Source organism: Sphingomonas arantia (genome assembly GCF_042682045.1).
Lineage (GTDB): Bacteria > Pseudomonadota > Alphaproteobacteria > Sphingomonadales > Sphingomonadaceae > Sphingomonas_R > Sphingomonas_R arantia.
In genome coordinates this window covers 390784-446949 of record NZ_JBHUGS010000001.1, presented here as the reverse complement: position 1 = coordinate 446949, position 56166 = coordinate 390784, and the positions used below count along the sequence as shown (strand labels likewise).

Here is a 56166-nt window from a genome sequence, read left to right as displayed (position 1 = left end):
CAACGTCATGTCCCCGTCGATCAGGCAGAAATACTCGCCCTCCGCATATTGCCACGCCAGCTGCGCCCCCGCCCCGCACGACCGGTCGCCCGGGTCCGCCAGCTGCACCGTCCGCACGCCCTGCGCCGCGCATGCCCGGCCGATCGCCACCGTCGCATCGCTCGATCCGCTGTCGGCCAGCACGACGCGGCCACCGAACGGCGCCACCGCCGCGCACGCGCTGTCGATCGCCGCCGCGATATGCGCCGCCTCGTTCAGCGCCTTGATCCCGACCGTAATCGTCATGCGGCAGTCCCGCTCTCCGGCATCAGCGCACGGCGTCCCTCGCGCAGGACCAGGATCGTCACCACCGCTTCCCCTGCCAAGATCCCCAGGATCGACCATATCGGCGCCGCGACGATCAGCAACAGCGCAACCGACGCCAGCGAAACCGCCGACGACCACAGGCTGGCCATCGCCAGCGGCCGGAACCGGCCGATCGCCTGCAACAACGTCCCCTCCGGCACCGACAGGATGCGCAGCAACGCGGTCGCCAGCCACAATGTCGTCGCCACTGCCAGATGCGCCCGGTCGTAGCTGCCCGGATAGATCAGCCCGGGCGACACCACCAGGATCGCCGCATTCGCCGCCGCCACCGCTACCCACCCGGCGATCAGGATCGCGCGGAACAGCCGAGTCGCGCGCTGCGTCGCTGCCCGCTGCCCCGGCTGCAACGCCTGTGCCAGCCGCGGCCGTTCATATTCGACGATCGCGTTGGTCGCGACCGCGATCGGCCGGATCAGCAGCGCGCTGGCCGCCAGCGGCGCGAACGCGCCCGGCCCCAGGAACAGCGTGATCAGATAGGCGTGGACGTTCGCGGTCATCTCCGTCGTGGCGACGCCCAGTAAGGACCAGCGGCCATGCTCGCGCCACACCGTCGGATAGGCCGCCAGCCGGCGCGGATCGGCCAGCTGGCGGATCCGCCGCGGGTCGCCGTGCACGAACGGCAGCAGCCCCGCCCCCGCCGCCACCGCCAGCGCGGCGTAAGCGGTATCCGCCGCGGGCGCATGCTCGAACCAGATCACCCCGATCCCACCCAGCAGCCCGAGGCCATAGACGATGTCGGACGCCATCGCGCGCAGCGGCCGGTGAACCGCATAGGCCAGCGCTCGGCCGAAGAACCGCACGATCGCCAGCCCGCCGAACGCGCCGAACAGCAACGCCGTCCGCCACCCGTCGCCCAGCATCCACGCCAGCGCCGCGAACACCGGCATCGCCGCCACCGCCCCCAGCAGGCTCGCCGCCGTCAGCGACCGCAGCATCGCCTCGCGCGTATCATTCACCGGCCCCTCGGACGGCAGCGGCCCGCCCGCCAGCAACAACGGCAAAGGCGCGCAGAACAGCGCAGACCACAACGCCCAGCTCAACTGCGCGACGATCAGCAGGAACGAATAACGCCCGAACGTCGCGGGCTCCAGCGTGCGCAGCAGCCCGATGGATAGCAGGAACTGCGTCCCCGCCACGCCCACCGGCCCGACCAGCGCCATGCCGTACCGCATCAGGTCGCGCAGGACCGGCGTCCCGGGCAGCACGGCGGCTCGGACGTCCGGCCCGGCATCGGATGGTGACGGTGGTAGGATCGCCGCTCTCCGCTTGCCCGCTGCCCGCGACCGAACTGTGGCCACCCTGCGTGCCATAAGACAGCGCGTCGCGCACGTCGATAAAGCGGTCCGTGCGCCCGCCGCGCGCCAGCGCCCACCCGCCCCGATCGCGATTGCCACGGCCATGCCGCTATGCCATGCGCTTGACCGGACGATGCCGCGCGCCAGCGCGATCGAGGGGGTAAGCCAGATGCGCTTCGGAACAAGTATCTTGATCGGCGGTCTCGCTGTTATATCTGCTTGCGCCTCCGGTGGGAATGAAATCGTTTCGTCGGGCGCGCGATACGCCCCGCCAGACGCCTCGTTGGAGGATTACCGGCTCGGCATTGACGACCGGGTTCGCATGACGGTGTTCAGCCAGCCGGAGGTTTCGGGTGAGTTCGCGGTAGGCGCCGATGGCGCTCTGGCTCTGCCGTTGATCGGCCGCGTTCCAGCCTTGAGCAAGACTGTTTCGGAGGTGGCGGCGGAGGCGCAACGCTTATTTGGCGACGGCTATCTGCGCGATCCTCGCGTTAGCATGGAGGTCATTACCTTTCGTCCCTTCTTCATAATGGGCGAAGTGACGCAGCCCGGGCCTTACCCCTACACAGTAGGCCTAACCGCGCTTAACTCAATCGCGGTTGCTCGTGGATACACTCCCCGTTCCGACCGCGCTGTTGTTGGCATTCGCAGAAGCGGGGAGGCAGAGGAGAAGATATACAAAGTTACGCCGGAACTCCGCATCTACCCTGGCGATACAGTACGGGTGCAGGAACGGTTCTTCTGATGAAGGGCGTATTGAATATGGGCACTTTCAATCCCGACTTTCTAATATGCTATAGTAGTTCGGGACTTTCTGCTTGAGTATGAAGTGCGACCTGAACATACGGAGGCATGGGCGTGTACATGATATTTATGACGCACCCGACACCGTTTTGCACTTCTGGAAACCCGAGACAATATTCAGTTCTCTGATTATTGGCGGCCGCAGAGTGCCAAGATCGCGCGACTACTATGTGAAGGCCTTTTGCCGGGCAGCTTTTGTTGCAATACCGGCACTTTGGCCATCAATCTCCGTTGCGCAGGTCGGCGAGGAACTACTTACACGCCCAGCGGTACCAAGTGGTTTCGATCGTGGCCGCAATATTGCCGTGACTGAACGAGCACGGACCGATTATGACCCGCTTGGTATCGATGTTCGTTCGTTCCGCGTAATCTCAGCCTTGGAGCTGGGAATTGGTGGGACCAACAATACCTACAGCGAGGCAAATAACCCGCGCGCTGCTTTATTTAGCTATGCCTCACCTTCCGTTACCGCCGCGTCACTCTGGTCACGTCACTTCTTGCAGTTTCAAGCAGCTGGCCGCTTCGTCCGATACATTGATCAGAGTCCAAGAAACGAAAATACGTGGAACTTAGGATTAAGTAGTCGTATTGATCTTGGATCTTCTCTAAAGATAGAAGGTAGATTACTTCGAGCTCGTAGTGTCGAAGGATTTTTCTCTGGTGACGTTGAAGCGGATATAGCTGCTCTTTCGCGTATTGATACTTACTACGGTATTGTACGTGGAACTTACTCGCTTGGACGAACGCGCGTAATATTGTCAGCCGACCACTCCGATGATCGGTATGGATCTATTCGCTTCCAGGACGGAGCTGAAAGAGATCAATCCGGCCGCGACAGGGGCGTCAGCCGGCTAACTGCACAGTTAGATTACGCTCGCACGCCAAGCGTCTCATTGTTTGCACAGGCACGAATTGCTCGTAACGACTTCGTGCGACCCTTGGCTCCAGCCGCGCCAGAACGGGACTCCACTGGATATCGAGGCTTAATAGGCGTTAATTTCGACCTTGCTGGCCGTGCTCGTGGCTCGATTGGGGCCGGTTATATTATTCGCGACTTTGATTCGCCAATATATAATGGCGTCAAGGGCTTGTCGGTTGAAGCTCGCATCGAATTGTTCCCAGACGATCTTTCAACTTACACGATCGATGTTAGTAGGTCAATTGGAGACTCAAGTTTTGGAAACGGGGCGCCATATTTTGATAGCCGTTTTACTTTGCGCTTGGACCGTGAAATTCGTCGTAATCTCATAGGCAACGTCTCGGCAAGTTACTCAGTAATAGAATATCAGGATCTACCGAGCCTTGGTGCGGAGGGCTATCAATTTGCACTCGGGGCACGTTATCTTTCCACGCGACGAGTCCGCTTGGATTTTGCCGCGCGTTACTCAGATCGCTCGACTCGAAGTGGCACAGTGGGTTACAGGGTCGGAGAGTTACGGGGACAGTTCGGGATCGTGCTGCAGCGGTGAAAAAGTCGACCCGAGTTTGTGATTTGGCCGTTAGCAGGACGTAGAACAATGGAAATTGGACAGGACATTGAGGACCGAAATGCTCGGCTAGCGGACGTTATCGCTCTTGTTCGTGAAACAATCCGCCGGCGATGGGTTACCTTACTCGCGGTTTCGGCAGTTGTATTTATCCCCGCGACCATTTACATAATGCGATTAAGTCCGATTTTCCAGGCAACTGCTCGGATGCGCATTGATCCGTCCCGTAATCCACTTTCGAACGTCAATACGGGAACCGGAGCCGAACCCTCGTCCTCCACAATTGATACTGAAGCCTCGGCGATGAACTCCATCGCACTTGCTCGAGCTGTTGTGCGTAAACTAAAGCTCGTCGAGAGCCCGCTATTCAACTCGGCTTTGAGAAATAGTGATTCTGCCCTTCTTTCGACATCGGCGGAACGTGAGGCGAAGGTTGCTTCGACTGTACTCTCCAATCTGTCTGTATCACGTGAAAAACTCACCTACGTCTTAGATATCAAGTATCGGTCTCCTGACCCGGTGATTGCAGCGCAGGTTGCAAATGCAATTGCAGAAACATACATCGACTCACGCGTAGCCGACAAGGCCAGCACCGCCAGCCGTCAGGGCGAATGGTTCGACAAGCGGCTTGACGATCTGGGCCAACAAGTGATGGCTGCCGACGCTCGCGTTGCCCAATTTCGTGCTCAGGCAGGTATTGTTGGTAGTGATCCGCTGGGTGATGGTGGGACTATTGTTGATCAACAAATTGCGCCGCTAACCGGCACAGTTGCCTCCGCTGAATCCGACGCTGCTGCTGCAAGATCTAACTTAGCCGCCGCACGTGGCCAAGTTAGTCGCGGCGGCCTCGATGCCGTTTCGGAGGTTCTCGGCTCTGCTGTGATCGGCGATCTTAGACGGCAACGGGCAGAAGCTTTGCGGGATCAAGCTTCGGTGGGGATAAAGTTTGGTCCAAAACATCCTGAGACTATGCGTGTGCATGACCAAATCTCGTCGCTCGACAGCCAAATTCAGGCCGAATCGCGCCGGATCGTGAACTCGCTTCAAGCTACGTCCGCTGCCGCAGAAGCACGTGTCTCTAGCTTGCGCGGCTCTCTGAACGATCTCCAGAACAGACGCGAGCGCGACTCCCGCGCCGCGGCGCTGGCATCTAGCTATCAACGAGAGGCTGCTGCAAAGCGAGCGTTGTACGAACGGATGTCCCAACTTTCGCTAGGCAGCACCCAAGCAGCGCAGGTTTCGTTGTCGCAGGCGGCAATTATCGATCACGCAGACGTACCGACCGGCCCAGTTTCTCCGAACAGGCCGCTACTCTTGGCACTGGCCGGCATCGTTGCGCTGATCGCGGGCGCGGGCACGATCGGCGCCCTCGAGATAACCTCGGGTGGCATGCGCACAGCGGAGGAAGTTCGGGAACAGCTTGGCGTTCCAATCCTAGCAGCCATCCCGAACGAAAAGGTGCAAAACCCCGCCGATATCCTGATCGATCGGCCCACCTCCTTCTTTGCCGAATCGCTCCGCATCGCCCGCGCCAGCATACTCGGCGTCCGCGATCAGGCCCCGCCACACGTCATCGCCTTCACTTCGGCACTGCCGAGCGAGGGCAAGACGACGACCGCGCTCGCGTTCGCCCGCACGCTCGCCGCGGCCGATGCCAAGACGCTGCTGATCGAGTGCGACGTCCGCCGCGCCGCGATGCGCCATCTGGTCCGCACGCCCGCCACCAGCACCGGCCTGGTCGAAGTGCTGCAGGGCAAGGCGACGCTGACCGAGGGGATCGTCCCGTCCGACGTCCCGAACCTCGACCAGCTGCTCGTGTCGGTCCCGTTCTATAGCGCCGAGGATCTGTTCGGTGGGGAGGAGATGCGGCAGATCCTCGACGCCGTCCGCGCGCAATATACCCATATCGTGCTCGATCTTCCGCCAATCCTCGGGCTGGCCGACGGCCGGTTCATCTCGGTCTTGGCCGATGCCGTCGTGCTGATCGTGCGGTGGGGCGTCACGCCCGCCGCCGCGGCAAAGGCGGCCCATTCGCTGCTCCGCAACGATGGCGGCAACACCGTCGGGGTGATCTACACGATGGTTGATTCATCGGCGGAGGTCATGGGCGGGCTCTATTATTCGAAATATTACGCGAAGAATTATTCGAAATACTACAACGCCGAATGACCGCGCAGCGGGACAGCCGGCCGATCCGGGCCGCGTCCGTCCCATCGCATCCGATGAGCGCCATGACACAGGGTAGCATGATGGTATCGCAGGGAACGGCCGCTCGCCGGGCGGGTCACCGCCGGTCGGCCGCACTGCGCCCCGCCACCGCCGCCAGAACCGCCACCGCCGGTCATCGCGGCCGCGCGCCATCGGGCGTGTCCGGTCGGTGATGCTTCCGGACACGGAAACTGTCGGCACGATCGTCGTCGGGGGGGTCACCGCATCCCGCACGTCGCGCCGCGAACTCGCCGAACGGATGGTCGCCGACACCGCCCGCGCGCACCGCGGCGAACTGGCGGTACCGCGTATCGTCACCTCGCTCAACGGGCACATCCTCGCCAAATATCATGCCGACCCGGCGTTCCGCGCGATCTTCGACGAAGCGGATCTCGTCGATGTTGATGGCATGCCGCTCGTCTTCGCCACGCGCCTGCTCTGCCGCGAGCCGCTGCGCGAACGGGTCGCCACCACCGATTTCATCCATGATGCCTGTGCCGCCGCCGCGCCCGCCGGCGTCCGGTTCTTCTTCCTGGGCGCCAAGCCCGGCGTCGCCGAACGCGCCGCCGACGCGTTCCGCGCGCTCTACCCCGGCCTGATCATCGCCGGCACGCGCGACGGTTACTTTGCCGATGCGGAGGCACCCGCCATCGTCCGGCAGATCGTCGACGCCGGCACCGACATCCTCTGGCTCGGGCTGGGCGTTCCCAAGCAGGAACAGTTCGCGATCGAGTATCGCGAGCGCCTCGCGGGGCTCGCCTGGATCCGGACCTGCGGCGGCCTGTTCGACCATTATGGCGGCAACATTCCGCGCGCGCCGATGTGGCTGCAATCGGCCGGCCTCGAATGGCTCTACCGCGCGATGCGCGAACCGGCCCGGCTCGGCCTGCGCTACATGTACACCAACCCGGCGGCGCTCTACCACCTGCTCACCAAGACCCGCGACTGACCCCGCGACGTTCAGCGCCGCGCGCGCAACCGGTCCAGCTCGCGCAACGGTCGCATCGCCAGCCCGCCCAGCGACACCGACGTCCGCTTCACATCCACCAGCGTCGCCGGCCCCGCCGCGGACAACGTATGCAGCCCTTGCGTACACGGCGCCGCACTCCCCGGCGCGACGATCCGCGCGCCCGGCGCGATCGCGCACCGCTCCCGATCCAGCGTCGGAAACGCCAGCATCCGGATCGCGCCACCATAGGTCCGCGCGCAATCCTGCACCGGCAGCTGCACGACCCCGTCGACCACGATCGCGCTCCCGCCCGGTCGCGATCCGGCGATGTCCTGCCGCACGGGATTGGCGGGATGCGGCGTCCACGGCCCGGTGATGCACTCGGCATAGGCCACATGCAGGCTCGCCAGATGATCCTGCGGCCGGTCCGCCGACGCGTAGAACAACCACCACAGCCCGTCATGGAACAGCGGCGTCGCATCGATCGCGACATGGTCCAGCTGGATCACGCACTCCCGCACCCAACGGTCTGGAAACGCCTCTGCGCGGTACAATGTCAGCCCGCCCGACTGGTGCGCCTCGGGCAGCATCCACGTCGCGCCGTCCGCCTCGAACACGATCGGGTAGGACAAATGCCACGGCTCGGCCAGCACCGGCCGCTGGTCGATCAGCCGGTACTGCGCGTCATAGACCAGGACATCGATCGTCCCGACCGCCGTCCGATACGCGAACCGCTCCACGAAGACATAGAGCCGCCCGTCGCGCCAATACCCGAACGGATCGGCCAGATAGGCCAGCCCCGCCGGCATCGGCAGCCAGTGGAGCGGATACCCGTCAAGGCTCGCGCGCCCAACGATCTCGGCCATCGGTGCCGGCACGATCACGCACCGCCACAGGTCCTTTGCCAGTTGCATCGCGCGTCCTCCCCGTCAGGCCCCGCCCGCCTCGTCGGGCCCCCACCGGGCTAACGCGCGCGCCTTGCCTCAGCCGCGCCCGATACCCTGGTAGCGCAGGCCCGCCGCCTCCACGTCGCGGCGGTGATACACGTTGCGCAGGTCGACGAGCAGCGGCGTGTTCATCGCCGCCGCGATCCGTTCCAGGTCCAGCGCGCGGAACGCGTTCCACTCGGTCACGATCACCAGCGCGTCGGCACCCTCGGCCGCCGCATAGGCGTCCTCGGCGAACTCGACATCCTTCAGCATCCGGGACGCCTGCTCCTGCCCTTCCGGGTCGTACGCCCGCACGACCGCACCGGCATCCTGCAACGCCTGGATCAGCGACAGCGACGGCGCATCGCGCATGTCATCCGTGTCGGGCTTGAACGTCAGGCCCAGCACGCCGACGCGGCGGCCGCGCGGATCGCCGCCCATCGCACGCAACACCTTGCGGCCCATCGCGCGCTTGCGGCTGTCGTTCACCTGCACCACCGCCTCGACGATCCGGACCGGCACGTCATGGTCCTCCGCCGTCTTCAGCAGCGCCAGCGTATCCTTCGGGAAACACGACCCGCCATAACCGGGGCCCGCGTGCAGGAACTTCGATCCGATCCGGTTGTCCATCCCGATCCCGCGCGACACGTCCTTCACGTCCGCACCCACGACTTCGCACAGGTCGGCGATCTCGTTGATGAACGTGATCTTGGTCGCCAGGAACGCGTTGGCGGCATATTTGATCAGCTCCGCGGTCCGCCGCCCGGTGAACATCAGCGCCGACCGGTTGAGGTAGAGCGGGCGGTAGATCGCCTCCATCACCGCGATCGCATCGGGATCCTCGGTGCCGACCACCACGCGGTCCGGCCGCTTGAAGTCGGCGATTGCCGCGCCCTCGCGCAGGAATTCCGGGTTCGACACGACCCAAGCCTTGGCGTCGGGCGCAACCTCGGCGACGATTCGCTCTACTTCGTCGCCCGTGCCGACCGGCACGGTGGACTTGGTCACGATCACCGTCGGCTTGGTCAGCGCGGCCGCAATCTCGCGCGTCGCGGCGTGGACATAGCCCAGGTCCGCATGCCCGTCCCCGCGGCGCGACGGCGTGCCGACCGCGATGAACACGGCATCGGCATCCGCCACGCCCGCGCTCAGGTCGGTCGTGAACGACAGCCGCTTGGCCGCCACGTTCGTCGCCACCAGTTCCTTCAGGCCCGGTTCGAAGATCGGCATGATCCCGTCGTCCAGCGCCGCGATCTTGGCCGCGTCCTTGTCGACGCAGATCACGTCATGCCCGAAATCGGCGAAACACGCCCCCGATACCAGCCCGACATACCCCGTCCCGATCATCGTGATACGCATATGTGCTCCATCAGTTCGGTCCGGCAGAGTTGCGGCAAACCGGTTGGCCAGGAAGTGCCGCCGGGCGCGCGCCCCACCGCGGGGGCCCGGCCCGGCGCTTGGATATCAGACCGCGCGCTGCCCGTCGGGATCGGCGACGAACCCGGCATAGACGCCGGCGATCCCGTCGCGCAGGCCGATCCGCGGGGACCAGCCCATGGCGTGCAGCTTGCCGCTGTCCATCAGCTTGCGCATCGTCCCGTCGGGCTTGGTCGGATCGGTTTCGATCTTTCCGTCGAACCCGACGATGTCGCACACCAGCTCGGTCAGTTCGCGGATCGTCACGTCGTCGCCGTAGCCGATGTTGATATGACCATCGCCCGAATACTGCGTCATCAGGAACACGCAGGCATCGGCCAGGTCGTCGACGTGCAGGAATTCGCGGCGTGGCGTGCCGGTGCCCCAGATGCCCATCGCCTCGGCCCCCGCGGCCTTCGCGTCATGCGCCTTGCGGATCAGCGCGGGCAGGACATGGCTGTTCTTCAGGTCGAAATTGTCGCCCGGCCCGTACAGGTTGGTCGGCATCGCGCTGATGTAATCGCGGCCATGCTGCCGGCGATACGCCTGCGCCAGCTTGATGCCCGCGATCTTGGCGATCGCATACCATTCGTTGGTCGGCTCCAGCGGCCCGGTCAGCAGCGATTCCTCGACGATCGGCTGCGCCGCTTCCTTGGGGTAGATGCAGCTTGAACCCAGGAACAGCAGCTTGCCCACATCGGTGCGGTGCGCCGCCTCGATGATGTTCGCCTCGATCATCAGGTTTTCGTAAAGGAAATCGGCCGGATAGGTGTCGTTCGCCAGGATCCCGCCGACCTTCGCCGCCGCCAGGAACACCGCGTCCGGCCGCTCCGCATCGAACCAGCCGCGCACCGCGGCCTGATCGCGCAGGTCGACCGTCCGGCGGTCGGTGGTCAGGACCTCGCAATCCTCCTGCGCGAGCCGCCGCACGATGGCGGACCCGACCATGCCGCGATGGCCCGCGACGTACACGCGCTTGCCCGCCAGCGCATAGACCGGGTCCGCCATGATCAGGCCCCCTTGCCGATCGGCGCGCTCTGCATGACCTTCAGATCGGCCTGCACCATCTCCCGCGCCAGTTCGCGCGAGCTGGTCGTGTGCTTCCAGCCCAGCTTGGTGTGTGCCTTGGTCGGGTCGCCGATCAGCAGCTCGACTTCGGTCGGGCGGAAATAACGCGGATCGATCTCGATCAGGCAGCGACCGGTTTCGGTGCAATAGCCCTTCTCGTCGACGCCCTCGCCCTTCCACTCCAGCTTGATGCCGACATCCTCAAACGCCCATTCGACGAACGACCGCACCATCACCGTCTCGCCGGTCGCCAGCACATAATCGTCCGGCTCGTCCTGCTGCAGCATCATCCACATGCCGCGCACATATTCCTTCGCATGGCCCCAGTCGCGCTTGGCGTCCAGGTTGCCCAGGTACAGCTTGTCCTGACGCCCCAGGCTGATCGCCGCGGCGGCGCGGGTGATCTTGCGCGTCACGAACGTCTCGCCGCGCAGCGGGCTTTCATGGTTGAACAGGATACCGTTCGACGCATGCATGCCATACGCCTCGCGGTAATTCACCACGATCCAGTAGGCATAGAGCTTCGCCGCGCCATAAGGCGACCGCGGGTAGAACGGCGTCGTCTCGCTCTGCGGCACTTCCTGCACCAGACCGTACAGTTCGGACGTCGATGCCTGGTAGAACCGCGTCGTCTTCTCGCGGCCCAGGATGCGGATCGCCTCCAGCAGGCGCAGCACGCCGATGCCGTCCGCGTTCGCGGTATATTCCGGCGTCTCGAAGCTCACCTGCACGTGGCTCTGCGCGGCCAGGTTGTAGATTTCGTCCGGCTGCGTTTCCTGCACCAGCCGGATCAGGTTGGTGGAGTCGGTCATGTCGCCATAATGCAGCGAGAAGCGCGGATCGGCCGTGTGCGGATCCTCGTAGATGTCCTCGATCCGGCCCGTGTTGAACGACGAGGACCGCCGCTTCAGGCCGTGAACGCGGTAACCCTTTTCGAGCAGGAGCTGCGCCAGATAGGCACCGTCCTGGCCGGTGATGCCGGTAATCAATGCTGTCTTGCCCACGGTCATCGCTCGCTCCACCCTACAAAATCAGGAAGCGCCGCCGCATCTGGGGCATGAGACCAAAGTCGACCCCACCCCGTCACGACGTGCTCCCCCAAGCACAGCGACCCGTTACCAGCAGCCCGGCGGCAGGACAAGTTGCACCGCACCATTTCGGACGCTTCGAACCACGCTTTCCCGTACGTTCCGGGCGGTTCGTCCCCACCGGCCGGTCACGATGGGTCCAAGATGCGCCCGCCCGGCGCGCCAAGCCGATGATATGGCACGCACTTTCCCGCGGGTTCAGCTCACCGTCGCGCCCACCGCGTTCACGCCCATCGATTGCAGGTAGCGTTTGATCTGCCGTGCCGCCTGCCGGATGCGCTGTTCGTTCTCGACCATCGCGATCCGGACAAACCCCTCGCCCTCCTCGCCGTACCCAACGCCCGGCGCCACTGCGACACCCGCATGGGTCAGCAACTGCTTGGAAAATTCCAGGCTGCCGAGATGCGCCAGCGCGGGCGGCAGCGGGGCCCAGGCGAACATGCTCGCCCGCGGCGACGGGATCGTCCAGCCGGCGCGGCCGAAGCTCTCGACCATCACGTCGCGCCGGCGTTTATAGAGCTGGCGATTCTGCTCGACGATATCCTGCGGCCCGTTGATCGCCGCCACCGCCGCCGCCTGGATCGGCGTGAACGCGCCATAATCGAGGTAGCTCTTCACCCGCGTCAGCGCCGCGATCAGCACCGGATTGCCCACCGCAAACCCGATCCGCCACCCGGCCATGCTGTACGTCTTGCTCAGCGACGTGAACTCCACCGCCACGTCCTTGCCGCCCGGCACCTGCAGGATCGACGGCGTCGGCTGGTCGTCATAGTACAGCTCGGAATAGGCCAGGTCGGACAGCACCCAGATCTTGTGCTCCTTCGCGAACGCCACGACCCGCTCGTAGAACTTCAGGTCCACGACCTCGGCGGTCGGGTTGGACGGATAGCCGATCACCATCACGCTGGGCTTGGGCACCGTGAACTTCACCGCACGCTCCAGCGACTCGAAGAACCGCTCGTCGGGCGTCGTCGGGATCGACCGGATCGTGGCCCCCGCGATGATGAACCCGAACGTGTGGATCGGATAGGACGGGTTGGGCGCCAGCACCACGTCGCCCGGCGCGGTGATCGCCTGCGCCAGGTTCGCCAGCCCCTCCTTCGACCCGAGCGTCACCACCACTTCGGTCTCGGGATCGACATCGACCCCGAACCGACGCTTGTAGTAACCGGCCTGCGCCTTCCGCAGCCCGGGGATCCCTTTCGATGCGGAGTAACCGTGCGACCCCGGATTGGCCGCGACCTCGGCCAGCTTGGCGATCACGTGCGGTGGCGGTGGCAGGTCGGGATTGCCCATGCCCAGGTCGATGACGTCCTCACCGCGCGCGCGCGCCGCTGCCCGCATCGCGTTGACTTCGCTGATGACATAGGGCGGCAGCCGGCGGATGCGGTAGAAGTCGTCGTTCATCGGGTCCAGTCCTCGGGATATGGGCCTTGGGTTTGGCCGACCAGCTGTCGCATGATCGGACAAATGGCACTATAGGCCGGAACAGCGTCCCGCGACAGGCTCGGTTATCCGCCGATCGTCGGATCGGGGACGGCGACCGGGAGAGGATCGTCATGGCCAAATCCAAGGGCACGAAGCCGCCGCGCGATCCGGCGCAAGACCAGGCCCCCGAACCGAAGCCCGAACCGGCCCCCGCACCCGCCGCACCCTCGCTGGAGGATATACAGCACTGGACCGGCATCGTCGGCCAGGCGCAGCAGCAGATGATGGAGCATATGGCCGGCGCGCTCACCGCCGCCGCCGATGCCGCCCCGGCCAAGACCTTCCCGCTGCAGGACCCCGCCGTCTTCCTCCGCGCACAGGCCGAATTCTGGCAGGACAGCATGGCGCTGTGGCAGCGTTTCCTCACCCCCGCCGCCACGCCCGCCCCGGCGGAGGCATCGCCCCCGCCCAAGACCGGCGACCGCCGCTTCGCCGCGCCGCAATGGCGCGACAATCCGGTGTTCGACATGATCCGGCAAAGCTACCTCATGGTCACCGACCATCTGCTCAAGGGTGTCGACCAGCTCACCGGCCTCGACGATCGCCAGCGCGACAAGCTGCGCTTCGCCACCTCCGCCTTCGCCGATGCGATGAGCCCGACCAACTTCGCGCTCACCAACCCGCTCGTCCTGGAAAAGACGATCGAGACGCGCGGCCAGAATCTGGTCAAGGGCCTCGAACATATGCTCGCCGACATCGGCCGCGGGCAGCTGACCCACACCGATCCCACCGCGTTCGAAATCGGCCGCAACCTGGCGATGACTCCCGGCAAGGTGATCCGCGAAACGCCGCTCTACCAACTCATCCAATACACACCCGCGACGGAGAAAGTGGGCGCGATCCCGCTCGTCATCTTCCCGCCCTGGATCAACCGCTTCTACATCCTCGATCTCAACCCGGAGAAGAGCTTCATCCGCTGGGCGGTCGAACAGGGGCTGACCGTGTTCGTCGTGTCGTGGAAATCCGCCGACGCGACGATGGTCGACGTCACGATGGACGACTATATCCTGCGTGGTCAGGTCGACGCGATCGACACGGTGCGCGATCTGCTCGACGTACCCGCCGTCCACACCATCGGCTACTGCGTCGCGGGCACCGCGCTCGCCTGCACGCTCGCCATCCTCACCGAACGGGGGCAGGCGGACAAGGTCGCCTCGGCCACCTTCTTCACAGCACAGGTCGATTTCGACCAGGCCGGCGAACTGACGATGTTCATCGACGACGAACAGCTCGCGATGCTTGGCAAGCTCTCCGCCGAAACCGGCTACCTCGACGGGCGCTACATGGCGCTGACGTTCAACCTGCTGCGCGGGCGCGACCTGATCTGGAACTATGTCGTCAACAACTACTTGCTCGGCCAGGACTATCCGCCGTTCGACCTGCTCCACTGGAACGGCGACACCACCAACCTGCCCGCCAAATGGCACCAGGCCTATCTGACCGACCTGTACCGCGACAACAAACTCGCCCGCGCCGGCGAATATGTCATCGACGGGACGCCCATCGACCTCTCCGTCATCCACACTCCCGCCTACATCCAGGCGGGGCGCGAGGATCACATCGCGCCGGTCGAAAGCGTGTTCAAGCTCACCCGCCACCTGAGCGGCCCGGTGCGCTTCGTGCTCGCCGGCTCGGGCCACATCGCCGGCGTCGTCAACCCGCCGTCCGCCACCAAATATCAATATTGGGTCAATGAGGCGAAGGTCGACACGCTCGACGCGTTCGTGGCCGACGCGACCGAAACGAAGGGCAGCTGGTGGCCCGACTGGCGCCGCTGGATCGCCGCGCTGGACGGCGACACGGTCGCGGTCGACGGCGCGCGCATCCCCGGTGAGGGCAAGCTGCCCGCGATCGAGGACGCCCCCGGCCGCTACGTCCGGACCCGCTGATTCGACTTTATGCTGCACTGCACAATTTGTCTTGAAAGCGTAGGAAACCCGCGCTATTGGCGCAGTGCAACATAGCAGGGGACCGATCATGGCAAGTCCGATCAAGCCGCGGGTGAAACGCGCCAAGCCTGCCCCCGCGATTCTCGCCAATCCTGCTGTGGCCTCCGCGGCGCCGTCGACGCCCTTCGTGTCCGGCACCGCCACCTTTCCGCCAAAGCCCGCCCCGGCGCCGATGGTCGATGCCGAAGCGCTGATCGCTGCGACCGAACCCGTCGCCGCCCCCATGATTGCGGACACCGCGCCGATCGTGGCCGCGGACGCGCACGAAACCCCGACCCCGCCCGCGACCGACGTCGCCGAGCAGGTCGAGACCCAGACCGAGCGGACCGTGGAGACCGTCGCCGCTCAAACCCGGGAAACCGTCTCCGCTCTCGCAGAAGGACCGCACGTCATGGCCACCGCATTCGACACCACCAAGACCCACGACATGATGGGCGACATGTCCTCCAAGGCGAAGGGCGCCATGGAGAAAGGCGTGAAGTTCGCCGAGGACATGACCGAGTTCACCAAGGGCAACGTCCAGGCGATCGTCGAATCGGGCCGCGTCGCCGCCAAGGGCATCGAAGCCATGGCGCATGACGCCACCGAAACCGCCAAGTCGAGCTTCGAACAGGCGCAGACCGCGATGAAGTCCTTCACCCAGGTCAAGTCGCCAACCGAGCTGTTCCAGCTTCAGTCCGACTACGCCAAGACCGCGTTCGACCAGCTCGTCGCCAACGCGTCGAAGGCGTCGGAACAGATGATGAAGTTCATGGGCGACGTCGCCCAGCCGCTGTCCAACCGTGTCGCGCTGGCATCGGAAAAGGTGAAGTCGGCCGCTTTCTGATCGACCGACCAGTCTGAACTCCGCGACGGCCGCTCCCCGACCACCGGGGGGCGGCCGTTTCGCGTTTCGTCTGCGTTCGTCGGGGCTTGCCCTCACCCGCCGCTCTCCCATATTCTGCGGATGCAGAACCCGACGCGTCCACACAGGATTTCGCCCATGATATCCCCCCCGGTCGGCGACGCCCATGCGCCCGCGATCACCGCGATGGCGAACCGCAAGGACGTCGACAGCGATGACGACACCGGCGCGGGCCTCGCCACCCGCACGCTGACCCGCACGAAGAAGCCGTCGCCCTACAAGGTGCTGATGCTCAACGACGACTATACCCCGATGGAATTCGTCGTCCTCTGCCTGCAACGCTTCTTCCGCATGGGCATGGAAGACGCCACCCGCGTCATGCTCCACGTCCACCAGCGCGGCGTCGGCGTCTGCGGCATCTTCAGCTACGAAGTCGCCGAAACCAAGGTCAGCCAGGTCACCGACTTCGCCCGCGAGAACCAGCACCCGCTGCAATGCACGCTGGAAAAAGCCTGAACCGACAGCCGCTCTCGCCCTGAACCACCCGAACAGTTCCCCGGCGCAGGCCGGGGCCTAGACGCTCCCCCGAAACAGCTAAACAACACACCGCGCCCGCCCCAATCGTATCCCGGACCTGATCCCGGATCCAGGGACGCAGGCGCTTCCCCCAGGGCGCTACATCCCGCATCCGATCGGCAACGAAGCGCGAAGCACGCGGGCTTTAAAATTGCCTAGAGCACCCACCTAGGCCCCGGCCTACGCCGGGGCACAACCCGACCCAACCACACCCTCCCACCTTGGCGTCACACACAAACCGCGTTAGGCGCTGTCCCCATGGACAGGATCATCATCCGCGGCGGCAACCGCCTTTCGGGCCGCGTGCCCATCTCCGGTGCGAAGAACGCCGCGCTCACGCTCATGCCGTGCGCGCTGCTCACCGACGAACCGCTGATGCTGCGCAACCTGCCGCGGCTCGCCGACGTCGACGGCTTCGGCCATCTGCTGAACGAACTCGGCGCATCGACGCAGGTCGCCGGCGCACGCGGTGCCGAATTCGGCCGCATCATGACGCTCCACGCGCAACGCATCGCGTCGACCGTCGCGCCCTACGACATCGTCCGCAAGATGCGCGCCTCGATCTTGGTGCTCGGCCCGCTGCTCGCCCGCGCGGGTGAGGCGACCGTCTCGCTCCCCGGCGGCTGCGCGATTGGCAACCGCCCGATCGACCTCCACCTCCGCGCGCTCGAGGCGCTCGGCGCGCACATCGAAATCGCCGCCGGCTATGTGAAGGCGACCGCCCCCGACGGCGGCCTGCGCGGCGGGCAGTACCGCTTCCCCGTCGTCTCGGTCGGTGCCACCGAAAACGTCGTGATGGCCGCGGTCCTGGCCACCGGCGAAACCGTCATCGACAACGCCGCGCGCGAACCGGAAATTGCCGATCTTTGCCGCTGCCTTGTCGCGATGGGCGCGGAAATCGCCGGGATCGGCACCGAACGACTGACCATCCAGGGCAAGCCCCGCCTCCACGGCGCCACGCACGAGGTCATGCCCGATCGGATCGAAGCCGGCAGCTACGCCTGCGCCGCCGCCATCACCGGCGGTTCGCTCGACCTGGTCGGCGCGCGCAGCGCGGACATGATCGCCATTCTCGACGGCCTGCGCGAAGCCGGCGTCACCGCCACCGAAATGCCCGACGCGATCCGCATCGAAGCGCCCGCCAAGCTGCGCGCGCTCACCATCTCGACCGCGCCCTTCCCCGCCTTCCCCACCGACATGCAGGCGCAGTTCATGGCCATGCTCGCGCTCGCCGACGGGGCCAGTGTGCTGACCGAATCGATCTTCGAAAACCGCTACATGCACGTTCCCGAACTGGCGCGCATGGGGGCCGACATCCTGGTCCAGGGCCGCACCGCCATCGTCCGCGGCGTCGACCGCCTCGTCGGCGCCGAGGTCATGGCCACCGACCTGCGCGCCTCGATGAGCCTCATTCTCGCCGGCCTCGCCGCCGAAGGCGAAACCCGCGTCCACCGCATCTACCACCTCGACCGTGGCTACGAACGGCTTGAAGACAAGCTGGCGGCGGTCGGCGCCGAGATCGAGCGCGCCGGCGGGGATTGAGGGCGGCGCCTACTTGGCCGGTGCCGCCACCCCGGCCGCTTTCATCAGGTCGGCCCAGCCACTTTTGTCGACGTTCTCACTCAGAGACTGCATCTCGGCACCGACCACCGGATCGCTAATCAGTTGCCGGGCCGCAACCGCGCCCAGCAGCTCGAAGCTCGTTTGGAAGGCACCTGGCCCATCTGCCTTTACCGCATCGATTGCGGCCTGCCGGCAGTCCGACAGGACAAGGCGGTCCATCAATTTCCCGATAGCGCGATTATAGCCCTGACGCTCAGCCACCGTGACTTTCGACATGGACGCGACCACCGGCCCGGCAGAAAAAGCCGCAAATATCCATTTCACGAGCGAAGCCTTATCGGTATCCGTCGTGGCCTTCACCAGACACTTACCAAAATCATCGCTATAGACACTGGCACCGGCAGGCGCCGCCAACGACAACATAATAAGAAATGCAAGACCCGTTCTCTGTCTTACTGACATCCTTAAACTCCCCCTTCAGTCGAAACTCATCTATTCGGCTGCCTCTGGGATCATAGCGGGAGAGTACGTCTTTAACCAACCGCCCTGTCGATCAAATGGATCAGCACCCCCACCAATCCACCCACAACAGTTCCATTCACCCGAATATACTGCAGATCCCGCCCCACCGCATTCTCCAGCCGCCCGGTGATCGTCCGCGCATCCCACCCGCGGATCGTCTCCGACACCAGCGTGACGATCTGATCCCCATAAGTCGCGACCGCTCCCACCACCGCCCGCCGCACGAAGCTGTTGATCGTCTTGGCCAGCCGCGCGTCCTGCTGCAACGTCCCACCAAGCTGGCGCAGCATCTCACCCAGCTTGCCCGCCAGCGCCGCCTGCGGATCGCGCACGGCGCGCAGCATTCCCGCCCGCGCACTCTCCCACAGCCCGTTGATCCACAACGCGATCGCCGGATTGTCGAGCAGTTCGTCGCGGATCCGGTCCACCCGCGCCTGCATCTCGGGGTCACGCTGCAGGTCGTAGGCCAGCTGCGCCAGCCCCTCTTCCGCCTTGATCCGCAGCGGATGGTCCGGGTCCGTCGCCATGTCGTCGAGCAGCTTGTACAGCCCGTCGATCACCGCCTGCCCGATCCGCTCGTCCAGCCCGGTCCAGCGCAGAATCGACCCCGACCGCTGGCTGACCATCGCGCGCACCGTCGCCTCGTTGCGCAGCAGCACCTTGCTGCCCCACTGGATCAGCGCGTCCATCACCGGCAGATGCCGCTTGTTCTGCATTGCCGCGGCGATCGCCTGCCCGATCAGCGGCGCGGCGTTCAGCGCGCGCAGCCGCCCCGCGATCGCGCCCTTCACCATCCCGCCCAGCCGGTCCTGGTCGAGCGACTCGAGCACATTGGCCGCCAGCCGCGATGCGCCGGCACGCAGCCGCCCGCCTTCGGTCGGCGTCGCCAGGAACCGGCCCGCGGCGTTCGCGACATCCATCCGCCGCATCCGCCGCGCCACCACCCGCGGCGTCAGGAAATTGTCCTTCAGGAACGACGCCAGCGTCGCGCCGATCCGGTCCTTGTTGCGCGGGATGATGGCGGTATGCGGAATCGGCAGGCCCAGCGGATGACGGAACAGCGCGGTGACCGCGAACCAGTCGGCCAGCCCGCCGACCATCGCCGCTTCCGCAAAGGCGCGGACGAAACCCCACCCCGCATGGCGCGGCTCCATGAACCGCGACAGGCCATACAGCCCGGCCATGGCCACCAGCAGCCCGGTCGCGACGATCCGCATGGTACGCGGGCCACCATTGGCGGGCGCGGCGAGAGAAGACGGCATCATCCCGCTAGAATGACCGCAACCCCGGATGGTTCAATCCCGTTTCGGCAGACGGAGGCGGGACACCAAGCGCCGCTTATCCCGAACCCGTTCAAAGGGCCCCCTTCGAGCGAAACAGAGACGCCAGCACCACCTTGCCTCAACGCTCCAGAACGGCGGGGACCCCATGCTCCAACCCCAAACGGCGTGGGCGGAGCACTTACCGGACGTCCCCGACCCGAACCGGCTTCGCGCATCCCAACCGCGAGCGAACGTGTCCCGCGCGCTCACTCAAAGCTCACTCCGCCGGCTGTGTCACCCCGCTGCCGCCGCCCTTCACCTCGCCCCCATTGGTCAGCGTCCGGCGCAGGAACGGGCCTACCCGGCGCTCGAACCCGTCGGCCAGGCTGAACCCCGCCGGCACGATCAGCAGCGTCAGCAGCGTCGACGCGATCAGCCCGCCGATCACCACCACCGCCATCGGCTGGTTGAAGCTGCCGTCGCTGCCGATCGACAGCGCGATCGGGATCATGCCCGCGACCATCGCCACCGTCGTCATCACGATCGGCTGCGCGCGCTTGTGCCCCGCCTCCAGGATCGCCTCATACTTCGGCACGCCGCGGTCCATCTCCTCGATCGTGAAATCGATCAGTAGGATCGAGTTCTTCGCGACGATGCCGAGCAACATCAGCAACCCGATATAGACCGGCAGCGAAACCGGCATGCCGGCGATGTGCAGCGCGATCAGTCCGCCCAGCGGCGCGAGCAGGAACGATCCCAGGTTGACGAACGGCGGCACCACCCGCTTGTACAGCAGGATCAGCACGGCAAGCACCAGCATGACGCCCGCGAACACGGCGGTGATGAAGTTGGTTATCATCTCCTCCTGCGACTTGCTTTGCCCCGACGTCACATATTCGACGCCCGCCGGCAGGTTCTTCATCGCCGGCAACGCCAGGATCTTGGCGCGCTCCTCGCCGTCGATCGCGCCAGGCGCCAGGTCGGCCCCGATCAGCAGGCGGCGCACCTGGTTCAGGCGCCGGACCTGCGACGGCCCCTCGCCGAACCCGATATCGGCCACCACCGACAGCGGCACCGATCCGCCGGCCGTGGTGGGCACGGGCAGGTTGCGGATCGTCGACAGGTTGCGACGCGATCCCTCGTCGATCGCCACGCGGATCGGAATCTGCCGATCGCTCAGCGAGAATTTCGCGACATTCTGGTCGATATCGCCCAGCGTCGCGATGCGGATCGCGGTCGAAAGCGCCTGCGTCGTGACGCCCATATCGGCGGCCAGATCGATTCGCGGACGGATCACGATCTCCGGCCGTGGCAGGTCGCCTTCGGTCCGCGGCGCACGGATCTTGGGCATCTTGGCCATCTGATCGACCACCGTCTGCGCCGCGGCGTCCAGCTTCACCGGATCGTCGCTCGCCAGGATGATCGCGATGTCGCGTCCACCGCCGCCGCCATTTTGCGCCTGGAAATTGATTCGCGCGTCGGCGATGCGGTTCATCTGCGGCTGCAATTCGCGTTCGAACTCGGTGCTCGTCCGCTTCCGGTCCTTCCGCAACGTCACCAGGATGCGCGCCGTACCGACCTGCACCGTGGTGTAGGCGGACTGCACCTCCGGCTGCGCATCGAGCAGCCGCGCGGCGCGGTCGGCCACCGCCTCGGTCTGCTGCAACGTCGATCCGGGGACCAGCTGGATGCGCAACTGGCTGTAGTCCGTGTCGCCGACCGGGAAGAATGTCTGCGGCAGCGTCGCGAACGAAATGATCGTGGCGATGAACGCCAGCAGGCCGAACCCCATCGTCCACCAGCGATGGTCACGGAGCCAGGCGAACCGCTGCCCGATGCCGCCACGGGCACGCGCCGCATCGGCCGATCTACGGTCCAGCGTCCAGCGCAGCACCGACTGGTACATCAGCATCACCCGGCCGCCGCCATGTTCGCGCTCACCGTGCGCGCGCAGGAAATACGCCGCGATCATCGGCGTGATCAGCCGCGCGACCGCAAGGCTCATCAGCACCGCCACGACGACCGTGAACCCGAAATTCTTGAAGAACTGCCCGGCGATGCCCGGCATCACGCTGACCGGGAAGAACACCGCCACGATCGAGAATGTCGTCGCGACCACCGCCAGCCCGATCTCGTCGGCCGCGTCGATCGACGCCTGCCAGACGGATTTGCCCATCCGGATGTGCCGCACGATATTCTCGATCTCCACGATCGCATCGTCGACCAGCACGCCCGCCACCAGGCTGAGCGCCAGCAGCGTCATGCTGTTCAGCGTGAAGCCGATCAGATCCATCGCCCAGAATGTCGGGATCGCCGACAACGGGATCGCCAGCGCGGAAATCATCGTCGCGCGCCAGTCGCGCAGGAACAGGAACACCACGATCACCGCCAGCACCGCGCCCAGCACCATGGCCTCGATCGCGGCCTCATACTGCGCCTCGGTATAATCCACGCTGGTATAAAGCTGCTGGAACCGGACGCCCGGGTTCTCCTTGCGCAGCGTCTCGATCGCCTTCTGCGTCTCGTGATATACGGTGACGTCGGAAAAGCCCTTGGCCTTGTACAGGTCGAAACTCACGACCTCGCGCCCATTCATCCGCGCCAGCCGCCGCTGTTCGGCATAGCCGTCCTCGACCCGCGCGATATCGGCGAGCTTCACCGCGCGCCCGTTGCCGACCGAAATCTGCTTCTGACCCAACGCATAGGCGTCCGCCGCATTGCCCAGGATGCGGACCGACTGCTCCGCGCCCGCGATCTCCGCGCGCCCACCGGCTGCGTTCAGGTTGGTCGATCGCAGCTGCGCGTTGATCTGGTTCGCGGTCACGCCCTGCGCCTGCATCCGCGCGGGGTCCAGGATCACGCGGATCTCGCGCGTCACGCCGCCTTCGCGCTCGACCGACGCCACGCCCGACACCGCCAGCAACCGCTTGGTCACCTGGTTGTCGACGAACCAGCTGAGCTGTTCCAGCGTCATGTCGGTCGCCGCGACCGAATAGGACACGATCGCATCGCCATCGATGTCGATCCGCGTCACCTGCGGCTCCTGGATCCCCTCGGGCAGGTCGCTGCGCACGCGTTGTACCGCCTCGCGCACGTCGGTGACCGCGCGGTCGATCGGCGTGCCCAGCACGAACTGGACGAAGGTCTGCGATGTGCCCTCGGTCACGGTCGACTGGATCTCGTCGATCCCGTTGATGCCGCGCACCGCCGCCTCGATCCGCTGCGTGACCTGCGTTTCCATCTCGCTGGGTGCGGCGCCCGGCTGCGACACGATGATGTTCGCGCCCGGAAACGCGATGTCCGGCTGCTGGTTCACGTCCATCCGCATGAACGAGATGATCCCCGCCAGCGTCAGTGCCGCGAACAGCACCAGCGCGGGTATCGGGTTGCGGATCGACCAGGCGGAGATGTTACGCATCTTCGGTCCTTCAGCGTGCCGACGCGGCGGCGGCGGCGGCCGCGGCGGAACGCCGTTCGGGGATCACCTTGTCGCCGGGGTTCAGGAACGCGCCGGCCGATACCACGACCTGTTCGGTGCCGTTCAGGCCCGATGCGATCGAAACGCCACCGTCGGTCACCTCACCAACCGTCACCACGCGGCGCACCACGACATTGTCCGGTCCGACGATGTAGACGAAATTGGTCTTGCCGTCGGCCAGTACGGCCGATTGCGGCAGCAACGGCTGGTCGACCGACCCGCTGGTGATCACCACGCTGGCGAACCCGCCCGGCCGCAGCGCGGGATCATAAGGCAGCGCGATCCGCACGAGCCCCTGACGCGACGTCGGGTCGATGATCGGCGACAGCTGCCAGATCCGGCCGCTGAACGTCCGCGTGCCGCCCACCGGCGTCACCTGCGCCGGGCGACCGACCGACAGGCTGGTCAGGTCCTGCTCCGCCAGCCGCGCCTGCAATTCCAGTTCGCCTTCGCGCGCGATGCGGAACAGCGGGGTCCCGCCACCGCCGCTCACGATCTGCCCGGCTTCGACCGAACGCGCCAGCACCAGCCCCGAGGCCGGCGCGCGCACGTCCAGCCGCCCGATCAGCGCCTGCGATTCGTTCAGCTGCGCGCGTGCCACCGCGACCCGCGCCACCGCCGCGTCGCGTGTGGCGATCCGGCTGTCCAGGTCCGCCTTCGACACGAAACCACGGCCCACCAGGCTGCGCGCACGATCCAGGTTGGACTGCGCCAGCGCGGCGTCGGCCTGCGCCACGGTGATCGACGCGCGCAACTGCGCTGCCTGCTGCGTCTGGACGGAACGGTCGATCACGACCAGCGTCTGGCCGGCCTTCACCCACTGGCCCTGTTCGGCCAGAACCGCGGTCACCCGCCCGCCTTCGCCCGCCACGCCCACCGGCATGTCGCGCCGCGCGGCCAGCGTGCCGGTGGCCGAAATGGTCGAGGACGACGCGCTGCGACCGGGCACGATCACCGTCACGCGCTGCGCCGTACCCTTGCCGGTCGCGGCAGTCGCCTGGCTCGCGGCGGCCGTCTTGCTCGCACCGCTCCTCATGAAAAACAGCGCGGCACCGACCGCCACGACGATCAGCACGATCCCGATCACCAGCCAGCGTCGGCTGCGCGGACGGGCATCCGCCGCATCGGCCATCGCGTACGATCGGTCGGTGTCGGGGGACTGCATCTTCATCGGGTCTGTGCCTCTCAGTACGGGACCGGGCGACCCGGCGACGCTGTGTTATCCGACTAAATCACTTCACTCAAGCGCGATTCCTTGGTGGCGACGTAGCATGTTTTGGCGACGGCAAGTTCGTGCCACGCGACGAAAGCGTCTTGCACATCGATAAAGCCGCGTTCAGCCGCCGTGCAGCGCTGCCAGCCTATCCGCCCTCCACCGACAACAGGAGGATCACCCCATGCAAACGCTTCGTCCGCTCCGCCGCGCCCTCCCGCTCGCGGCGCTGTTCGCCGCTGCCGCGATGCCCGCCATCGCCGCGGCGCAGGTCACCCCGCTGCCGGTCGCGACGCTTGCCGGCACGCGGCTTGACATCGTGGCGACCGGCGAAGTCGTGCGCGCGCCCGACATCGCGACCATCTCGGCCGGCGTGGTGACGCAGGCGACAACCGCATCCGCCGCACTCGCCGAAAACGCGACGCGCATGACCGCCACGATCGCCGCCCTGCGCCGCGCCGGCGTTGCGGAACGCGACATCCAGAGTGCGGCGATCAACCTCAGCCCGCAATATCGTTACGGAGAGAATGTGCCCCCCGTCCTGACCGGCTACCAGGCGTCGAACCAGGTCACGATCCGCTTCCGCGAGATCAAGCGCGCCGGCGCGATCCTCGATGCGCTGGTCCAGGCGGGCGCGAACCAGATCAACGGCCCCGCCTTCTCGCTCGACAAACCCGCCGCCGCGCTCGACGAGGCGCGCACCGCCGCCATGGCGCTCGCCCGCACCCGCGCCGATCTCTACGCGCGCGTCGCCGGCATGACCGTCCGCCGCATCGTCGCGATCGCTGAGGAAGGTGAACAGACCAACCAGCCGCGCCCGATGATGGCATCCATGTCGCTGGCCCGCATGGAAAAGGACAGCACCCCCGTCCAGGCCGGCGAACAGACGCTGGGCGTCACCGTCCGCGTCACGTTCGAGCTGCAATAATCCGCCCCGGTCGCCGTCCGGCCGTCCACCCGGCCGGCGACCGCTCACCTCCAAGCGCACACAAAGAAAAGGCCGCCCCGGTTTCCCGGGACGGCCTCATGCTACACCATAGTGCGCCGCGATTAGCGGACGCGACCGCGGCGGAACAGGTTCACGATCGCAAGCAGGATGATCGCACCCAGCAGCGAAACGAGGAACGTCGTCAGATTGAGCGGCGCGTTGTTGATCGAGCCACCCGTGATGATCAGGCCGCCGATGAAGGCACCCACGATGCCGACGACGATGTTGAGCAGGATGCCCTGCTGCGCGTCGGTGCGCATGATGATGCTGGCCAGCCAGCCGATGACACCACCCACGATCAACCACATGATCAAACCCATAACGACCTCCCTGTTTTGACGATGGCCTGTGCAGCCCTTGCGTCGAGTAGGATGTTGATACGCACCGGAAACGATACGGTTCCTACGGCGCGGGGTCCTTTTCGGTTGCACCATGCTGGTATCCGGTTCGCCCCGGCACCGCCACCGCGGCCCCCCGATGGCTCAGGCCCAGCCCCGAACCAGCCGAAAACGCCCCAATCCGGCTGATCGGCATGCCGATCGCCGCCGCACGCGCCTGCATCTCGGCGGCCGCATCCGGCGGCACCGCCATTAAGAGTTGGTAATCGTCGCCCGCGGTCGCCGCCGCGATCCGCACGTCCAGCGTATCGCCCCCGGCCGCGGCGATCAGCGCATCGGACAGCGGAACCGCCTCCAGTGCCACGGCCACCGCACACCCGCTGGCAGCCGCGATCCGCCCGGCATCGATCAGCACCCCGTCCGACACATCCGCCGAAGCCCGCGCAAACGCCACCAACGCCTGCCCCGTCGCGACCTGCGCCCGCGGACGACGATACGCCGCCAGTAACGCCGCCGAACCCGACACAGCCCCGCGCGCGATCTCCAGCCCGAGCCCGGCATCACCGATCGTCCCGGTGACCCACAACCCGTCCCCCGGCCGCGCCCCGCTCCGCGACGGCGCACCACCCGGCTCGACCGACCCGATCGCCGTCAGCCCCAGCGTCCGAGCCCCCCGCCCCGCGACGGTATCGCCCCCGAGCAACGGCACGGCATAGACGTCACAGACCTCCGCCAACCCAGCCACGAACCGCGCATCCCACCCGCGATCGCCGCTCAGCGTATAGCCCAGCAACACCCCCTCCGGCCGCGCGCCCTTCCCCGCCAGATCCGACAGGTTCACCGCAACGAGCTTCCAGGCCACATCCTCCGGCGGATCGCCGGGCAAATAATGCACCCCCTCGACCAGCATGTCGTGCGTCAGCACCAGCACCCGCCCGGCAGGCGGCACGAACAGCGCCGCATCATCGAGCAACCCCCGCGCGCCCCCATCGGTCGCGACGCTCCGCAGCAACTCGATAAACGCAGCCTCGTCGGACACAGCTACCCTCCAGCCACAATAAGCCCCCTCCCTTTCAAGAGAGGGGGTTGGGGGTGGGTGCAACAGCGCCCCAAATTCAACGTCGCAATAGCGAGCAGGTACCACCCGCCCCCAACCCCTCCCTTGAAAGGGAGGGGGGGCTAAAAGAAGCCTAAACCCGCACAGCCTTCGCGACCGCGTCGAGAAGCCCGTTCACGAACCCCTTCTCACGCTTGTCGTAGAACGCCGCCGCCACATCGACATACTCGGAGATCACGCTCCCCGTCGGCACATCCGGCCGCGCGATCAGCTCGTACGTCCCCGCGCGGAGGATTTGCCGCATCGGCTTGTCCAGCCGCGCCATCGACCAGCCTGCGGCCAGCTTGTCCGAAATCGCCGCGTCGACCTCGTCGCGCCGCGCATCCACGCCGCGCACCAGATCGTCGAAGAAATCGACCTCCGCATCGGCATATTCGACATCGTCGACGGTCGCACCCAGCCGGTGGCGATGGAATTCGTCGAGCAGCCGCGGCAGCGTGATCGTCTCCATCTCTTGCTGGTACAACGCCTGCACCGCCGCCAGTCGCGCGGCACTGCGCGATCGCGAACGTTCGTTGATCTTGGCCATCTATTAACTCCCCAGCCGGACCGCGACCGACGCCGCGTGCGCGGGCAACCCCTCGGCCGTCGCCAGCGTCACCGCCGCCGGCCCGATCGCACGCAGCGACACGGGATCCAGCGCCAGGAAACTGGTCCGCTTCATGAAATCCAGGACCGACAGTCCGGATGAAAACCGCGCGCGTCGCCCGGTCGGCAACACATGGTTCGGCCCCGCGACATAGTCGCCGACGGCCTCGGGCGTATGCCGCCCCAGGAACACCGACCCGGCATGCCGCACGCGCGCAAAGATCGCATCCGGATCGTCCGTCGCGATCTCCAGATGCTCGGGCGCCAGCCGGTCGATCAACGGGATCGCCGCATCGAGCGTCGGCACCACGATGATCGCGCCGTAATCGGCCCAGCTCGCCCGCGCCACGCGCTCGGTCGCCAGCGTCGTCAACCGCGCCTCGACCGCCGCCATCACCGCGTCGCCGAACGCCGCATCGTCGGTGATCAGGATCGACTGGCTGACGGGGTCATGCTCCGCCTGGCTCAGCAGGTCGATCGCGATCCAGTCCGGGTCGTTGGCGCCGTCGGCCACCACCACGATTTCGGACGGCCCGGCGACCATGTCGATCCCCACCACGCCGTACAGCTGGCGCTTGGCCTCCGCGACCCAGGCATTGCCCGGCCCGACGATCACGTCGGTCGCCGCGATCCGCTCCGTGCCGTACGCCAGCGCCGCGATCGCCTGCGCGCCGCCGATGCGGAACACCTGATCGACACCGGCGATCTCGGCCGCGGCCAGCACCAGCGGATTGACCTCGCCATTCGGGGTCGGCGTCACCATTGTCAGCCGATCGACACCCGCCGCCCGCGCCGGCAGCGCATTCATCAGCACCGACGACGGATAGGCCGCGCGACCGCCGGGCACATACAGCCCTGCCGCCTCGACCGCGCGCCAGCGCGAGCCCAGCCGCACGCCCTGCGCATCGACCGCATCGCGATCCGCCGGCACCTGCGCCGCATGGAACAGCCGGATCCGCTCCGCCGCCAGTTCCAGCGCCTCGCGCAGGTCGCTCGCCAAACCGTCCAGCGCCGCACGCCGCTCCGCCCGCGGCACCTCCCACCCGGTCGTCGCCAGCTCATGCCCGTCGAACCGCGCGGTCAGTTCCGCCACCGCCACGTCGCCACGTGCGCGCACGTCGGCGACGATCGCCGCCACCGATTCGCGCACGCCAGCATCCGATTCGCGCCGCGCACTCACCAGGGTTTCGAACGCCGTGGCAAAGCCGGCGTCGGTCGCATCCAGCCGCTGGGTCATCGCCCGCCTCCGCTTGTAAAATCAGGCCGCACGCTGCGCCCCCGCCATCCGGAATCCGTCGATCAACGCCGCGATCTGCCCGCTGCGCGTCTTGAACGCCGCGCGGTTGACGATCAGCCGCGCCGACACCTGCGCGATCACCTCGACCTCGGCCAACCCGTTCTCGACCAGCGTCCGCCCGCTCGACACCAGGTCGACGATCCGGTCGGCCAGTCCCAGCACCGGGGCAATCTCCATCGCCCCGTTCAGCTTCACGCATTCCGCCTGCACCCCGCGCGCCTCGAAATGGCGCCGCGTAATATTGGGATATTTCGTCGCCACGCGCACATGGCTCCATTCGCGCGGGTCGTCGCCCGCGGCCAGCGCCACCGGTTCCGCCACCGACAGCCGGCAATGCCCGACGTCCAGATCGACCGGCGCATAGAGTTCGGAATAATCGAACTCCATCAGCACGTCCGACCCCACGACGCCGACCTGCGCCGCGCCGTGCGCCACGAACGTCGCGACGTCGAACGCCCGTACCCGGATGATCCGCACGCCGGGGTCGCTGGTGGCGAACATCAGCGCACGGCTCGCAGGATCGGAGAAGGCCGCTTCGGGCACGATCCCGACCTGCGCCAGCATCGGCAGCACCTCGTCGAGGATGCGGCCCTTCGGAATGGCCAGGGTGACGGGTTCGATCATGCCGCGCGCCTTACGCGCCCAACCGACGCCTCACAAGAAACCACTTTGCCCCATGTTACGGGGCCGGTCGCCCGGCCCCGTTCACGTCATGCCTTGCGGCTGGTCTCGAACAGGAACCACGCACGCTCTTCGGCCTGGTCGGTCCAGTCATCGAGGATGCCGCTGGTCGCATTGTCCTTGGCCTCGTCGACGATGTCCTTCGCCTCGCGCAGCGCCTGCACCAGCTGCAGATTGTCCTCGCGCAGCTCCGCCAGCATGTCGTCCGCGCTCACGAACGGCTTGTCATTGTCCTGAATCGTCTGGCGCCGCGAAATATCGCCGATCGACCGCAGCGTCACGTTGCCCGTCTTGCGCACGCGCTCCGCAATCGCGTCGGTCGTGCCCAGGATCTGCGCGGCCTGATCGTCGAGCATCAGGTGATAGTCGCGGAAATGCGGCCCCGACACATGCCAGTGGAAATTCTTGGTCTTCAGGTACAGCGCGAAGCTGTCCGCCAGCACGCCATTCAGCGCGTCGGCGACGGTCTTGGCATTGGTCGTGGCGATGTCGGTCGGGGTTGCCAGTTCGGGCTGCGGGGTGTCGGCCATGATGCGTCTCCGGATATTTGGTTCGGGTCCTCAACGACCCAGACCCGCCTCGGTCGCATCCCCGCGCACAGAATTTTCGCGCAGGACGCTAGAGCAACCGCAAGGCATCCAGCCCGAACCCGAGCGCGACCAGAATGAACACCACCCCGATCCCGATCCGCACCGCACGCAACGGCACCACCGTCACGAACCGCCGCCCCAGCATCGCCGCGGGCACCGCCGCCGCCAGCACGCCCAGCGTCGCGCCGATCGCCGCCAGCACCGGCGCCGCGGTCCGCGCCGACAGCGCGAACGCCAGGAACTGCGTCTTGTCGCCAAGCCCCGCCGCCAGCAGCACGCCGAAACTGCCCCCGAACGCCCCCAGCCGCGGCGACACAGTCAGCTTCGGCGTCTTGGGCCGCGCAAGCGACCCGATTCCCGCGGACAATAATGCCAGCGCCGCCATCAGCGACAGCGCGCGGAACGGCACCGCGCCATGCACCACCGCGCCGCCGGCCGCACCGATCCCGGTACTGACCAGCGCCGCCAGCCCCGCCGCCGCCAGCACGCGGCCCGTCCGGTCCGGAAACTTCAGGCAGAGCAGGATGACCAGCAACTGGCGGCGGTCGCCGATCTCGGCCAGCCCGCACGCCACGAACGCACTCAGCAATGCATCCATCTATTCAGCGAACCCCACGCGTAGGATCAGTCCGCAAACCGGACGCTGATCGACGCCAGCAACGCATGGACCGCATGATCGTCGCCCGGCGCGCATCCGCACGCCTCGCGCAGCCCCGCCAGATAGGGCCGGATCAGCGCCGCGCGCCCGTCGCGCCCGATCGCGGTCGCCAGTTCGGCGGCGATCCCGACGACCGCGGACAGCCCGTGCAACCGCGCCGTCCCGCGAATCTCGCCCACCCGCTGCATCAGCCGGTCGAGCGACAGCGTCGGCAAATCCGCCTCCAGCACCGCAATCCGCCCGCACAGGCGGGTCGCCGCGGCCATGTCGTTCTCGTCATCCTGCCTGTAAGCGGTCGCCATCGTGCGTCCTCCCAATGCGACCTTGTGCGCCCGCATTCCTTATCCACCGATTAAGACGCGTCCGCGACATTGGCCCCCGCGGGCTTGACTCTCCTCCTCGCGTCGCTCAAAGGACCCGGCATACAGGCGGCGGCAACGTCGCCTTCTTTTTTTCGCGTTCGCAAAGGTTCCGGGTCATGGCAAAGCCGACCACCGTCAAGATCAAGCTCGTCAGCACCGCCGACACGGGTTTCTTCTACGTCACGAAGAAGAACCCCCGCACGCAGACGGAAAAGTTCACCTTCCGCAAGTACGACCCCGTCGTGCGCAAGCATGTCGAGTTCAAGGAAGCCAAGATCAAGTGATCTAGGTCCGCCCAAGCAGCGGACCTAGATCATCCCCGCGCATGCGGGGATCCAGCAAAAGAACCCGCAGGGTCCACGCTCAAGACGAGCGCCGACCCTGCGGGTTTTGTGCGTCCGGCGCACGTCGCCAGCCGTCGCCCACCCGGCCAGGGCTTACACCCCCAACCCTCCGCACTCCCAAACCGTCATCCCGGCGAAAGCCAGGATCTCCCTTCGGTAAAGCGGAGCCTGGTCACACGCGCCAGCTTGGAATCGCGAACCCGGCGCAGGCGACACCGTGTGGAAGATAGTCGCCCCCAACCGAAGGGAGATCCCCGCTTTCGCCGGGATGACAACCGTTGATAATAGCTGTCGCTCGGCAGGTCGGCAGGACCAAACACCACCCCCCTAAAGCAAAGCCTCCACAGACCCCACGAACCGCATCACCGAAATCGGTTTCGACACATAGGCCTGCGCGCCCGCCGCGCGGATCCGCGCCTCGTCGCCGTGCGCGGCATAGGCCGTCACCGCCATCACCGGGATCGCCCGCAACGCATCGTCCGCGCGCATCGCCGCGATCAGGTCCAGCCCGCTCACATGCGGCAACTGAATGTCCATGATCACCAGGTCGGGCGAGAACTCCCGCGCCGTCGCCAGCGCCTCGCGCCCGTCGCTCACCCCGCGTGCGTCATAGTCGTGCGCGCGCAAAAGGTCGCAGAACAGCTTGAGATTAAGCTCGTTGTCCTCGACAATCAGGACTTTCTTCGCCACCGCACCCTCTCGCATCTGGCACGGGAGTAGAGGATGGCGGCCAAGGATACAATGAACGCGGACGGCGCCGCCGCGCTCGCGTTGAACGCGCTCGTCTGGACGCTGGGCGAACCATCGCGCGCCGATCGGCTGCTCGCGCTGACCGGCCTCGACCCCACCGACCTGCGCACCCGCGCAAACGATCCGGCGGTCCTCGGCGCCGTCCTCGGCTTCCTCGAATCGCACGAGCCGGACCTGATCGCCTGCGCCGCCGACCTCGACGTCGCGCCCGATCGGCTGGTCCGCGCCAACGCATTGCTGTCCGCATGAGCCGCCCGCTGCTCATCACCGACTGCGACGAGGTGCTGCTTCACATGGTCACCCATTTCGGGGCCTGGCTGGATGCGGAACATCAGCTCGATTTCCAGCCGCGCGGCGGTCACTTCACCTCCAGCACACGCCGCCGCAGCGACGGCACGCTGTTCCCCGACGAACAACTCTGGCCGCTGCTCAACGGCTTCTTCGAAACGCAGATGCACCGCCAGACGCTCGTCCCCCACGCGGCCGAGGCGCTGGCCGAGATCGGGGAGGTCGCCGACATTGTCGTGCTCACCAACATCCTGCCCGACTGGCATTCCGGCCGCGTGGCACAACTCGCCGCGCATGACATCCGCCACCGTGTCGTCTGCAACCAGGGCGGCAAGGGCACCCCCGCGCGCACGCTGATCGAGGAATTCGCCCCCTCCGCTGCGGTGTTCGTCGACGACCTGGCCGTACACCACGCCTCGCTCGCCGAACACACACCCGAGGTCTGGCGCCTCCACATGGTCTCCGAACCCACCCTCGCCCCCGACGTCGCCCCGGCGCCCGAGGCCGACGCCCGCATCGACGACTGGCGCGAAGCCAAAGACTGGATCCTGGCGCGGTTCGAAGAGGGGCCTCGGGGGTAAAGGGCTGAGCAACAAGCCATCAAGCCCCTCTCCTTCAGGGGAGGGGTTGGGGTGGGGGCAACAGCACCACGAATTCTACCTCGTGATATTGAAGCGCTCAGCCCCACCCCAACCCCTCCCCTAAAGGTGAGGGGCTAAGAAGAAGAACCAAACCCAATCCCCCTTGACCCACCCCGTCCCCCATCCGAAAGACCACAGCCATGAGCATCGAAACCCGCCTCACCGAACTGGGCATCGCCCTTCCCGAAGCCGCCGCGCCCGTCGCGGCCTATGTGCCGGCGGTCGAGGCCGGCGGCCTGCTGCACCTGTCGGGGCAGCTGCCGTTCGACGACGGCGCGCTGATGACCGGCTATGTCGGCGGCAACCGCGACGCGGACTATGGCAAGAAGGCCGCCGAACGCTGCGCCGTCATGGTGCTGGCGCAGGTGAAGAAGGCGCTCGGCACGCTCGACCGCGTCGAACGCGTCGTGAAGCTTGGCGTGTTCGTCTCGTCCGACCCGGCCTTCACCGGCCAGCCCGCGGTCGCCAACGGCGCATCCGAACTGATGGTCGCGGTGTTCGGCGATGCCGGCCGCCATGCGCGCTCGGCGGTCGGCGTGCCCGTCCTGCCGCTCGGCGCGGTCGTCGAAATCGACGCGGTCTTCGCCGTCCGCCCGGCCTGAACTCAAGCCTAAAAGGCTCCGGCGGTGCCCGCCCCAGATCCGGCGCGCACCGCCTTCCTCCGCGCGCAACCTTTCGCGCATCGCGGCCTGCACGGCGACGGCCGGCTGGAAAACAGCCGCGCCGCGTTCGTCGCCGCGATCGCCGCGGGCTACGGCATCGAATGCGACGTCCAGGCGAGCCGCGACGGCGAGGCATTCGTCTTCCACGACGCCGATCTCGACCGGCTGACCGACCAGACAGGCCCCTTGGCCGCGCGCGATGCCGCCGCGCTCGACGGCATCCGCCTGTCCGGCACGGACGAGACGATCCCCACACTGTTCCAGCTGCTCGCCCGCACGCTCGGCCGCGTGCCGCTGCTGATCGAGGTCAAGACCCCCGCCACCGACATCCTCCCCATCTGCCGCGCCGTCGCACGCGAGCTGGACGGCTATCGCGGGCCGGCGGCGGTCATGTCGTTCCACCCCGGCGTCGCACGCTGGTTCTGGCGCAACGTGCCCGCCATCCCGCGCGGGCTGATCGTCAGCGAGGAAGACCGCCACGGACCGACGCATGACGCCCGCCGCACCCTTGCGCTGGCCCATGCGAAACCCGACTTCCTGGCCTATGATATCCGCAGCCTGCCGAGCCCGTTCGCCGCGCGATGCCGCGCCCGCGGGATGCCCGTCTTGACTTGGACCGTGCGCGATGCCGCCGCCGAACGGATCGCCGCCGCCCATGCGGACGAAGTGATCTTCGAAGGCGCACACCGATGAGCGATTCCGGGCCCGGCCTCACCGCCCGCATGGCCGGCGGCCTCGCCGATTTCAGCGCGGCGGACTGGGACGCCTGCGCCGGCACGGACAACCCGTTCGTCGGCCACGCTTTCCTCTCCGCACTCGAAGACGCCGGCTGCGCGCAACCCCGCGCCGGCTGGCAGCCCGTGCCGATCGTCATCGACGGCCCCGACGGCCGCCCCGCCGCGATCGCGCCCGCCTATGCCAAGAGCCACAGTCAGGGCGAATATGTCTTCGACCATGGCTGGGCCGACGCGTTCGAGCGTGCCGGCGGGCAGTACTACCCGAAGCTCCAGATCGCCGTCCCGTTCAGCCCCGTCCCCGGCCCGCGCCTGCTCACCCGCGACCCTGCGCTCCGCGTGCCTTTGGTCAACGCCATCGCCGCGGTCGTCGACCGGCTCGGCCTCTCGTCCGCCCACGCCACCTTCGTCGCGGAGGACGAGGTCGAGATATTCGAGGCCGCCGGCTGGCTCATCCGCGCCGACCGTCAGTTCCACTGGACCAACGACGGCTATGCCAGCTTCGACGATTTCCTCGCCGCACTCGCCAGCCGCAAGCGCAAGGCGATCCGCAAGGAACGCGCCGCCGCGGTCCAGGGACTCGACATCGTCCATCTGACCGGCGCGCAGATCACCGAGGCGCATTGGGACGCCTTCTGGCTGTTCTACCAGGACACGGGGGCCAGGAAGTGGGGCCGCCCCTATCTCAACCGCCGCTTCTTCTCGCTCCTGTCCGAACGGCTCGGCGACCGCGTCCTGCTGATGCTCGCGCTGCGCGACGGCGTGCCCATCGCCGGCGCGCTCAACCTGATCGGCGCCGACACGCTCTACGGCCGCTACTGGGGCTCGACCGAGGACGTCCCCTTCCTCCACTTCGAACTCTGTTATTACCAGGCGATCGACGCCGCCATCGCCCGCGGCCTCTCCCGCGTCGAAGCCGGCGCACAAGGCTCCCACAAACTCGCCCGCGGCTACGCCCCCGCCGTTACCTGGTCCGCCCACTACATCCCCGACCCCGCCTTCCGCCGCGCCGTCGCCGACTATCTCGAAGCCGAACGCGCCGCCGTGGCCGAGGACATCGAGGAACTCGACGAGATGACCCCGTTCAAGAAGGGGTGAGGTCTAAGCCCCGGTAACTTCTAGAACCGTCCATCCCGAGCGAAGTCGAGGGACCCTTCGAGCGAAGCCGAGAAGCCAACAGCACCCCGCAAACTCCGTTCGGTTCGAGCCTGTCGAGAACGCGTTCCCGATCCCAAACCCCGTTCGGTTCGAGCTTGTCGAGAACCCTGCACCCCGTGGCCAGGGTTCTCGACAAGCTCGAACCGAACGGAGGTGGGTGGCCAAGTCCCTCAAGCAGCAACCCGCATCGTCAGCCCCAACCAGGCCCGCGCCGCCTTCTGCGCGTTCGCAATCTCGCGCGCGGTCATGTCCTCGGCGATCTCTGCCCGGCACTGCTGCCCCCGCTCGCTGCCGTTCAGCGCCGCCAGGTTGAACCACTTGTGCGCCTCGACCAGGTCGAGCCCGATCCCCCCGCCCCCGGACGAATAGGCCATCCCAAGATCGAGCAGCGCATCGACATCCCCCCGGGTCGCCTCCGCGATCCGATCGTCGATGATGCTGCCTGCGGTGCGAAGTTGCTGTCCCATGATCCATTCCCTGTTCCGACGCGAGTCGTCAGGTCTGGAAAGATGAGGCCACAAGCGAGAATAAATGGTTAACGGCGCAAAGCCTCAACCCACCACCACCACCGCCACGTTGTCGATCAACCGCGTCGTCCCCAGCCGCGCCGCGGCCAGCAACCGCATCGGCCGATCCCCGACAACCGCGACCGGCACCAGACTCTCCGCATCGCTCAGCGCCACATAATCCACGCTGGCAAAGCCCGCGTCGATCAGCCGCCGCTCCGCCGCCGCCAGCACGCCGGCCACCTCGTCGCCGCGCGCGATCGCCGCCGCCGCCTCGCCCAGCGCCCGCGGCATCGCCCGCGCGGCCGCGCGCTGCTCGTCGTCGAGATAGGCGTTGCGCGACGACAGCGCCAAGCCGTCATCCTCGCGCTGCGTCGGCACGCTGATGACCTCCACCGCGAAATCCATGTCCGCCACCATCCGCCGGATCACCGCCAGCTGCTGCCAGTCCTTCTCGCCGAACAGCGCCACGTCCGGCTGCACCTGGTTCAGCAGCTTGGCGACCACCGTCGCCACCCCGTCGAAATGCCCCGGCCGCGCCGCACCGCACAGCGTCTCGCTCACCCCCGCCACCGACAGGTTGCTCGCATACCCATCGGGATACATCGCCCCCACGTCCGGCGCCCACAGCACGTCGACGCCGCCCGTGTCCAGCATCGCCGCATCCGCCGCCTCGCGCCTGGGGTACGCGACCAGATCCTCGTTCGGTCCGAACTGCGTCGGATTGACGAAGATCGACGCCACCACATGGTCCGCCCGCAACCGCGCCGCCGCGACCAGCGCCATATGCCCGGCATGCAGCGCCCCCATCGTCGGCACCAGCGCCACGCTCTCCCCCGCCGCGCGCCAGTCGCGGACGATGGCGCGCAACGCGCCGACAGTACGAATGATTTGCACCTTGGGGTGGCCTCCGATAGGGCTGAACAGCGTCTTTGGGGGGCGCGCCGGACGAGTTCAAGGGGGCGGGGCATACCCGCAAAGGGCTTTTGCAGACAGCGCATCTCATCGTCTTCGCCAATGAAAAAGGCGGTTCGGGCAAGTCCACCACCGCGGTCCACACCGCGGTCGGCCTCGCCGCGGCCGGCCGCCGGGTGGCGACGATCGACCTCGATCACCGCCAGCGCACGCTCGCCCGCTATCTGGAAAACCGTGCCGCCACGATGAAGCGGCTCGGCGTCGACCTGCCTTTGCCGCACGTCGAAACGCTCGATCCCGCCAAGGGCCCGCAGGTCGGTGAACGGATCGACGCGCTCCGGTCGCAGGTCGACATCATCGTCGTCGACACGCCCGGCCGCGACGACGGCCCCGCCCGCGCCGCGATCGAACGCGCCGACACGCTCGTCACCCCGATCAACGACAGCTTCATCGATCTCGACCTGATCGGACAGGTCGATCCGGACAGCTACAAGATCAAGCGCCCCAGCTTCTACGCGGAGATCGTGTGGGACGCGCGCAAGGTCCGCGCCAAGACCGACGGCGGCACCGTCGACTGGGTCGTGCTGCGCAACAGGCTGCAGCATATCGAGGCGCGCAACATGAAACGCGTCGCCGCGGCCCTCGCCGAACTCAGCAAGCGGGTCGGCTTCCGCGTCATCCCCGGCCTGTCCGAACGCGTCATCTTCCGCGAACTGTTCCCGAAGGGGCTGACGCTGCTCGACCTGAAGGCGATCGGCGCGGACGCCGGCATCGCGCACATCGCCGCGCGCCAGGAACTGCGCGAGATGATCGCCGGCCTGGCGCTCCCCGATCGCAAGCCTGAACCGGCCCCCGCATCGACGATGGCCGCCGCCTGATGCTCCTGCTGCTCCTTGCCGCCGCCGCGGTCGGATATTGGGCGTACAAGGACGGCTCGCTCAAGACGCTGCGCTATGCCGATGTCGCCGCCGGCGTCGCGGCCCTGATCGGGCTTAGCCTGCTGTTCAAGGGCAATCCCACGCTCGGGATCGTGGCCCTCGGCGGCGCGGGCGCCTGGGTCTGGTTGCGCAAGCAGGTGCCGGCCCGCCCGCTGATGACCGAGACCGAGGCGCTCGCCTTGCTCGAACTGCCGATCGGTGCGGATGCCGACCGGATCCGCGCCGCACACCGCCGGCTCATCGCCCGCGTCCACCCTGACGCCGGCGGCACCGCCGACCTCGCCCGCCGCGTGAACCTGGCGCGCGACACGCTGCTCGCCGTCACCCCGTCGCGCCCGATCGACCGCTGACCCGGCCAGCGCCCCACCGCTTCGCGCCGTCGATCCTGCGCGAATACGACATCCGCGGCATCGTCGGCGACACGCTCCACCCCGCCAATGCGCTCGCGGTAGGTCGGGCCTTCGCCACCCTCGTCACTCGCACCGGCGGCACCCGCATCGCGGTCGGTCGCGACGGTCGCACGCATAGCACGGCGCTCCAGGACGCGCTCGTCACCGGCCTCACCGCCGCCGGCTGCGACGTCGTGCGGATCGGCGTCGGCCCCACCCCGATGCTCTATTTTGCGGAGGCCGTGCTCAGCGTCGACGCCGCCGTGATGGTCACCGGCAGCCACAACCCGCCGTCGCACAACGGCTTCAAGCTCGTCCTCGCCCACCGCCCCTTCTTCGCCGACCGGATCACGGACCTCGGCGCACTCGCCGCGGCCGGCGACTGGACCGACGCACCAAGCCCGGGCCAAGTGTCCGACCTCGACATCGCCACCCGCTACGTCGATCGCCTGCTCGACGGCCCCAACCTCCCCCCGCTCCGCATCGGCTGGGACGCCGGCAACGGCGCGGCCGGCGCGATCGTCGAACAGCTCACCGCCCGCCTCCCCGGCGAACACCACCTGCTGTTCACCGCGATCGACGGCAGCTTCCCCAACCACCACCCCGACCCCACCATCGACGCCAATCTCGCCGATCTCCGCGCGCTCGTCCTGCGCGAGCAACTCGACATCGGCATCGCGTTCGACGGCGACGGCGACCGCATCGGCGTGATCGACCACCGCGGCCGCACTTTGCCCGCCGACCGGCTGCTCGCGATCCTCGCCGAACCGCTGCTCGCCGCCCACCCCGGCGCGACCGTCATCGGCGACGTGAAGATGTCGCAGACCCTCTTCGACCGCATCGCAGAGCTCGGCGGCACCCCCGTCATGGGCCGCGCCGGCCACGCCCCGATGAAGGACGCGATGCGCGACACCGGCGCGCTGCTCGCGGGCGAACAGAGCGGCCACATCTTCTTCGCCGACGACTATCTCGGTTACGACGACGCGCTCTACGCCGCGCTCCGCCTGATCCGCACGCTCGCCGGCAAACGACTTGCCGACCTCGCCGACGCGCTCCCCGCCCGCACCGCGACCCCCGAACTGCGCTTCGCCTCCAGCGAGAACCGCAAGTTCGCCGTCGTGGCAGAGGTCGCCGCCCGCCTCGCAAACAGTGGCGCCACCGTCGACACCACCGACGGCGTCCGCGTCGCCACGCCCGACGGCTGGTGGCTGCTCCGCGCGTCCAACACGCAGGACCTCCTCGTCGCACGGGCCGAGAGCTATGACCAATCCGGCTGCGACCGCCTCGTCGCTGCACTCAACGCCCAACTCGCGCTCAGCAACGCCGCCCCCGCCACCTGACCCGCGGAACCCTCGCCTATCCCGCCGGGTTACACCGGCAACTTATCCGGAGACCCACCATGCGTCCCACCGCCGCCCTCGCGCTTATCGCCCTCATCGCCGCCCCCGCCACGGCGCAGCTGACCGGCGGCAACACCGCCTCGACCGGCAGCGTGTCGTCCACCACCACGGGCTCCGGCTCGTCGAGCAGCAGCCTCGGCATCGGCCTCGGCAGCGGCTCGCTCTCCGGCAGCACGTCGAACAGCGCCAGCAGTTCGATCCCCGACGTCGGTGGCACAAACTACGGTCAGCCCGGCACCCCGCTCGGCTCGCAATCCTCGCTCAGCGCCCGCGTCAACGCGCAGGCCGGCCTGGGCAGCGCCTCGCGCCTCAACAACCGGCTCTCCACCGGCACCGCGGGCTACACCGGGTCGGGCGCCAGTGGTGCGTCGACCGGCAACAATGCGGTCGGCGGCCTGTCCGGCGGCACCACGCTGTCCAACGCCGGCCAGCCCACCGGCACACCGCTCGGTTCGGGAAACTGACGCAGTAAACGGGGTTGCCGTAGCGGCCCTGTCCCACCATCTTGCTGCAACGCAGCGAAAGTCCGTCCATGATCGAAGCCACCACCCGCCACGGCGGCCCTGCCCACCCCGGCATGGGCTTCCGCCAGTTCGTCGCGTTCATCGCCGCGATGATGGCGATCAACGCGCTCGGCATCGACATCATGCTGCCCGCGCTCCCCGCAATGTCCAATGCGCTCGGCATCACGATTGAAAACCAGCGCCAGTTCATCATCGCGGCCTATGTCCTCGGTTTCGGCGCCGCACAGCTGTTCTACGGCCCACTCTCCGACCGCGTCGGCCGCAAGCCCGTCCTGCTGGTCAGCCTGACCCTGTTCGCGGTCGCCAGCATCGCCGCCACCTTCGCCACCGATTTCACGACCATCGTCGCCGCCCGCCTGCTCCAGGGCGTCGTGGCCGCCTCGTCGCGCGTCCTGGCCGTCTCCATCGTGCGGGACTGCTATTCCGGCCGCCAGATGGCGCGCGTCATGTCGTTGAGCTTCATCGTGTTCCTCGCGGTGCCGATCCTGGCGCCCAGCATCGGCCAGCTTATCCTGATGGCCGGCCCGTGGCCGTGGATCTTCTACTTCCTCGCCGCCTTCGCGGTCGCGGTGGTGACCTGGGGCTGGTTCAAGCTGCCCGAGACGCTGCACGAGGATTATCGCCGCCCGATCTCGGTCACGTCGATCCTGTCCGCCGCACGCGAAGTCGTCACCAACCGCTACGCGCTCGGCTATACGCTCGCCACCTCGCTGCTGTTCGGCGGGCTGATGGGCTACATCAACTCGGTGCAGCAGATCTTCGCCGACGTGTTCCAGCGCCCGGCCATCTTCACCACCGTGTTCGCCGCGACCGCCGGCACGATGGCGATCGGCTCCTTCTTCAATTCGCGGATCGTCGAACGGCTCGGCACGCGGCTCGTCTCGCACACCGCGCTACTGGGCTTCATCGCGATCAGCGGCGTCCATCTCGCGGTCGCCGCGGCCGGCTACGAAACCGTGCTGAGCTTCGCCGTCCTGCTCGCCGCGACGATGGGCTGCTTCGCGCTCGCTGCGTCGAACTTCAACTCCATGGCGATGGAGCCCGTGGGCCACATCGCCGGCACCGCCTCGTCGATCCAGGGCTTCCTATCAACAACGGGCGGCGCGCTCGTCGGCCTGCTCATCGGGCAGAGCTTCAACGGCACCACCATCCCGGTCGCCGCGGGCTTTTTCCTGACCGGCGTCGGCTCGCTCGCCATGGTGCTGCTCGTGGAACGCGGCAAACTCTTCCAGGCCCGCAACGCCCCGGTCGCGGTGCCTGCCTGACCGGTTCAGTAAGGCGCCAGCTTCACCTTCAGCACCTGCGGCAACGTCGTCAGATTGAGCCCGCTGCCGGTCTGGTCGCCGTTCCAGACGCGCTCGAAGACCCATTTGCCGTCCTTGAAATGCCCTTCCTCGACCCGGGCCATCATGAACCGCTCGCCCTTTGCCGAATCGAACCGCACGCGCACGCGGTGCCCGACGAGCAGGAACTCGTTCGGCGACAGTTGCGCGATCGTCGCCCCGCCGTCGGGCACGTCGCGATCGGGCACCGGGTCCGCCTTCCCCAGCCAACTGTCGCCGACGGTCCCCATCTGCCACTGGCCGTAGGTGAGCGTCGCCGTCCAGCGATCGCCAAGCCGCAGCGTGTCCGGCTCCCGATCGTCGGCCTCACCCGCGCCCCAGACCTTGTTCTCGAACGAGAGCCTGGCCCAGTCCCGCGCCATCGGCGCAAATCGCCGATAATGAACCGCGAAGTTCTCGACCGTCTGGGCGGTCACCTGCCGCGCGCCCAGCGGATAGTTCGAGAAGCCGGAGTAATCGAGGCCGAACGGTGCAAAGCCGATCCCCTGCCGCCCCAGCACGTCATAGAAATGGCGCGCATAGCCCTTGTCGCTACCGATCTCCGGAACGAACAACGCGTTGTCCGCCCGCCCATATTGATCCAGCGTCTTGCGGACCTTCGCACTATCGCGGTCGTAAATGTCCGGCGCGATCGCATCGACCGCCGGCGCTCCCGCCTTCCACACGTCCAGGACGTTCCACGTCGGGCCGCCCGACGAATAGGTGAACGGATCCTGATACTTGAAGGGATCGCGCAACGCCGCGTTGACATACATCGGCAGAGCCAGCTCGCGCTTCCCGGCCACCGTGATCTCATCCACGTAGCGGGCGATGTGCCAGGCATGGAAATACTCGTCGGCATCCTTGCCGAACGCGGCTTTCCAGGTGCCGGGCTTCGCGCGCATCGCCTTGACCAGTTCGGCCGGCACCGGCTGGTCGAATAGCCGCTGCGCCGTGGGTGAGAAATCGCGCACCGCGCTGTACGTGCCCACCTCGTTCTCGACCTGGACCATGATGACGCTATGATCCGGATCGGCCGTCTTCAGGTGCCGCATGAGCGCCACGAACGCCCGCTTGTCCGCCTCCAATGTCGCGCGGAAATGGGGTGAGAGCGAGTTCTTCACCTCCCCCTTCGCATTCACGACACGCGGAAAGCGCCGGTTGTTCAGCTTCACCCATTCCGGCGCATAATCGGGATTGTTGTTCTTCCAGGTTCCGAACCACAGCAGGACCAGCTTGACGTCGTTCGCGCGCGCCTGCGTCAGCAATTCGTCGACGAAGGAAAAATCGAACTTTCCCTCGGTCGGTTCGATCTGCTCCCACGCGATCGGCATTTCCAGCGTGTTTGCAGATGCAGCCTTCACGGCCGGCCAGACCGTCGGAAGCTGCGATGCATAGTTCGCCGAATTATTCGCCTGCACGCCGAGCATCAGGAACGGCGCCCCATCGACCATCAGCGCGTGCCGGCCATCCTTCGTGACGAGCCGCGGAAGATCGCTCGCCGATGCGACACCGCTCATCGCCATGCCGGCAGCCATCGCCAGGGGTAGAATCCGTCGTGCAATAGCTGGCATTTTCGTCCCCCACCCGCGCCGTGATCCACGTGACGGCGTCGCAGCCCAACCGTCTACGGCGAATATCGGGGACGAACCAGAGCCCACGCGTGGCAATGGAGACTTCCTGATCGAGAGCGCGAGCCGGAACTAGCGCAACGGTCCGGCACCGCCGATCTGAAGACTGGCCGCTCGCGGGTCGCAGGATGGGGTTTCAGCGAGTCCTGCTTGGCAAGCGGCCGCCGCATCGCGATCGCCCAACCCCAAACGCAAAAAAGCCCGCATCGCTGCGGGCTTTTTTAGTGGGTTGGTGGAGCCGTGGGGGATCGAACCCCAGACCTTCGCAATGCCATCGCGACGCTCTCCCAGCTGAGCTACGGCCCCGTACCCTGACCGCCGGCTGGGGACCGGCGGGGTGAGGCGCGCTCTACGAAAGCCGGCGCGCCCCTGCAAGCATTAATTCTCGTCTTCGTCCGCCGGTGCGGCCACACCGATATCGTCGTCGCCGCCCAGGTCGACATCGTCGTCGGGGCTCGGCTCGGCGTCCTCGTCGACTTCGAGGTCCTCGCTCAGGTCCGAATCGTCCTTTTCCTCGACGACCTTCTTCGGCGCGTCATAGGACAGCGGCTGCTTGGACTTCAGCACGCTTTCCGGTTCGAACTGCGTCGCGCATTCGACGCACGTGACGGGATCGTCCTTGCCCAGGTCGTAGAACCGCGTGCCGCACTTCGGGCAGGTCCGCTTGGCGCCCCATTCAGGCTTCGTCATGGATGGTTGCTCCGCAAAAGGGGAAGCGCGCCGAAAGCCGGGAGCCGTCGACGCGAATTGCCGCGCGCCTTGCCACAGCCCCATGCCCCTGTCAAAGCCGCGCCCCATGCACGCTCCCTCCCTTCGGCCCGTCCCGACCCCCACCACCTTCACCACCGCCGGCCCGCTGTCCGGCCGGGTCCGCGTGCCGGGCGACAAGTCGATCTCGCACCGCGCGCTGATGCTGTCCGCGCTCGCCGTCGGCCGCAGCACGATCGACGGCCTGCTGGAGGGCGAGGACGTCCACGCCACCGCCGGCGCACTGCGCGCCATGGGCGCCACCATCGTCCGATCCGACGACGGCCGCTGGACGGTCGACGGCGTCGGCATCGGCGGCCTGCTGCAACCCTCCATTGCGCTCGACATGGGCAACAGCGGCACGTCGACGCGCCTGCTGATGGGCCTCGTCGCCAGCCACCCGATCACCGCCACCTTCGTGGGCGACGCATCGCTCAGCAAGCGGCCGATGGGGCGTGTCATCGATCCGCTGTCGGCGATGGGCGCGGACATCACCGCCAGCCCCGGCGGCCGGCTCCCGCTCATGGTCCGCGGCCTCAACCCCGCCGTCCCGCTCGACTATACGCTCCCCGTCGCCTCGGCACAGGTGAAGTCCGCGGTGCTGCTCGCCGGGCTCAACACCCCCGGCATCACCCGCGTGATCGAACCGGTGCCGACCCGCGATCACAGCGAACGGATGCTCGCCGGCTTCGGTGCGACCGTCGACGTCCAGACCGACGCCGACGGCACCCGCACCATCGCGATCCACGGCCCGGCGGACCTGAAGCCGCAGCATATCGACGTCCCCGGCGACCCGTCGTCCGCCGCATTCCTCGTGGTCGCCGCGCTGATCGTGCCGGGGTCGGAGGTCCGCATCGAGAATGTCGGCATCAACCCGACCCGCGCCGGCCTGTTCGGCGTGCTCCACGCGATGGGCGCGGACCTGACCTTCCACGACCAGCGCGAAGTCGGCGGCGAACCGGTCGCCGACCTCGTCGTGCGCGCCTCCACGCTCCACGGCATCGAAGTCCCGACCGAGACCGCCCCGTCGATGATCGACGAATATCCCGTGCTGTTCGTCGCCGCCGCCCTGGCGAAGGGCCGCACCGTGCTGCGCGGACTGGAAGAGCTGCGCGTCAAGGAGTCGGACCGCATCGCCGTCATGGCCGCCGGCCTCCGCGCGATCGGTGCTGTGGTCGAGGAACTGCCCGACGGCCTCGTCATCGACGGCCGCGACGGCGCGCCCTTCCCCGGCCTCCCCGCCGGCGCGAACCCCGTCCAGACGCATCTCGACCACCGCATCGCGATGAGCTTCGCGGTCGCCGGCCTTGCCGCCACCGGCCCGGTCGTCATCGACGACACCAGCCCGATCGCGACCAGCTTCCCGACCTTCCCCACGCTGCTCGCCACGCTCGGCGCGCGCTCGGACCCCGCGCCATGACCCCGCTCGGCAGCTCAGCCGTCGCCGCACCCGCCACCCGCACCCAGCGCGTGGCGGTCGAAGGCGGCACGCTCCACGTCCGGATCGACGGCGACCTCGCCAACGGTCGCACCCCGCTGCTGCTCGTCCACGGCGGCCCCGGCGGTTCGCACGCGGGGCTGATCCCGGCCGCCGCGCTCGCCACCGACCGCGCGGTCATCTTCTACGACCAGCTCGATTGCGGCCGATCGGACCACCCCGGCGACCCCGCGAACTGGACGGTCACCCGATTCGCGTCGGAGATCGCCGCGATCCGCACCGCGCTCGGGCTCGACCGGCTTCACCTGTTCGGCCACAGCTGGGGCGCGACGCTCGCGCTCGAACATGCCGCCCGCGCACCGGGCATCGCCAGCCTCGTCCTGATGGGCCCGCTCGTCTCGACCGCCGCCTGGCTCGGCGACGCCGACACACTTCGCGCCCGGTTGCCCGCGGGCGTGCAGGCCACGCTCATCGCCTGCGAGGGGCCGAACCCGCCCGCCGCGGAGGCCTGCCGCGCGGCCACGCGCGTCTATTACGACCGCTACTGGTGCTCACGCGATCCCGACCCGGTCGTCACCGCCTACGCATCGGCGATGCCGCGCTGCTTCACGCCCACGCTGTACGAGGCGATGTGGGGCACCAGCGAGTTCAGCGCGACCGGCACGCTCGCCGACTATGACGGCACGCCTTTGCTCGCCCAACTCGAGGCGCCCACGCTGTTCCTGATTGGCGACTCGGACGAGGTGACCGAACCCACCGCGCTCAAGTTCGCCGCCATGGTCCCGCACAACCGCGGCACCACCATCGTCGTGGCGGGCGCCGCCCACCGCCTGCAGAACGACCGGCGCGACCTGTTCCTGACGCATCTGCGCGACTGGATGCGGCTGCACGACGGCGTGAACGACGGAGACATCGCATGATCATCGCCGTCGACGGCCCCGCCGCATCGGGCAAGGGCACCATCGCCCGCGCGCTCGCCGCGCATTACCGACTGCCCTATCTCGACACCGGCCTGCTCTACCGCGCGGTCGGCCTCAACGTCGTGCGTGGCGGCGGCAACCCGTCCGATCCCGACGATGCGCTCGCCGGCTGCCAGTTCGACGACCTGCTGCTGGGCGATCCCAAGCTCCGCTCCGAAGACGCCGGCGCCACCGCCTCGATCGTCTCCGCCCACCCCGCGGTCCGTGCCGCGCTGGTCGAGCGGCAGCGGGATTTCGCCGCGCGGCCCGGCGGCGCGATCCTTGACGGGCGCGACATCGGCACCGTCATCGCGCCACACGCCGATGCCAAACTGTTCGTCCGCGCCAGCCCCACCGTCCGCGCGCAACGCCGCCATGCGGAGATGGCCGGCATGGGGCAGATGGTCTCGGTCGACACCCTCCTCGCCGAGATCCGCGAGCGCGACCGGCGCGACAGCACGCGCGATACCGCCCCGCTGGTGCAGGCCGCGGATGCCGACTTGCTGGATACCAGCCTTTTGAGTATAGAGACTGCCGTCCAGCGGGCGATCGCGCTCGTGGATGCCCGGATGGCCGCGCGCTAAGCGCGCCGGCTGACAGGCGCGCCAGGCTCCGGTCCACGGACCGGCGCGTCCGGCGTGCCCTTTTGCCATGGAGCCACCCCGCTCCGGCTCCCCGCATTCACGCGTACGTCCCGACCGTCGGATGCTGTGCCGGCATGGGGTCGTCGCGGCAATACGGCCTTCCAAAGTCCTCCGGATTCTTCCCGGACGGCCGAACCTAGACTCAGGAAATTCCTCTTTATGGCCACTGCGGCAAACCCGACACGCGATGATTTCGCGGCGCTCCTCAACGAAACGCTCGGCGGCGAGAACGAAGGCTTCGAAGGCCGCGTCGTCAAGGGCACCGTCACCGGCATCGAAAACGACATGGCTGTCATCGACGTCGGGCTGAAGTCCGAAGGTCGCGTCCGCCTCAGCGAATTCGCCGCACCGGGTCAGAAGGCCGAACTCGCGATCGGCGACACCGTCGAGGTCTATGTCGACCGCGTCGAGAACGTCCACGGCGAAGCGATGCTGTCGCGCGACCGCGCCCGCCGCGAAGCCGCCTGGGACAAGCTGGAAGCCGAATTCTCCACCACCGCGCGCGTCGAAGGCGTCATCTTCGGTCGGGTCAAGGGCGGCTTCACGGTCGACCTGTCCGGTGCCGTGGCCTTCCTGCCCGGTTCGCAGGTCGACATCCGCCCCGTGCGCGACGTCACCCCGCTGATGGACATTCCGCAGCCGTTCCAGATCCTCAAAATGGATCGTCGCCGCGGCAACATCGTCGTGTCGCGCCGCGCCATCTTGGAAGAGACCCGCGCCGAACAGCGCACCGGCCTCATCCAGTCGCTGGCCGAGGGTCAGGTGATCGAAGGCGTCGTCAAGAACATCACCGACTATGGTGCGTTCGTCGACCTCGGCGGCATCGACGGCCTGCTCCACGTGACCGATCTCAGCTACAAGCGCGTCGGCCACCCGAGCGAGATGATCAACATCGGCGATACGCTGAAGGTCCAGATCATCCGCATCAACAAGGACACGCAGCGCATCTCGCTCGGCATGAAGCAGCTCGAGAGCGATCCGTGGGAAGGTGCCTCCGCGAAGTACCCGATCGAGGGCAAGTTCACCGGCCGGGTCACGAACATCACCGAATATGGTGCGTTCGTCGAACTGGAGCCGGGCATCGAGGGCCTCGTCCACGTGTCCGAAATGTCCTGGACCAAGAAGAACGTCCATCCGGGCAAGATCGTCTCGACGTCTCAGGAAGTCGACGTGGTCATCCTCGAGGTCGATCAGGACAAGCGTCGCATCTCGCTCGGCCTCAAGCAGGCGATCAACAACCCGTGGGATGCGTTCATGGAACAGCACCCCGTCGGTTCGACCGTCGAGGGTGAAGTCAAGAACGCCACCGAATTCGGTCTGTTCGTCGGCCTCGACGGCGACGTCGACGGCATGGTCCACATGTCCGACATCGCATGGGGCGTCACCGGCGAAGAGGCGCTCGCGCTTCATCACAAGGGCGAGACGATCCAGGCCGTGGTGCTCGACATCGATCCGGAGAAGGAGCGCATCTCGCTCGGCATCAAGCAGCTCGAGCGCGGCGGTGTCGCGGTCGGCGGTGCGGCCGGTGCAGCAGCGGCTGCCGGTACGATTTCGAGCAGCGGCGGCGGTTCGTCGCAGGGCGGCGTGAACAAGAACGTCGTGACCACGGTCACGGTGCTCGAGGTTCGCGACGGCGGTCTCGAAGTCCAGATGGGCGACGACGGCGTCACCGGCTTCATCAAGCGCACGGATCTGGGTCGCGACCGCGACGAGCAGCGTCCGGAGCGTTTCCAGGTCGGTCAGAAGTTCGATGCGATGGTCATCGGGTTCGACCGGTCGAAGAAGCCGAACTTCTCGATCAAGGCCATGCAGATGGCCGAAGAGAAGCAGGCCGTGGCGCAGTACGGGTCGTCCGACTCGGGTGCCTCGCTCGGCGACATCCTCGGTGCGGCGCTCAAGGCACGCAACGAAGACAGCTGATCGCGTCATTGCCCGAACGGGCGGATCGGGGGCGCGGATCGAAAGGTCCGCGCCCCTTTTCGTTTTTTCGTACAAATCGAACATGCCCGTATGATCCCGCAGCGTTGACCGTTCCGGGCTTCGATCATAACGTGGATCAAGTAGACAGGGTGGTCCGAACCGCCCGTTCCGCCGCTCCGCATCCCCGCATGCCGTGCGCGGCCCAGGGAGATCGCATGATCAGGTCCGAACTCGTTGCCCGCCTTCACGAGGCCAATCCGGATCTGGGAACGCAGGAGATCGAACGCATCGTGACGCTGGTGTTCGACGCCATCGTGGACAAGCTTGCTGCCGGCGGCCGCGTCGAACTGCGCGGGTTCGGCACCTTTTCCACCCGCGCCCGCGCCGCGCGCCAGGGCCGCAACCCGCGCACCGGCGACGCGGTCGAGGTCGACGCCAAACGCGTCCCCTATTTCAAACCCGGCAAGGACATGCGCACGCGCCTCAACGTCTGACGGGCTTGACCCCGGCCGCTGGATGCGGTCATCCCTGCGCGGGGCCGGATCCTTTCCGGGCGGACGTGGCGAAACCGGTAGCCGCGACGGACTTAAAATCCGTTTCTTTCGGGAGTGCGGGTTCGAGTCCCGCCGTCCGCACCCTTTGTCTTTGTGGCTGCAGCCCAGCATGACACAACTCTGTCAAACCAAATCCCGTTCGTGCTGAGTAGAGACCGAGTAGCGCCCCTCGGCGCGTAACGAGGGCTCGTATCGAAGCATGGGTCCGGACCGATCCTTCGATACGGGTCTTCGGCAGGCTCAGCCCCTACTCAGGACAAACGGCTGCGGGTGCTGTCGGTCTCAAAACCGCAAGGCGTTCGAAACACTAACGCCCCAGCTTTCCTCACCCCAACCTCATCTCGGGTGCAAAAGCGCGGATCGTCCGTTAAGGGACCACCAACCCAATCGACGCCGCCGCTGCGGCAAAAGGACCGACATGACCGATCCCGTGGCCCCGTCCGCGCCCCCCCTCGCCACCGCCGCTGCCGCCCCGGCCGCCACCGGGCTCGAACCCACCACCGCGCTGTCGGTCGAAAACATCCTGTGGGTGCGCCACTGGAACGAGCATCTGTTCAGCTTCGCGATCAGCCGCCCGGCCAGCTTCCGCTTCCGCTCCGGCGAGTTCGTGATGATCGGGCTGCCGGGGCCGAAGGGTAAACCGCTGCTCCGCGCTTATTCGATCGCCAGCCCGGCCTACAGCGACGAACTCGAATTCCTGTCGATCGCGGTCGAGGACGGCCCGCTCACCTCGCAGCTCCGCCACGTCCAGGCCGGCGACCAGATTTATCTCGGCCGCAAGCCCACCGGCACGCTCGTCTCCGACGCGTTGCTCCCCGGCCGCCGGCTGTTCCTGATCTCGACCGGCACCGGCCTCGCGCCCTTCCTGTCGGTCGCGCGCGATCCCGACATCTACGACCAGTTCCAGGAAATCGTGATCGTCCACAGCGTGCGGCGCGTCGCCGACCTCGCCTACCGCACCGAACTCGAGGCCGCCTTCGCCGACGACCCGCTAATCGGCGAACAGGCGCAGGACCAGCTCGGCTACGTGCCCACCGTGACGCGCGAGGAGTTCCACACCACCGGCCGCATCGACGCGCTCGTCGCCTCGGGCAAGCTGTTCGTCCCGCCGCTCACCGGTGGCCGCGAATTCGATCCGGCCGAGGACCGCATCATGCTCTGCGGCAGCATGGCGATGATCAAGGACTTCGCCGGCTTCCTCGACGGCCTCGGCTTCACCGAAGGCTCCAACGCCGCCCCCGGCCACTACGTCATCGAACGCGCCTTCGTGGGGTGAGGATGCGGGTGGGGCTCCGTCCCACCCGACACCCGTTCGTGCTGAGTAGCGACCGAGTAGCGCCGCCTGGCGCGTACCGAGGGCGCGTTTCGAGACACCGCGCGTCACGCCCGTCGACGAACCGCGAGGTCGCAGACCAAAAGAAGCCTAGCCCCACCACCGGGATGCTCTAGGTTAAGCCTCAATGCGGTACCTCCTCCTGCTCCTCCTGCTGTTGCCGGCCGCGTGCGATACCAGCGGCGATGTGCCGAATGACGAACCCGTCGCGGTCAGCGTCATCGGCCCGCGCCCCCGGCTCGTCGATCCCAGCCGGCGCGGCTACACCCCGCCCGACGCGGTCCTGCTCGGCGCGGTGGCGCAAGGGCTCGTCCGGCTCGATGCCGCGGGTCAGATCGAACCCGGCCTCGCGATCCGCTGGGACGTGTCGGACGACGGGCTCTACTACACCTTCCGCATCAACTCCGACGCCGCGCTCGATGCCGCCGCCGTCGCACGCCGGCTCCGCGCCGCGATCGCCCCTGCCAGCGACAACCCGCTCGCATCCGAACTGACCGCGATCGCGGAGATCGTCGCGGTCACCGACGAGGTCGTCGAGATCCGCCTCGCCGCCCCGCGCCCCGACCTGCTGCTGCTCCTCGCCCAGCCCGCGCTCGCGTTGTTCGACAAGGGCGCGCCCGGCGGCACCGGCCCATTCCGCGTCCTGCGCCGTACCCGCGACGGTGACCGCCTCACCCTCGTCCGCCCGGCCGACGCCCCCGCATCGCCGGACGACGACCCCGCCGATGTCCCGGCCGAACCCAACGACCCCGCCACCGACATCCTGCTCCGCGGCGAACGCGCGGCAAAGGCGGTGGCGCGGTTCAAGGCGGGCGGTGCCGGCGTCGTGCTGGGCGGCCGCTTCACCGACATCGCGATCGCACGGGCGGACGGTCGCGCCGCGACCACGCTCCACATCGATCCCACCACCGGCCTGTTCGGGTTCGCGATCGTCTCGAACCAGGGCATCCTGTCCGCGCCGGAGAACCGGCTCGCGCTCGCCGTCGCGCTCGATCGCGACCGCATCGTCCGGCTGTTCGCGGATGGCTGGACGTCGCGCACCGGCATCGTGCCGGCCGGCGGCGACGACCTGCCAGACCCGGTCGTACCCGACTGGTCCGCGGCACCGCTCACCCAACGGATCGCGTTCGCGACCGACACAATCGCCCGCTGGCGTGCGCAGAACCCGTCCGTGCAACCCGTCCCGCTGCGCATCGCCATCCCCGCGGGCCCCGGCGGGCGGATGCTCTACGCGCTCGCCGCGCAGGACTGGCGACGCATCGGGATCGACACGATCGCGGTCGCGACCGACGCGCCTGCCGACCTGCGGCTGGTCGATCGCGTCGCCCCGTCGGGCAGCGCCGCCTGGTACCTCCACCGCTTCACCTGCGACCGGAGTCCGTTGTGCAGCGAGCGCGCCGACGCCGCGCTGGCGGCTGCCCGCATCGCGCGCGATCCCGTCACGCGCACCGCCCGGCTCGCCGATGCGGACCGCAGCCTTGCCGATATCGCGGTGTTCATCGCCATCGCGTCGCCCTTGCGCTGGGCACTGGTCGCCCCCAACCTCAATGGATATCGCGACAATCCGCGCGCCATCCACGCGCTGGATGCGTTGCGCAGCCCGGACTAGGACGCCCCATGCGAATTTCGCCCGAACAGATCGATCAGCTGGCGTCCGGCCTGCCCGGCATGGGGCGCGATCCCGCCGCGGTCCGGATGCGCATCGAAACGCTCGAACATTTGCTCGAACGCGCCTTTACCATCCCCGGCATCAACCGCAAGGTCGGCATGGACGCGCTGCTCGGCCTGGTCCCGGTCGTCGGCGACATCGCGACCGCCGCGATGGGCGCCTGGATCGTGTGGGAGGCACGCAACCTCGGCATGTCGAAATGGCAGCTTGCGCGCATGATGGGCAATGTCGGCTTCGACACCGCAATCGGCGCGATCCCGCTGGTCGGCGACCTGTTCGACTTCGCCTTCCGCTCCAACACCCGCAACCTGGCGATCGTCCGCCGCCATCTCGACAAGCACCACCCGGCCACCGTGGTGGTCGACGCAGTCCCGCTGTCGAAGTCCTGACCGACAAGCTCAACCGGCCAAAGGCCCCGCCCGCCCTAAACCGTCGTCCCGGCGAAAGCCGGGATCTTCCTTAAGCTTGACCGTCCCGCTTCACCGAAACGAGATCCCGGCCTCCGCCGGGATGACGGATGGGGGTAGGCTCAGGTCAAACCAGGAACCGGTGAGGGACCAACTAGCCGCGACCCCCGATCAGGCCAAAGCCGAGCCTACCGCCCCCCACCCCGCCAGATCCGCAGCGGCGCGTTCATCGCAAGCCCGCCCTGATGCGCCGGACACGTCACCGGCCGGTACGCGCGCGACAGGCAGATCCACACCTCGTCCAGCCACCCGTTCCGAGTGGCCGTCACGCGCATCATCTCCGCCCGCATCCCCGGATTGACCGCCGCGAACGCCTGCGCAAACCCGCCCGCGGTCAGGCTCCGGCGCGACAGCGCGTTCATGTCCGGATAACGCAACCCACCGTACAGCCGCGTCGATTGCGCGAAATAGTCCGCCGGCCGTGTCGTCATGCACGTCCCGTGCTTCGCCCATTCATGCTGCAACAACTGCGGCGACGGGGTCGCGCACAGGTTCGCGCGCACAACCGGCTTCGGCAGGACCGCCGTCGCCCGGCAATATTGCGGCCACTCCTTGCCCGCCCCGTCCGGCCACAGCCCGTGCAGCGTGAAACCGAACTTCGGCCGCGTGCCCCCGCACTGGAACGCATCGCGCGCGCTCGATTTCTTCGCCCGGCAATATTCCGGCGACCAGGTGATCGCCAATGTATAGCTCGCGATCGGCAGCAGCCGCTGCGGTTGGCTTTCGGACGGCAGGTCCGGCCGCGGCGTCTCCACCTCCGCCGGCACGCGGCACGACACCGCCTGCGCCACCGCCACGCCCGGCATCAGGGCGATCGAAACCGCAAGCAACGCCCGCCGCATCACCCGCGCACGCCCGCAAACCACGCCTTCGCGTCCGGCCGGAACAGCAGGTAGATCACCACGATCGACAGCACGAACTGCGACACCGCGAGGATCGACACCGACCCCATCGCCGACAGGTTCCGGACCGAGAACAGGAACGACACGACCGCAAGGCCACACAGCACGATGACGATCCAGCGCGCCACATTGCTCGCCTTGCGCGACGCCAGCAACGCGATGCCCGCCAGGATCGCAGCCATCACCCACTGGATCGTGATCAGCGCGCCCTCCGACACCGGCATGCCGTTCATCTGCATCAACGCCGCGGTCTGCCCCGCCATCAGATACGTTGCCACGATGCCGAGCAGCAGCGCCGCGATGTACACATATTCGAATTGCACGATGGATTTCGGTCGCATTTCGTTCCCCCTTGGATCGGGGCGCAGCTTAACGCACGCGCCCCCACCCGCAAGGGCTCAGACCGCGGTGAAATCCAGCCCGATGTCCGCCGCCGGTGCCGACTGAGTCAGCCGCCCGACCGAGATATAGTCCACCCCCGACGCCGCGATCGCCGCGATCGTGTCCAGCCGCACGCCGCCGGATGCCTCGGTCGGCACCCGCCCGGCGACCTGCGCCACCGCCGCACGCAACGTCGCCGGATCCATATTGTCGAGCAGCAGGTGCGTCGCGCCCGCCGCCAGCGCCGGCTCGATCTGCTCGGCGCGGTCGACCTCCACGATGATCCGCGCGATCCCGGCCGCCACCGCACGCCGCACCGCCTCGCCGATGTCGCCCGCCACCGCGACATGATTGTCCTTGATCATCGCCGCGTCCCACAGGCCCATGCGGTGGTTGGTCGCATCCCCGGTCCGCGTCGCGTACTTCTCCAGCACGCGCAGCCCCGGGATCGTCTTGCGCGTATCGAGCAACGTCGCGCCGGTCCCCCGGATCGCATCGACATAGGTCCGCGTCATCGTCGCGATCCCCGACAGATGCTGCACCGTATTCAACGCCGCCCGCTCCGCCGTCAGCAGCGCCCGCGCACGCCCCTGCAACCGCATCAGCACCGCGCCAACCTCGACCTGCGCGCCCTCCTCCGCGACGATCTCGATCGTCACATCCGGATCGAGCGCCCGAAAAAACGCCGCCGCGATCGGCAACCCCGCCACCGTCACCGGATCCCGCGCCGCCATCACGCCCGAAAACAGCGCGTCGGACGGAATCACCGCCGCCGACGTCACATCCCCCGACCCGACATCCTCCGCCAGCGTCGCCGCAACGAACGCATCGAGATCGAAACCGGCCAGGAAAAAGGTCATTTTACTTCCTTAAGCCCCTATCCTTCAGGGGAGGGGTTGGGGTGGGGGCAACAGCACCTCACCCACAACGTCGCGACGATGAAGAGGTCGCCCCCACCCCAACCCCTCCCCTGAAGGAGAGGGGCCAGAAAGAATTTAGTCCCCAGTCACCCGCGCAATCCCCAGATCCCCGCGCCCCACAGACCCAGCCGCCATCGCCAGCATCCGGTCCAGCGGGGCCTTCGCCCGCAGCCGCGTCGCCTCGTCAATCTCGATCCGCGGCTCCAGATCACGCAGCGCCACGTACAGCTTCTCCAGCGTATTGAGCGCCATATACGGGCACATATTGCAGTTGCAGTTCCCGTCCGCCCCCGGCGCACCGATGAAGGTCTTGTGCGGCGCCGCCTTCTGCATCTGGTGAATGATATGCGGTTCGGTCGCGACGATGATCGTCTGCGCCGGGCTCGACAGCGCGAATTCCAGGATCGCGCGCGTCGACCCGACCTGGTCGGCATGGTCGAGGATATAGGCCGGGCATTCCGGATGCGCCGCCACCGGCGCACCGGGGTTCAGCGCCTTCAGCTTCAGCAGTTCGGTCTCGGAAAACGCCTCGTGCACGATGCACGCGCCCGGCCACAACAGCATGTCGCGCCCGGTCTTGCGGTTGAAATATGCTCCGAGGTTCTTGTCGGGTGCGAAGATGATCTTCTGGTCCATCGGCAGCTGCGCCAGGATCTTCTCCGCCGACGACGACGTCACGATGATGTCGCTGTGCGCCTTCACCGCCGCCGAACAGTTGATGTACGTCAGCGCGATATGGTCCGGATGCGCCGCGCGGAACGCCGCGAACTGTTCGGGCGGGCAGCTGTCCTCCAGGCTGCACCCGGCATCCATGTCGGGCAGGATCACGGTCTTCTGCGGGCTCAGGATCTTGGCGACCTCCGCCATAAACCGCACGCCGCAGAATGCGATGACGTCCGCATCGGT

The 56166-nt window shown here is 67.3% G+C and carries 56 protein-coding genes and 2 tRNA genes (2 of these 58 cut by a window edge); 29 read left to right on the top strand and 29 right to left on the bottom strand.

Features of this window, described 5'->3' with window-relative positions; translation table 11 throughout:
• Positions 1–285: the start of a glycosyltransferase family 2 protein gene (locus tag ACFSGX_RS02200; protein ID WP_380927124.1), read on the bottom strand. Its footprint begins 717 nt before the window's first position; 285 of the gene's 1002 nt are visible here — the first part of the coding sequence; the start codon lies at positions 283–285; its stop codon lies beyond the left edge, outside the window.
• Entirely contained in the window at positions 282–1571 is a 1290-nt protein-coding gene (locus ACFSGX_RS02195; protein WP_380927122.1) for a polysaccharide biosynthesis protein, read from the bottom strand. Before ACFSGX_RS02195 ends, ACFSGX_RS02200 begins: the two co-directional genes overlap by 4 nt.
• 85 nt (positions 1572–1656) lie before the next feature.
• On the opposite strand from ACFSGX_RS02195, the gene ACFSGX_RS02190 reads away from it, so the two are divergent.
• The 4 genes from ACFSGX_RS02190 (at position 1657) to ACFSGX_RS02175 (ending at position 7109) form a co-directional block, all read left to right on the top strand.
• Positions 1657–2406 carry a polysaccharide biosynthesis/export family protein gene (locus ACFSGX_RS02190; protein ID WP_380927121.1) on the top strand — a complete coding sequence of 250 codons (750 nt, stop codon included), beginning with the start codon at positions 1657–1659 and terminating at the stop codon, positions 2404–2406.
• Between the two features lie 79 nt (positions 2407–2485).
• Positions 2486–3934, top strand: coding sequence for an outer membrane beta-barrel protein (locus ACFSGX_RS02185; RefSeq protein WP_380927120.1), 1449 nt, complete (start codon positions 2486–2488; stop codon positions 3932–3934).
• A 225-nt stretch (positions 3935–4159) separates the two neighbouring features.
• On the top strand, positions 4160–6121 hold the full coding sequence (locus ACFSGX_RS02180) for a GumC family protein (protein WP_380927118.1): 1962 nt from the start codon (positions 4160–4162) through the stop codon (positions 6119–6121).
• A gap of 211 nt (positions 6122–6332) precedes the next feature.
• Positions 6333–7109: a WecB/TagA/CpsF family glycosyltransferase gene (locus tag ACFSGX_RS02175; protein WP_380927117.1), complete on the top strand. Its 777-nt coding sequence runs from the start codon at positions 6333–6335 to the stop codon at positions 7107–7109.
• Positions 7110–7120: 11 nt separating this feature from the next.
• On the opposite strand, the gene ACFSGX_RS02170 is transcribed toward ACFSGX_RS02175, so the two are convergent.
• From ACFSGX_RS02170 to ACFSGX_RS02150, 5 genes are all read right to left on the bottom strand, one after another.
• Positions 7121–8023: a glucosamine inositolphosphorylceramide transferase family protein gene (locus ACFSGX_RS02170; RefSeq protein ID WP_380927116.1), complete on the bottom strand. Its 903-nt coding sequence runs from the start codon at positions 8021–8023 to the stop codon at positions 7121–7123.
• A 69-nt stretch (positions 8024–8092) separates the two neighbouring features.
• Positions 8093–9397, bottom strand: a complete 1305-nt coding sequence (locus tag ACFSGX_RS02165; protein WP_380927115.1) for a UDP-glucose dehydrogenase family protein — start codon at positions 9395–9397, stop codon at positions 8093–8095.
• A 105-nt stretch (positions 9398–9502) separates the two neighbouring features.
• Positions 9503–10462, bottom strand: coding sequence for a GDP-L-fucose synthase (gene fcl, locus ACFSGX_RS02160; RefSeq protein WP_380927113.1), 960 nt, complete (start codon positions 10460–10462; stop codon positions 9503–9505).
• 2 nt (positions 10463–10464) lie between these two features.
• Positions 10465–11532 carry a GDP-mannose 4,6-dehydratase gene (gene gmd, locus ACFSGX_RS02155; RefSeq protein ID WP_380927112.1) on the bottom strand — a complete coding sequence of 356 codons (1068 nt, stop codon included), beginning with the start codon at positions 11530–11532 and terminating at the stop codon, positions 10465–10467.
• Positions 11533–11808: 276 nt separating this feature from the next.
• Complete coding sequence (locus ACFSGX_RS02150) at positions 11809–13017, bottom strand: LL-diaminopimelate aminotransferase (protein ID WP_380927110.1); 1209 nt, start codon at positions 13015–13017, stop codon at positions 11809–11811.
• A gap of 152 nt (positions 13018–13169) precedes the next feature.
• On the opposite strand from ACFSGX_RS02150, the gene ACFSGX_RS02145 reads away from it, so the two are divergent.
• The 4 genes from ACFSGX_RS02145 (at position 13170) to murA (ending at position 18009) form a co-directional block, all read left to right on the top strand.
• The gene (locus ACFSGX_RS02145; protein ID WP_380927108.1) at positions 13170–14987 is read left to right on the top strand and encodes a PHA/PHB synthase family protein; all 1818 of its coding nucleotides are present in this window, start codon (positions 13170–13172) and stop codon (positions 14985–14987) included.
• Positions 14988–15075: 88 nt separating this feature from the next.
• Positions 15076–15873, top strand: a complete 798-nt coding sequence (locus tag ACFSGX_RS02140; protein ID WP_380927106.1) for a phasin family protein — start codon at positions 15076–15078, stop codon at positions 15871–15873.
• A 204-nt stretch (positions 15874–16077) separates the two neighbouring features.
• Positions 16078–16407 (top strand): ATP-dependent Clp protease adapter ClpS, encoded by a 330-nt coding sequence (gene clpS / locus ACFSGX_RS02135; protein ID WP_380928206.1) that lies wholly within the window; start codon positions 16078–16080, stop codon positions 16405–16407.
• A gap of 318 nt (positions 16408–16725) precedes the next feature.
• On the top strand, positions 16726–18009 hold the full coding sequence (gene murA, locus ACFSGX_RS02130) for a UDP-N-acetylglucosamine 1-carboxyvinyltransferase (RefSeq protein WP_380927104.1): 1284 nt from the start codon (positions 16726–16728) through the stop codon (positions 18007–18009).
• 9 nt (positions 18010–18018) lie between these two features.
• Here the strand turns inward: murA and ACFSGX_RS02125 are convergent, their stop codons facing one another.
• The 4 genes from ACFSGX_RS02125 to ACFSGX_RS02110 all read right to left on the bottom strand — a co-directional run bounded on the left by ACFSGX_RS02125 (position 18019) and on the right by ACFSGX_RS02110 (position 24457).
• Complete coding sequence (locus tag ACFSGX_RS02125; RefSeq protein WP_380927102.1) at positions 18019–18492, bottom strand: hypothetical protein; 474 nt, start codon at positions 18490–18492, stop codon at positions 18019–18021.
• Between the two features lie 71 nt (positions 18493–18563).
• Entirely contained in the window at positions 18564–19817 is a 1254-nt protein-coding gene (locus ACFSGX_RS02120) for a DUF445 domain-containing protein (protein WP_380927101.1), read from the bottom strand.
• A 274-nt stretch (positions 19818–20091) separates the two neighbouring features.
• A complete protein-coding gene (locus ACFSGX_RS02115; protein ID WP_380927099.1) occupies positions 20092–23232 on the bottom strand; it encodes an efflux RND transporter permease subunit in 3141 nt (1046 codons plus the stop codon).
• 10 nt (positions 23233–23242) lie between these two features.
• Positions 23243–24457, bottom strand: coding sequence for an efflux RND transporter periplasmic adaptor subunit (locus tag ACFSGX_RS02110; protein WP_380928204.1), 1215 nt, complete (start codon positions 24455–24457; stop codon positions 23243–23245).
• Positions 24458–24689: 232 nt separating this feature from the next.
• Between ACFSGX_RS02110 and ACFSGX_RS02105 the strand changes: the two genes are divergently transcribed.
• The gene (locus ACFSGX_RS02105) at positions 24690–25433 is read left to right on the top strand and encodes an SIMPL domain-containing protein (protein ID WP_380927097.1); all 744 of its coding nucleotides are present in this window, start codon (positions 24690–24692) and stop codon (positions 25431–25433) included.
• A 122-nt stretch (positions 25434–25555) separates the two neighbouring features.
• Here ACFSGX_RS02105 and ACFSGX_RS02100 read toward each other — a convergent pair whose 3' ends face one another.
• The 8 genes from ACFSGX_RS02100 to ACFSGX_RS02065 form a co-directional block, all read right to left on the bottom strand.
• Positions 25556–25813, bottom strand: coding sequence for a GlsB/YeaQ/YmgE family stress response membrane protein (locus ACFSGX_RS02100; RefSeq protein WP_157174788.1), 258 nt, complete (start codon positions 25811–25813; stop codon positions 25556–25558).
• 82 nt (positions 25814–25895) lie between these two features.
• On the bottom strand, positions 25896–26870 hold the full coding sequence (gene thiL, locus ACFSGX_RS02095; protein ID WP_380927095.1) for a thiamine-phosphate kinase: 975 nt from the start codon (positions 26868–26870) through the stop codon (positions 25896–25898).
• A gap of 151 nt (positions 26871–27021) precedes the next feature.
• The gene (gene nusB / locus ACFSGX_RS02090) at positions 27022–27477 is read right to left on the bottom strand and encodes a transcription antitermination factor NusB (RefSeq protein ID WP_184075128.1); all 456 of its coding nucleotides are present in this window, start codon (positions 27475–27477) and stop codon (positions 27022–27024) included.
• A gap of 3 nt (positions 27478–27480) precedes the next feature.
• Positions 27481–28773 (bottom strand): histidinol dehydrogenase, encoded by a 1293-nt coding sequence (hisD, locus tag ACFSGX_RS02085; protein WP_380927093.1) that lies wholly within the window; start codon positions 28771–28773, stop codon positions 27481–27483.
• Between the two features lie 21 nt (positions 28774–28794).
• Positions 28795–29457 (bottom strand): ATP phosphoribosyltransferase, encoded by a 663-nt coding sequence (hisG, locus tag ACFSGX_RS02080; protein ID WP_157174785.1) that lies wholly within the window; start codon positions 29455–29457, stop codon positions 28795–28797.
• 86 nt (positions 29458–29543) lie between these two features.
• Positions 29544–30044, bottom strand: a complete 501-nt coding sequence (locus ACFSGX_RS02075; RefSeq protein ID WP_380927091.1) for a Dps family protein — start codon at positions 30042–30044, stop codon at positions 29544–29546.
• An 88-nt stretch (positions 30045–30132) separates the two neighbouring features.
• Positions 30133–30702: a TMEM165/GDT1 family protein gene (locus tag ACFSGX_RS02070; protein WP_380927090.1), complete on the bottom strand. Its 570-nt coding sequence runs from the start codon at positions 30700–30702 to the stop codon at positions 30133–30135.
• 26 nt (positions 30703–30728) lie between these two features.
• Positions 30729–31064, bottom strand: a complete 336-nt coding sequence (locus ACFSGX_RS02065; protein ID WP_380927088.1) for a hypothetical protein — start codon at positions 31062–31064, stop codon at positions 30729–30731.
• A gap of 176 nt (positions 31065–31240) precedes the next feature.
• Here ACFSGX_RS02065 and rpmG point away from each other — a divergent pair, with 176 nt between their 5' ends.
• Positions 31241–31408, top strand: coding sequence for a 50S ribosomal protein L33 (gene rpmG, locus ACFSGX_RS02060; protein ID WP_157174781.1), 168 nt, complete (start codon positions 31241–31243; stop codon positions 31406–31408).
• Between the two features lie 387 nt (positions 31409–31795).
• Here rpmG and ACFSGX_RS02055 read toward each other — a convergent pair whose 3' ends face one another.
• The gene (locus ACFSGX_RS02055; protein WP_380927086.1) at positions 31796–32158 is read right to left on the bottom strand and encodes a response regulator; all 363 of its coding nucleotides are present in this window, start codon (positions 32156–32158) and stop codon (positions 31796–31798) included.
• Positions 32159–32191: 33 nt separating this feature from the next.
• Between ACFSGX_RS02055 and ACFSGX_RS02050 the strand changes: the two genes are divergently transcribed.
• The 5 genes from ACFSGX_RS02050 to ACFSGX_RS02030 all read left to right on the top strand — a co-directional run bounded on the left by ACFSGX_RS02050 (position 32192) and on the right by ACFSGX_RS02030 (position 35641).
• On the top strand, positions 32192–32467 hold the full coding sequence (locus tag ACFSGX_RS02050) for a DUF3572 domain-containing protein (protein WP_157174779.1): 276 nt from the start codon (positions 32192–32194) through the stop codon (positions 32465–32467).
• Positions 32464–33087, top strand: coding sequence for an HAD family hydrolase (locus ACFSGX_RS02045; protein ID WP_380927084.1), 624 nt, complete (start codon positions 32464–32466; stop codon positions 33085–33087). Before ACFSGX_RS02050 ends, ACFSGX_RS02045 begins: the two co-directional genes overlap by 4 nt.
• 200 nt (positions 33088–33287) lie before the next feature.
• Positions 33288–33749: a RidA family protein gene (locus ACFSGX_RS02040; protein WP_380927082.1), complete on the top strand. Its 462-nt coding sequence runs from the start codon at positions 33288–33290 to the stop codon at positions 33747–33749.
• Between the two features lie 24 nt (positions 33750–33773).
• Positions 33774–34502 carry a glycerophosphodiester phosphodiesterase family protein gene (locus ACFSGX_RS02035; RefSeq protein ID WP_380927081.1) on the top strand — a complete coding sequence of 243 codons (729 nt, stop codon included), beginning with the start codon at positions 33774–33776 and terminating at the stop codon, positions 34500–34502.
• Positions 34499–35641: a GNAT family N-acetyltransferase gene (locus ACFSGX_RS02030; protein WP_380927079.1), complete on the top strand. Its 1143-nt coding sequence runs from the start codon at positions 34499–34501 to the stop codon at positions 35639–35641. The genes ACFSGX_RS02035 and ACFSGX_RS02030 overlap by 4 nt, the downstream gene beginning before the upstream one ends.
• A gap of 230 nt (positions 35642–35871) precedes the next feature.
• Here ACFSGX_RS02030 and ACFSGX_RS02025 read toward each other — a convergent pair whose 3' ends face one another.
• Together ACFSGX_RS02025 and panC are read right to left on the bottom strand one after the other, a co-directional pair.
• On the bottom strand, positions 35872–36168 hold the full coding sequence (locus ACFSGX_RS02025; protein WP_380927078.1) for a hypothetical protein: 297 nt from the start codon (positions 36166–36168) through the stop codon (positions 35872–35874).
• 84 nt (positions 36169–36252) lie between these two features.
• A complete protein-coding gene (gene panC, locus ACFSGX_RS02020; protein WP_380927077.1) occupies positions 36253–37104 on the bottom strand; it encodes a pantoate--beta-alanine ligase in 852 nt (283 codons plus the stop codon).
• Between the two features lie 89 nt (positions 37105–37193).
• On the opposite strand from panC, the gene ACFSGX_RS02015 reads away from it, so the two are divergent.
• From ACFSGX_RS02015 to ACFSGX_RS01995, 5 genes are all read left to right on the top strand, one after another.
• Positions 37194–38000 carry a division plane positioning ATPase MipZ gene (locus tag ACFSGX_RS02015; RefSeq protein ID WP_380927076.1) on the top strand — a complete coding sequence of 269 codons (807 nt, stop codon included), beginning with the start codon at positions 37194–37196 and terminating at the stop codon, positions 37998–38000.
• Positions 38000–38410 (top strand): J domain-containing protein, encoded by a 411-nt coding sequence (locus tag ACFSGX_RS02010; protein ID WP_380927075.1) that lies wholly within the window; start codon positions 38000–38002, stop codon positions 38408–38410. Before ACFSGX_RS02015 ends, ACFSGX_RS02010 begins: the two co-directional genes overlap by 1 nt.
• Entirely contained in the window at positions 38407–39789 is a 1383-nt protein-coding gene (gene pgmG / locus ACFSGX_RS02005; RefSeq protein ID WP_380928202.1) for a phosphoglucomutase/phosphomannomutase PgmG, read from the top strand. Before ACFSGX_RS02010 ends, pgmG begins: the two co-directional genes overlap by 4 nt.
• A gap of 59 nt (positions 39790–39848) precedes the next feature.
• Complete coding sequence (locus ACFSGX_RS02000) at positions 39849–40313, top strand: hypothetical protein (protein ID WP_380927074.1); 465 nt, start codon at positions 39849–39851, stop codon at positions 40311–40313.
• 68 nt (positions 40314–40381) lie between these two features.
• Entirely contained in the window at positions 40382–41638 is a 1257-nt protein-coding gene (locus ACFSGX_RS01995; RefSeq protein WP_380927073.1) for a multidrug effflux MFS transporter, read from the top strand.
• Positions 41639–41643: 5 nt separating this feature from the next.
• Here ACFSGX_RS01995 and ACFSGX_RS01990 read toward each other — a convergent pair whose 3' ends face one another.
• The 3 genes from ACFSGX_RS01990 to ACFSGX_RS01980 form a co-directional block, all read right to left on the bottom strand.
• A complete protein-coding gene (locus ACFSGX_RS01990) occupies positions 41644–43233 on the bottom strand; it encodes a DUF5597 domain-containing protein (RefSeq protein ID WP_380927071.1) in 1590 nt (529 codons plus the stop codon).
• Between the two features lie 323 nt (positions 43234–43556).
• A tRNA-Ala gene (locus tag ACFSGX_RS01985) sits at positions 43557–43632 on the bottom strand.
• A gap of 72 nt (positions 43633–43704) precedes the next feature.
• Positions 43705–44016, bottom strand: a complete 312-nt coding sequence (locus ACFSGX_RS01980; RefSeq protein ID WP_076071971.1) for a TIGR02300 family protein — start codon at positions 44014–44016, stop codon at positions 43705–43707.
• 106 nt (positions 44017–44122) lie between these two features.
• Here ACFSGX_RS01980 and aroA point away from each other — a divergent pair, with 106 nt between their 5' ends.
• The 9 genes from aroA (at position 44123) to ACFSGX_RS01935 (ending at position 52979) form a co-directional block, all read left to right on the top strand.
• Positions 44123–45493, top strand: coding sequence for a 3-phosphoshikimate 1-carboxyvinyltransferase (gene aroA, locus ACFSGX_RS01975; protein WP_380927070.1), 1371 nt, complete (start codon positions 44123–44125; stop codon positions 45491–45493).
• Positions 45490–46431 (top strand): proline iminopeptidase-family hydrolase, encoded by a 942-nt coding sequence (locus ACFSGX_RS01970; protein WP_380927068.1) that lies wholly within the window; start codon positions 45490–45492, stop codon positions 46429–46431. Before aroA ends, ACFSGX_RS01970 begins: the two co-directional genes overlap by 4 nt.
• Positions 46428–47054 (top strand): (d)CMP kinase, encoded by a 627-nt coding sequence (locus ACFSGX_RS01965; protein WP_380927066.1) that lies wholly within the window; start codon positions 46428–46430, stop codon positions 47052–47054. Before ACFSGX_RS01970 ends, ACFSGX_RS01965 begins: the two co-directional genes overlap by 4 nt.
• 219 nt (positions 47055–47273) lie before the next feature.
• Positions 47274–49034 (top strand): 30S ribosomal protein S1, encoded by a 1761-nt coding sequence (rpsA, locus tag ACFSGX_RS01960; RefSeq protein ID WP_380927065.1) that lies wholly within the window; start codon positions 47274–47276, stop codon positions 49032–49034.
• Positions 49035–49249: 215 nt separating this feature from the next.
• On the top strand, positions 49250–49528 hold the full coding sequence (locus tag ACFSGX_RS01955; protein ID WP_157174764.1) for an integration host factor subunit beta: 279 nt from the start codon (positions 49250–49252) through the stop codon (positions 49526–49528).
• A gap of 59 nt (positions 49529–49587) precedes the next feature.
• Positions 49588–49669: transfer RNA gene (locus ACFSGX_RS01950), tRNA-Leu, on the top strand.
• Positions 49670–50006: 337 nt separating this feature from the next.
• Entirely contained in the window at positions 50007–50864 is an 858-nt protein-coding gene (locus ACFSGX_RS01945; protein WP_380927063.1) for a ferredoxin--NADP reductase, read from the top strand.
• Between the two features lie 184 nt (positions 50865–51048).
• Positions 51049–52530 carry an ABC transporter substrate-binding protein gene (locus ACFSGX_RS01940; protein ID WP_380927061.1) on the top strand — a complete coding sequence of 494 codons (1482 nt, stop codon included), beginning with the start codon at positions 51049–51051 and terminating at the stop codon, positions 52528–52530.
• A gap of 8 nt (positions 52531–52538) precedes the next feature.
• The gene (locus tag ACFSGX_RS01935; RefSeq protein WP_380927059.1) at positions 52539–52979 is read left to right on the top strand and encodes a DUF4112 domain-containing protein; all 441 of its coding nucleotides are present in this window, start codon (positions 52539–52541) and stop codon (positions 52977–52979) included.
• 206 nt (positions 52980–53185) lie between these two features.
• Here the strand turns inward: ACFSGX_RS01935 and ACFSGX_RS01930 are convergent, their stop codons facing one another.
• The 4 genes from ACFSGX_RS01930 to nadA form a co-directional block, all read right to left on the bottom strand.
• Complete coding sequence (locus ACFSGX_RS01930) at positions 53186–53899, bottom strand: ribonuclease T2 family protein (RefSeq protein WP_380928200.1); 714 nt, start codon at positions 53897–53899, stop codon at positions 53186–53188.
• On the bottom strand, positions 53899–54300 hold the full coding sequence (locus tag ACFSGX_RS01925; RefSeq protein ID WP_380927057.1) for a hypothetical protein: 402 nt from the start codon (positions 54298–54300) through the stop codon (positions 53899–53901). The genes ACFSGX_RS01930 and ACFSGX_RS01925 overlap by 1 nt, the downstream gene beginning before the upstream one ends.
• A gap of 57 nt (positions 54301–54357) precedes the next feature.
• Positions 54358–55200 carry a carboxylating nicotinate-nucleotide diphosphorylase gene (gene nadC, locus ACFSGX_RS01920; RefSeq protein ID WP_380927055.1) on the bottom strand — a complete coding sequence of 281 codons (843 nt, stop codon included), beginning with the start codon at positions 55198–55200 and terminating at the stop codon, positions 54358–54360.
• Positions 55201–55335: 135 nt separating this feature from the next.
• Positions 55336–56166, bottom strand: partial view of a quinolinate synthase NadA gene (gene nadA, locus ACFSGX_RS01915; RefSeq protein ID WP_157174758.1) — the 3' portion only. The gene runs 171 nt beyond the window's last position; only the last 831 of its 1002 coding nucleotides appear in the window; the start codon falls outside the window, past its right edge; the stop codon is at positions 55336–55338.

Excerpts from the sequence above, each read along its gene's own strand:
- nadC (WP_380927055.1), bottom strand. The coding sequence starts at position 55,200 with ATGACCTTTTTCCTGGCCGGTTTCGATCTCGATGCGTTCGTTGCGGCG.
- ACFSGX_RS02145 (WP_380927108.1), top strand. The coding sequence starts at position 13,170 with ATGGCCAAATCCAAGGGCACGAAGCCGCCGCGCGATCCGGCGCAAGAC.
- ACFSGX_RS02120 (WP_380927101.1), bottom strand. The coding sequence starts at position 19,817 with ATGATGCCGTCTTCTCTCGCCGCGCCCGCCAATGGTGGCCCGCGTACC.
- ACFSGX_RS02075 (WP_380927091.1), bottom strand. The coding sequence starts at position 30,044 with ATGGCCGACACCCCGCAGCCCGAACTGGCAACCCCGACCGACATCGCC.
- ACFSGX_RS01925 (WP_380927057.1), bottom strand. The coding sequence starts at position 54,300 with ATGCGACCGAAATCCATCGTGCAATTCGAATATGTGTACATCGCGGCG.
- hisG (WP_157174785.1), bottom strand. The coding sequence starts at position 29,457 with ATGATCGAACCCGTCACCCTGGCCATTCCGAAGGGCCGCATCCTCGAC.
- ACFSGX_RS02050 (WP_157174779.1), top strand. The coding sequence starts at position 32,192 with ATGGCGGCCAAGGATACAATGAACGCGGACGGCGCCGCCGCGCTCGCG.
- ACFSGX_RS02115 (WP_380927099.1), bottom strand. The coding sequence starts at position 23,232 with ATGCGTAACATCTCCGCCTGGTCGATCCGCAACCCGATACCCGCGCTG.
- ACFSGX_RS02150 (WP_380927110.1), bottom strand. The coding sequence starts at position 13,017 with ATGAACGACGACTTCTACCGCATCCGCCGGCTGCCGCCCTATGTCATC.
- ACFSGX_RS02030 (WP_380927079.1), top strand. The coding sequence starts at position 34,499 with ATGAGCGATTCCGGGCCCGGCCTCACCGCCCGCATGGCCGGCGGCCTC.
- ACFSGX_RS01970 (WP_380927068.1), top strand. The coding sequence starts at position 45,490 with ATGACCCCGCTCGGCAGCTCAGCCGTCGCCGCACCCGCCACCCGCACC.
- ACFSGX_RS02170 (WP_380927116.1), bottom strand. The coding sequence starts at position 8,023 with ATGCAACTGGCAAAGGACCTGTGGCGGTGCGTGATCGTGCCGGCACCG.
- ACFSGX_RS01935 (WP_380927059.1), top strand. The coding sequence starts at position 52,539 with ATGCGAATTTCGCCCGAACAGATCGATCAGCTGGCGTCCGGCCTGCCC.
- clpS (WP_380928206.1), top strand. The coding sequence starts at position 16,078 with ATGGCGAACCGCAAGGACGTCGACAGCGATGACGACACCGGCGCGGGC.
- gmd (WP_380927112.1), bottom strand. The coding sequence starts at position 11,532 with ATGACCGTGGGCAAGACAGCATTGATTACCGGCATCACCGGCCAGGAC.
- ACFSGX_RS01980 (WP_076071971.1), bottom strand. The coding sequence starts at position 44,016 with ATGACGAAGCCTGAATGGGGCGCCAAGCGGACCTGCCCGAAGTGCGGC.
- ACFSGX_RS01990 (WP_380927071.1), bottom strand. The coding sequence starts at position 43,233 with ATGGCTGCCGGCATGGCGATGAGCGGTGTCGCATCGGCGAGCGATCTT.
- murA (WP_380927104.1), top strand. The coding sequence starts at position 16,726 with ATGGACAGGATCATCATCCGCGGCGGCAACCGCCTTTCGGGCCGCGTG.
- ACFSGX_RS02140 (WP_380927106.1), top strand. The coding sequence starts at position 15,076 with ATGGCAAGTCCGATCAAGCCGCGGGTGAAACGCGCCAAGCCTGCCCCC.
- hisD (WP_380927093.1), bottom strand. The coding sequence starts at position 28,773 with ATGACCCAGCGGCTGGATGCGACCGACGCCGGCTTTGCCACGGCGTTC.
- aroA (WP_380927070.1), top strand. The coding sequence starts at position 44,123 with ATGCACGCTCCCTCCCTTCGGCCCGTCCCGACCCCCACCACCTTCACC.
- ACFSGX_RS02025 (WP_380927078.1), bottom strand. The coding sequence starts at position 36,168 with ATGGGACAGCAACTTCGCACCGCAGGCAGCATCATCGACGATCGGATC.
- ACFSGX_RS02010 (WP_380927075.1), top strand. The coding sequence starts at position 38,000 with ATGCTCCTGCTGCTCCTTGCCGCCGCCGCGGTCGGATATTGGGCGTAC.
- ACFSGX_RS02000 (WP_380927074.1), top strand. The coding sequence starts at position 39,849 with ATGCGTCCCACCGCCGCCCTCGCGCTTATCGCCCTCATCGCCGCCCCC.
- ACFSGX_RS02180 (WP_380927118.1), top strand. The coding sequence starts at position 4,160 with ATGCGCATTGATCCGTCCCGTAATCCACTTTCGAACGTCAATACGGGA.
- rpsA (WP_380927065.1), top strand. The coding sequence starts at position 47,274 with ATGGCCACTGCGGCAAACCCGACACGCGATGATTTCGCGGCGCTCCTC.
- ACFSGX_RS02185 (WP_380927120.1), top strand. The coding sequence starts at position 2,486 with ATGAAGTGCGACCTGAACATACGGAGGCATGGGCGTGTACATGATATT.
- ACFSGX_RS02125 (WP_380927102.1), bottom strand. The coding sequence starts at position 18,492 with ATGTCAGTAAGACAGAGAACGGGTCTTGCATTTCTTATTATGTTGTCG.
- ACFSGX_RS01995 (WP_380927073.1), top strand. The coding sequence starts at position 40,382 with ATGATCGAAGCCACCACCCGCCACGGCGGCCCTGCCCACCCCGGCATG.
- ACFSGX_RS01945 (WP_380927063.1), top strand. The coding sequence starts at position 50,007 with ATGACCGATCCCGTGGCCCCGTCCGCGCCCCCCCTCGCCACCGCCGCT.
- ACFSGX_RS02175 (WP_380927117.1), top strand. The coding sequence starts at position 6,333 with ATGCTTCCGGACACGGAAACTGTCGGCACGATCGTCGTCGGGGGGGTC.
- ACFSGX_RS02045 (WP_380927084.1), top strand. The coding sequence starts at position 32,464 with ATGAGCCGCCCGCTGCTCATCACCGACTGCGACGAGGTGCTGCTTCAC.
- nusB (WP_184075128.1), bottom strand. The coding sequence starts at position 27,477 with ATGGCCAAGATCAACGAACGTTCGCGATCGCGCAGTGCCGCGCGACTG.
- ACFSGX_RS02105 (WP_380927097.1), top strand. The coding sequence starts at position 24,690 with ATGCAAACGCTTCGTCCGCTCCGCCGCGCCCTCCCGCTCGCGGCGCTG.
- ACFSGX_RS02065 (WP_380927088.1), bottom strand. The coding sequence starts at position 31,064 with ATGGCGACCGCTTACAGGCAGGATGACGAGAACGACATGGCCGCGGCG.
- ACFSGX_RS01930 (WP_380928200.1), bottom strand. The coding sequence starts at position 53,899 with ATGCGGCGGGCGTTGCTTGCGGTTTCGATCGCCCTGATGCCGGGCGTG.
- ACFSGX_RS02070 (WP_380927090.1), bottom strand. The coding sequence starts at position 30,702 with ATGGATGCATTGCTGAGTGCGTTCGTGGCGTGCGGGCTGGCCGAGATC.
- ACFSGX_RS01955 (WP_157174764.1), top strand. The coding sequence starts at position 49,250 with ATGATCAGGTCCGAACTCGTTGCCCGCCTTCACGAGGCCAATCCGGAT.
- rpmG (WP_157174781.1), top strand. The coding sequence starts at position 31,241 with ATGGCAAAGCCGACCACCGTCAAGATCAAGCTCGTCAGCACCGCCGAC.
- ACFSGX_RS02040 (WP_380927082.1), top strand. The coding sequence starts at position 33,288 with ATGAGCATCGAAACCCGCCTCACCGAACTGGGCATCGCCCTTCCCGAA.
- ACFSGX_RS02165 (WP_380927115.1), bottom strand. The coding sequence starts at position 9,397 with ATGCGTATCACGATGATCGGGACGGGGTATGTCGGGCTGGTATCGGGG.
- ACFSGX_RS01965 (WP_380927066.1), top strand. The coding sequence starts at position 46,428 with ATGATCATCGCCGTCGACGGCCCCGCCGCATCGGGCAAGGGCACCATC.
- fcl (WP_380927113.1), bottom strand. The coding sequence starts at position 10,462 with ATGGCGGACCCGGTCTATGCGCTGGCGGGCAAGCGCGTGTACGTCGCG.
- ACFSGX_RS02110 (WP_380928204.1), bottom strand. The coding sequence starts at position 24,457 with ATGCAGTCCCCCGACACCGACCGATCGTACGCGATGGCCGATGCGGCG.
- ACFSGX_RS02100 (WP_157174788.1), bottom strand. The coding sequence starts at position 25,813 with ATGGGTTTGATCATGTGGTTGATCGTGGGTGGTGTCATCGGCTGGCTG.
- ACFSGX_RS01940 (WP_380927061.1), top strand. The coding sequence starts at position 51,049 with ATGCGGTACCTCCTCCTGCTCCTCCTGCTGTTGCCGGCCGCGTGCGAT.